Genomic DNA, 57,671 nt, shown 5'->3' with positions numbered 1-57,671 from the left:
CCGAGTAGATAGGTTCTACTTTTATCTGATCAACCCATACAAATGGTTCTTCCATCTCTTCTCCGTCTTGCAAATGCTCGAGCAAATCATCGAGTGTATCGTTTTCATAGAGTGATTGGAGAGCAGGGCTTTCCCCTGAAAGCTCAATTGATAGAATCGTATTCACTTCTGTTGCTCGAAATCTCTCTTTTACAACGTGTAGGTGATGGATCAGCTCATCCACCGAATCAGAATGCAGAGTGGAAAGATGTTCAGTCTCCCATCTTACAACAGAAGAATCAAGGAAGGTCAATGTGGTTTCTGCCTCTGTCATATCAACTAGATAGCATCCTTTCTCACCGCTCTCTTTCCTATTCAATCCTTGAATGTTACCCGGATAGATGATATGTGGATGATGCGACAACTCCTCCCGTTTATGGATATGGCCTAATGCCCAGTAATCAAATGGGTGAGCTTTCAATTCATTCAGCATGAAAGGAGCATATGTGTGATGATGGGTGGTTACACCGCTCGTTCCGTGCAATAATGCGATATGGAATGGGGCACCATCTACCTTTTTGTATTTCGAGGAGATGTTTTCCGTGACAGTTTGTTTTGGAAAACTGTAGCCGTATAGATGGGCAAGGACCTCGCCTTCTTTTTCAAAAGGGATCATGTTTGGCTCCTTGCTGCTGAAGAAATGGACATTGTCGGGCCATGTAAGTTTGACGTACTCGCCAGCCAAATGGTCATGGTTTCCATGGATGACATATACATCGATTCCATCATTCTCAAGTATTTGAAACTGATTTTTCAGGAACAATTGCGCTTTCAGACTCCGATTCGCGCCATCATATAAATCACCTGAAATTACAATGAAATCGACTTGCTTTTCAATAGCACATCCAACAATGCGTTCAAAGGACCGGAACGTACTATCTTTGATGAGATGGAATATAGGCTCCGGTAAATGGCCCAACCCCTTGAAAGGCGTATCAATATGTAAATCTGCAGTATGTAGAAACCTTATTTTCCGCATTGTTACCTCATCCTTTCATTGCAAGATCTTTAGTGTTATTTTACCACATCTATACGAGCGCTTGTTCGTCATCCTCTATGTGTTAGAAAAACGCAAACGGCCACGAAGGTTTACTGGAAGTCCGACGAGGAGGCTCGAACCAAACAAAGTTCGGTCCTGCGTGGGTAAACACTACGAAACCAAATCAATGTGTTGCCGCCGAAGGAGGACTGAAGTGATTCTAGTGGTTGGGCGTTTGAGCCAGACATTCTTTCATCGAAACAAAATTTTTTTATGCTTTCATATCTTTTAAAAAAGACCCTATCCATGGATAGAGCCTTTGCAGTCGATTATTATTTTTTCGTCAACTGGATCGCTTTTTTGAAATTTTTCAAACTGGATGCATTGCCGTACATCAGGACACCGCCGCGATAGACTTTGGCAGCTATGACTGCGAAGATACCGATCGTTACGACAAGGATAAGGATACCGAGCAGGACTTCCCATATAGGTATACTGAGCATACCGACCCTCAGGAACATGATCATCGGGGTAAAAAACGGGATATATGACATTACGGCTACAAAGCCTGCTTCAGGAGTAGCGAGCCCTGACATCGCCCCCATGAATGCAACTACAATAATCAGTATGACCGGTGTGATCACCTGGTTAGCCTCTTCTACCTTATTCACTAATGAACCGAGCATTGCAAGCAATGTCGCGTACAACAGGAATCCGAGCAGGAAAAAGATGATGGCATAGACGACAGTCGAGATCGGCAGTTGGTCAATCTGGATCAATGAGGAGAAATCGGTCATTGACTGCGTTGATTCTTTTTCTGGTGAGGGGCTGTATTCAAGAGATAAGAATCCGACCAAAAAAATCAGGAAAAACTGCGTCAACCCTAGGAGTGCAATCCCGAAAATCTTTCCAAACATCTGCTTGACAGGCGACACGCTTGAAATGAGGATTTCCATCACTCTTGATGATTTTTCAGTCGCTACCTCGGTTGCAATCATGCTCCCATAAAAAAGGACAGCAAAATAGATCACAAACAGAAGGACATAGACGATGGACCGGGCCTGGTTCAGCTCTTCTTCAGTTTTTGCTCCTTCTTGCAAGGATTCTTTTTGAAAGGGTACCGGTTCATATAAGGTTGTCAACTCGGCAGGATCTATACCCAGTTCCTGTGTGGCAATCATGACCTTCGTCTGCTGCAGATTGTTTTCAATATTATTGATCCAATTCGCTTCCGGTACGCCTGCTGTTTTCAAAACCCCTTCAGGCAAGCCTTTTTCATTTTTTTCAAGGACCAGGAGCCCATCGTATTCCCCATCCAGGACCCGTTCTTCCGCCTCTGGTGCGTTTTGGTCTGCTTGTATCAGATCGATGTTATCTGACGTGTTTTCAACCTGCTGCTTCAATGGTTCATAAAAACGGCCTGATTCATCAAGCACGGCCACTTGTTTGTTTTCTTCTTCCCCATCAAAAATTGATAGTATGGACTGCATGTTGGTAAGCCCAAGGATCAATAAGAGTGAAGCAAACGTTGTCAGTAGAAACGCCTTCGTCCGAATCCTCATTTTATAAGTATGTAACATGACGATCCATAGCTTATTCATACGATGCACCTACTTTTTCAATAAAGATATCATTCAACGATGGTTCTTCAAGCTCGAATTTACGGACGAACCCTTTGCTCGTGATGCTTTCAAAGATTTTTTGCGATACTTCTTCGTTTTCGACTTGGAGATGGACCCCTTCGGTAACAGGCTTATATTTCAAAACCCCAGGAATGTCCTTCAGGTAACTGAGATCAAATTCAGCATGGACCGTCACATTCTTTTTTCCGAATGATCGTTTCACTTCTTTCAATGAACCATGAACGACAGGACGTCCTTTGTGAAGGATGCACAGATGTTCACAAAGCTCTTCGACGTGCTCCATCCGGTGGCTAGAGAAAACGATTGTCGTCCCTTCCTTCTTCAATTCAAGTACGGCTTCTTTCAGCATTTCGACATTGACCGGATCAAGTCCGCTGAATGGTTCATCAAGGATCAGGATTTTCGGCCTGTGGAGAACGGCTGCAATGAACTGGATTTTTTGCTGGTTCCCCTTCGATAACTCCTCGACTTTTTTATTTTCAAATTCTGGTACTTTGAAGCGTTCAAGCCACTCTTTCATTTGTGGCAAGATCTCTGCTTTCTTCATACCTTTCAGGCGTCCTAAATAGAGTAATTGGTCGGAAACTTTCAGACTTGGATAAAGACCTCTTTCTTCCGGAAGGTATCCTATCAAATGAGAATCCTTTTGGGATAAAGGTTTATTGTCCCACATAATCCTTCCAGCCGTCGGTGTCAATAATCCGATCACCATCCGAAACGTCGTCGTTTTCCCTGCTCCATTCGCTCCTAAAAGCCCGAAGATTTGATGGTCAGGTATTTGGAAGGAGACATTATCCACAGCGGTGAATGCTCCGAATTTCTTTGTCACTTTTTCAATATGCAAACTCATGGTTTTCACTCCCCCTCACTTATCTAACGGTTTTTTCGTAAAAAAGTTTCATCGTTTTACCAAATAATTAACAAGCAGGAGATTCGGGTAACATCTAGAATAAGCTAGAAAAAGGAGGTTAGGAAGATCACATGAAAATGTACATCATAACCGTTTTTGATAACAAGGGCGAAAAGATTTATGAAGAATCCTTTGAAGCTACTGACAATAAAGAGGCAAAAAGGATCGGACAGGATATACTTGAAGATAATGATTATGAAAACCACACAAGCAGGGTGACCTCACCTTCTGGAGAACTTGTCTTATTCCACAGATGACACACATTGAAGGGTGCTGTCCCAAAACAATCGTGCCAGACACCACCATCACAACATTCTATGTCAATCCTATGCTTTTTTTCAAAATGGTGTGAATCAGGCATATAGGGACAGCCCCTTTTTATTTGTCCTTTTTTTGATATGATCGTAAAGAGTCTTTATGATTACTAGGAAATTTTGCTTTGGCCGTGTAACGGGTGTTTCGAGAACTAGCAAATTTCCCCTAATGAAGGAGGTAGGTATGAAATTCCATAAACCATTGCTTCATCATAAAGAATCTACTGTATTTGAAACCAAATCAGGATCTCTTTTCATTGAAGAAAAGAAAGCTGCTTCTGTTGCAGTCGTCGTCTTGCATGAAGGGAAAATTACACTCGTAAAGCAATTCAGACATCAGATGGCTGAACTGACGTTCGAGCTTCCAGGGGGAGGCCTTGAATCAAATGAGGATGCGGAACAAGGGGCGAAACGGGAGTTAAAGGAAGAAACGGGAATCGTGGCTGAACAGTTTACATACTTAGGCAAATTCCATCCTCAACCTTATTTTATAAATCGCTTTTCCCATTTGTATTTTACAGATTCCATAACGAGTTTTGGTAATCAAAAGCTGGATGAGGACGAAGAAATCGAGGTCGTTCACATGCCTGTCAGTATTGTGTTCAAAACAATACGTGAGGGGAAGATATCGGATGGTGAACTTGGATATGCACTATTCTTATGCCAGTTGAACGGATTTCTTCCACATAAATAAAGAAAAGCGCAAACGCCCTGGTTAACCAAGAAGGTCACTGGAAGTCTGACGAGGAGGCTGCCGCCGCAGGAGGACTGAAGTGATCCAAGTGGTTGGGCGGTGGAGCCAGACATCACTTCACCGTAACCAAAATTTTTATATATTCTTATCCTTTTAATAAAAGATGACCTTTTAGGGATGAAACGTTCCGTCAAGGTCATCGTTTTACCGATTCAAGTTTTGGTTATTCCATTGTCTCAAGCCAAGCCGCAACGTTTTCCGCTTCTTCACCCTTAATCAATCCACCAGGCATTCCACCGCCACCATTCTGGATTTTTTGAAGTATCTCGTCCTGGCTCATTTCTTTTCCGACTGCTTCAAGAGAAGGAGCGTTTCCTCTGCCCTCAAGGTTTTGCCCATGACAGGAAGCGCAGTTCTGTTCAAAGGATTTTTCAGCAGCAGCAACATCTACAGATCCACCGCCGCCGCCTTCCTCATTCCCTCCATTCTCTTCTTCTCCACCACCACATGCTGCTAGTCCAATCACAAGGAACAGAGAAAAGGCAATGACTGATAATAAACGTAACATTTCAACACCCCACTGAAATTTTGATGTTTTCATTTTTCCCTAAATCTTTTTTATAAAACATTATTTTTCCATTAAAAAACTACCACAGTCACGAGTACTGTGGTAGAGTAAAATTTACTCTTTTCAATTTTATTATGAAAACCGGACCTAGCCTCCGCCTAGTCCGATCTCCTTATATGGTTGCTTAGCCCATATTGATCCATACACTCTTGACTTCTGTGTAGTTATCAAGTGCATAGGACCCCATCTCACGGCCGATACCAGATTGCTTGTATCCGCCGAATGGTGATGCAGCATCAAACGCATTGTAGCAGTTCACCCAGACTGTTCCAGCTTTCAAGCGATTTGCTACATAGTGTGCATTCTTGACATTTTCAGTCCATACACCTGCAGCGAGTCCATAATCGGATAGGTTTGCACGATCGATAACTTCATCCAAGTCCTCGAATGGCATTGCTGCCACAACAGGGCCGAAAATTTCTTCCTTCGCGATCGTCATTGAATCATTGACGTCTGCAAAGATTGTAGGTGATACAAAGTAACCTTGATCATAAGGCTTCGTTCCACCAGTCAATAATTCAGCACCTTCAGACTTACCTCTATCAATATAGCCTAACACACGGTTGTGCTGCTCTTCAGACACAAGTGGCCCCATTTCCGTATCAGGATCAAGTCCCATGCCCTGCTTTATTTTTTCAGAGTGAGAGACAAGGTCTGCAACAACATTGTCGAACGACTTCTTCTGAATGAACAGTCTGGATCCAGCACAGCACACTTGACCCTGATTGAACATTATACCGGATAATGCACCTGGTATTGCTTTAGTCATATCTGCATCAGGAAGGATGATGTTCGGTGATTTACCACCAAGCTCAAGCGTTACGCGCTTAAGGTCGTTTGCAGCAGTACGCATGATATGCTTACCGACTTCAGTCGATCCTGTAAAAGCGATCTTATCGACCATCTCATGTTCAAGGATCGGTCCGCCTGTTGTTTCACCGTAACCCGTTACGATGTTCACGACACCTTCCGGGAATCCGGCTTCTTGCATGAGTTCAGCCAAGTATAATGCCGAAAGTGGCGTTTGTTCAGCAGGCTTCAATACGATCGTACATCCACTAGCTAATGCGGCTCCCATTTTCCACGCAGCCATTAATAGCGGGAAATTCCATGGAATGATTTGTCCTACTACACCTAATGGCTCATGACGAGTATAGTTGAAGAACTTACCGGAAACCGGGATGGTTTGTCCTACGATTTTCGTCGCCCATCCAGCATAATAACGGAAGTGCTCGATCGCGAGCGGGACATCCGCGTTCATCGTTTCACGTATAGGTTTTCCGTTATCAAGTGTATCTAATTGTGCTAATTCCTCTTTATTCTCTTCCATCAAATCTGCCAGCTTATAGATCAATCGGCTCCTTGATGCAGCACTCATCTTGGACCAAGGACCTTCGTCAAAAGCTTTTCGTGCAGCACGGACAGCGCGATCGACATCTTCTTTTTCCGCTTCACTTACGATAGCAAGGACTTCACCGTTGGAAGGATTTAATGATTTAAATGTTTTACCAGAGGCAGAAGGAACCCATTCCCCATTGATAAACAATTTTTTCGTCCCATTCAAAAATTCAGCGACTTTCGGCTTCAATTGAGCGTCTAATACTTTTTCCATCATAATCCTCCTTCAATATTTAAGATGCACCAAACTATTTCTCGAAGGAAGATGAAATCCCTTTCGATTCATAAACTTTTAACATTTGTGTTGTCGAGGTATATCGTCAATTTACGCAAAATGAATGAGGCAGCCTTGATTCCCATTTGTATGAATATTGTTTACAGAGGCTTTTCCAGCAATTGTTATAATGTCGATATTTCTCGAAGTGGAAGGAGGCAAAAGTAAATTCAGTGCTGAGGATTTTCTCTTCGTAATTTTTGTAATATTTTTTTAACATTACAAGCCCGAACGATTATATATCTGGGATTGTTTTTACCGGCCTTCTGTACTGTTTTTTTTGATAAAAAGCGGGTAATTTGGACATCTGGTTCGTTAAATGGGAACTGAAAGGGTAATAAGGGTTGTGGGCTCGAACCCAAACAAAGTTCGGTTCTGCGTGGGTAAGCACTTCGCCCTAAGCCGCAGGAAGACTGAAGTGACCCAAGTGGTTGGGCGTTGGAGCTGGACATTACCATCGAAACAAAATTTTTATACTTTCTTATCTTTGAAACAAAAGAGGCTGAATGGATCAGCCCCTTAATATTGAATCGGTTGTTCGATTTGCGTTTTCATTTGTCTACGGAACACTTCACGTACCAAATATCCGACACCATGCTGGTCATTCGTCCGGGTCACCCAATCCGCTGCGTGTTTCACTTCCTCAGATGACTGCCCCATTGCTACACCCAAACCGACACTCTGGATCATTTCCACATCATTCGTAAAATCCCCTACCGCAACCATTTCATCCATCGAAATACCGAGATGCTTCCCGAGGATCTGCAAGCCTACAGCCTTGTTGACCGATTTTGGAATGATTTCGAAATCGCATCTTGTTGAAGCGGTGATCGATATACAATCTACCCTTTCCTTCAACTCTTCGGTGGCGGCTTCCTTCTCTTCACTATTAAAGAATTGGACATCGATTTTTGGAACAGACATCGGCTTTTCTTCTAAATGAACGCTTAAATTTTCTGTGAAGGTCACAGGATAGAACAATGGATCTCCGAGACCCATCGTCATTTTCGCGACGATATGGGATTTTTGCTGGACTTGGTTTCCTAAAGAATATCGTTCGTGTAACAATCGAATATGTGCATCATACTTCTCCACGATCTGGACGATTTTCCGCACATCATGTGCAGAAATCCGTTCATCGTGAATAGGATCATCAATTGATGATGCGATCAAGGCACCGTTATGTGTTATAAGGACGCTATCCAGCTTCAATGCCTTTGCGATTTTTTGGGCAGAAGGAAAATTTCGTCCTGTAGCTAGGGTCACATACACCCCCTTGTTTTTTACATAGTCAATCGCTTCTTTCGTTGAACGATCAATCCGAAAATTACTTCTGAGCAGGGTACCGTCGATGTCTAAAGCAAGCAGTCGATATACCAGGATAATCCCTCCAATCTAGACTTCTCCTCTTCTCATCTCTATGACACAATAGGAACGAATAGAACTCGGTCAAGACAGGACTTCAAACACTTTTATCGAATTAGTTGGTTGGCTGAAATTTTAGGGGGAACCAATCATGGAACGTAAAAGCATACAAGAGACGGATCAACCAAGGACAAGAAACAGTCTGAAAGAGGATCTCCAAAATCTTGGGGTAAAAGAAGGCATGACATTGATGGTGCATGCTTCATTGAAGTCTTTAGGCTGGGTTTGCGGCGGTTCGCAAGCTGTCATCCAGGCTTTGATGGATGCGGTGACACCCAAAGGAACATTGGTCATACAAGCCCATTCCGCAGATCTCTCCGATCCCGCTAACTGGATTAATCCTCCTGTACCTGAAGATTGGTGGGAAACCATTAGACAGACGTTGCCCGCATTCGACCCGAAGATGACGAAAACGAGAGGATTAGGTATCATTCCTGAACAATTCCGCACCTATCCAGATGTTCTGCGCAGCTATCATCCAAATATGTCTGTTGCAGCATGGGGAAAGTTTGCAGAGAAAATAACAAGCAATCATTCGCTTGATAATGGATTAGGTGAACAATCCCCCATCGCTAAAGCCTATGATCTGGATGCCTATGTGTTATTTTTAGGAACTGACTTCGATACACACACATCTTTCCACCTGGCTGAGCATCGATCCGGCGTACGAAAGACTGTGTCACAAGGTGCACCTATCATTGAAAATGGAAAGCGCTTATGGAAAAACTACCTGGAAATTGATTACGATGATGAACCATTTGGAGAAATCGGCAAAGCATTTGAGAAGGAAAATAAAAATATCCTGACTGGTAAAGTCGGTTCCTCTGCCTGTAAACTTTTCAAACAGAGGGAATCCATCGATTTTGCAGTCAACTGGTTTAAAAACAACAAAAAGATTTTTATGTCAAGCTGAGTTTAAAGGGGGAAGGTCGCTTCCGCTTTTCTTTAGTGGAAAGGGAGTGAATTTCGCTGATCAACAAACAGAGCCAAACCTTAAAAAACGGCTGGCAAAATGCCAGCCGTTCCAATGCTTATATTATTGTTCAGGTTGCTCTGGAGTTCCGTACAATTCTTCCAAAGGCTTCGTAACGATTTTGTTAATGTCCTGGATAAGCGTGCTTACACGCTGCTCTGCGCTCATCAATTTGGAGATCACTTCATTTTGTTGGACAAGCTCAAATGTTTGTTGAGCTTTCTGAGCTTCCTCTTCTGTGATCTGCTGTCCTTGCATCTGCTTTTGTTGAAGCTCTACTTGCAAGTTACGGAAGTTGTCAAACATGTTTTTGACGCTTTCGTCCGCATTCACTTGATCATACAAGCCCTGAAGCTCCTTAAAGTCATCACTTTCACGCAATGCATTTTCTAATTTGTATGCCGCATCATGGACATTTTTGCTCATAGTTAGCCTCCTAATTATTAATCAATGCCGTAACAATCAAGCACCGTTACCACTATAACAGGCTTCAGGTCATAAAGTAAACCATTAGACCCTGTATGAAGCCGATGATCCCACCAAGCAATGCTCCTAAATAGGTAATCATCTTCAATTCCCTTCTTGATATCGATAGGACCATTTCCTCTAACCTCTGCACAGAAAACGTACCGACCTGCTGACGGACTAACTCTGACAACTGCAGCTTCTCCATGATCTTTTCCATGTGGGTCCCCACCCAACCCAATGAACGATCGACGATTTCTGGGACCAGCTCCATTTCGATTTTAGGACGATAAGGTTGGATGATTTCACTGACGGGCTTTGAAAAGAGCGTTTCAGTGTCTAGCTGCTCAACAGCCCATTCTACCACTTTTCCTTCTACATCTCGTAATTTAAACAGGTCGATGAATTCCGCCAAAGGGCGCTCTTTAAGCATATGCCACTCTTTCACCAGAATACGCTCCATCATTTGTGCAACCGTATCTTTCTTCAAAATTTTGATCAATTCCGCCTGGACTTTATCAACCAGGCTTTCATTGCCAAGAAACATATTGAGCATGTTACCTAACATGCCCCTTCCAGCTAGAAACTCATCAATTAATTGTTTCAGCTGCTGTTTTCCTTCAGCACTGATCACAAAATCGACCATCCTGTTTTGAATGAACTTTGTTGTGTGTGGTATGTACGATTCGATCCTCAGGTTCACCGATTCTGTAATGAGAGCCTTGATCGGCTTTTCTTCCAGACGACCGAACGTTACACGAGCCCGTTCCAGTATAAAAGTTTTGAGCTTTTCATCAAATTTATCATTGAAGTGGTCTTGTTTCAGCAGGTCTGAAGCAAGGTCATTGATCGATTTATCCGTTTCAAGCTGTTTACTGACCTCTGATTGAGCCCATTTGACAAGTTCATTCTTAAAGTGGGATTGGGCCAATTTCTGCTGCAGTCCTTCTTTTGTGATCAAGTGATTGACAACCATTTGACCTAATTGGACTGCGAGTTCTTCTCTCCTTTTCGGTATCAGACCTGGTGTGAAAGGAAGCTTGTAACGTCCTATATATAATGCTTGATAAGGACGGAACAGCATTTTGATCGCTAGTGAATTAGTGAACCCCCCGATCGTCGCTCCGATTGCGACCATCATCAAAATAATCAATATAAACTCCATAAATACCAACCTTCCATACTTATGTCACCGATTAGCGTGCCTTACCATAGTATACGATATCCGCACTTACCTATAAAGAAATCATTATTTTATCAATAGCAGATGAATGAGGGAGCATCATGGACAAGAAAATAAGCGTTTATTTCACAAATGTACAATCATCATCTTCCTCAAACCCATATATGATCTGGCTAAGTAACCATCTACTTACTTATTTCGGCATTCAAATGAACGAGAAAGTCTGGGTTAGATACGGAAGTGAACGAATACAAGTCATTTGTAAAGGAAAGATGGATGAAACTTGCTTCACGATACAATTCCCCGAGGAGATTCGCTTTGCACATCATTTCCCCGAATCTGGTCAATACCATACGCTCACCTACGATCAGCTGTCAAAAGAACTGAGGATAGGACCTATCATTGCTGTGATCACTGAAAAAATCGAGCATATGGAAAAGCCTTTCGGAAATATCACTGGATTTTCTAAAGAGATCGCCTCTCTATGCCGCGACCACCTTGTGACATTTTATTTATTTTCATTAGAGGATGTCCTGCCAGATTGTATATACGGTTACACGATAGAAGACGGAAAACTCACCCAGAAGGCCTTCCCATATCCGGACATCATTCATAACCGTATTTCTACCCGCTCGGTGGAACGTTCTGAAACATGTGCCCGATTTTTCGAACATTGCCAAGAGTGGGGAATTCCTTATTTTAATGACCATTTCATAACAAAGTGGGCTGTATTTCGCATATTAGTAGAATGTAGTGCTTTTGCTGCTTACTTACCTGAAACCCATAAAGAGATGAATGAAGAAACGTTGAAAAAGCTGATGGCTAGACATACCTCCCTCTATTTGAAGCCGAACAATGGCAGAGAAGGGAAAGGAATAATACGGATCAATAAAATAGAAGATGGAAAATTCCAGCTGGAGTCATCCTCAAAGATTGATCCACCGATTCCGCTGCTATCTACTGAAGGTGTATGGAAGTTCATCAAAAATTTCGTTCCTTTGGAAGACTACATCACCCAGCAAGGTATCCCATTGATCACCCATTCTAACGGAAATGTCGACTTCAGGATCCTCTGTAATCGTAACGAAAAAGGCGATTGGTGTGTCACTTCAAGTATCGCAAGGGTTAGTGATACACATTCCATCGTTACGAATATGGCCTATGGGGGGCAAGCCTATCCATTATCAGATATGCTTCTAAACCATTTCGAAAAACCGAAAGCTTACCAGATCAAGGCACTTCTATACGAACTTGCATTAGAAACTTCTAGGAGCATAAACATGTTCGCAGATGGCATTTTCGGGGAGTTCGGTATCGATTTTGGTATAGATCTGAAGGGACATCCATGGATATTAGAAGTGAATACAAAACCCTCTAAACAGTATTTGTCAGCTCAAAAACAACCTGATATCCGTCCATCTGCACAAGGAATTTTCCTTTTCGCCAACTATTTATACACAACCTTCAAGACTAACGAGTTACGAAAGGAGTATGATCATGCTTAACCCTCAATCGATTCCTATTATCGAAGAGCAGCAGGTTAACATCTATACCCCATTCAGCCTTTTTCAGCAGTGGGTGAAGAACCGCTCTTTCCCTGCAAAAGTCATGTATGGCCAGCGTCAAATTCCTGTTACTTTTCAGCCCAATCCCGATCGTAAAGAACACTACATGATTTCTACAGCACTTTGTAAGAAGTTGAATTTACTAAAAGATCAGCAGCACCATATTCATGATTCGTATGATACATTGCACATCGGCCCAGTCGTCGGTATTTTTACTGCCGGATTTACCGGTGGCACCTATAAACCGATAGGCGAACGATCGTCCATGTTCGCAAAACTCCTTTCAGAAGCCAAGAAGCTCGGCGTTACTGCCTATGTATTCGGTACACATCATATTAATTGGGAAGAAAAGCAGATTAACGGCTACCTATATGATCAGTCAGGATGGAGTCAACAACACCTTCCTTTACCGAATATCGTTTATGATCGCCTGCCAAACCGTCGGATCGAAGGGTTGAGTTCTACACTCGATACGAAAACGAGACTGGAACAGGAGCCAAGCCTGCTTTGGTTCAATCCCGGATTTTTCGATAAATGGTCTGTACATGAAATGTTGGCAAATGACAAACCTGTGCAACATTATTTACCCGAGACTGTTAAAGACCCGACCAAAGATCAAATCGAGGAATTACTCTACCGTTATAAGAATGTTTATATAAAACCTACTAATGGCAGCCTGGGGATCGGTATCCAGCAAATCCTCAAAAGAAGAAAAGATTCAAGCTACTATTGTAAATTCCGTACGAACGGGCAAAATCGTTTGCGTCGATATAGTTCTTTGAAAAGATTACTACGCCAGCAATTTCCGAATGGGCTTTATGGTTATATGGCACAACGTGGAATCAATCTTTTGAGTTGGAACGGAAAACCGATCGATTTCAGAGTCCATACGAACCGGAACCGATATGGCCATTGGGAAGTGAGTGCACTGGCTGCTAAGCTTGCAGGAACCGGGAGTGTCACAACCCACGTAACGAGTGGCGGAAAAGTCCTTACTTTGCAGGATATCGTCAATGAACTGGGAAAATCCAAGTCTATCACGGAGGATATGAAGCGTGCCGTACTGAAATTAAGTGACACCTTGACAGAAAATATGGCTGGAATCGTCGGTGAAATCGGATTTGATCTAGGTATCGATACGTCAGGTTCGGTTTGGTTGTTTGAAGCGAATTCCAAGCCGGGACGCAGTATTTTCAGCCATCCGAATTTGAGTGTATATGATATGAAGACTTCTGCTCTTCCATTCGAATTCTCCATTTATCTGTATGAACAACTTATCCAGAGACAGGTTGCCATTAAGAAATGATCCGGATCAGCTGGGACATTGACTCAAAAAGCTGGTACCATCATGAACCAAACGAAGTGGTCGTATGGGGAGCGGCAGATGAACCCCTCCCCTTTTCACCTTGTTCAAACAACGGCTCGAGCTTTACTCTAAACAAAAATGAATTCAACAAAGCCGGCCCGGTCATCGGGATATTGACATCATCTGATAAAAACCTGCCCTTTATCGGCAATACCGATACATTTATCCGATTGATCCGGTATGTAACCGGAAAGGGTGGCTTAGCAGTCGTTTTCACACCTATGGATGTTTCCATTTCATCGATTCACGGCTATACCTTAAGTTCAGGTGATCGGAAGTGGGAACGGATAAGTATCCCGCCTCCTGACTTTGTCTATAACAGGATTCCTTATCAAAAAGACGAATCCAGCAAGGAGTTCCAATGCTTTATGGAATGGTTGGATCGCTACTCCATCCCCTACTTCAATCACTGCTTTTTTTCAAAGTGGCAAACTTACTTGATTATGAACGATAACCTATATTTGCAGCGTTTTTTGCCTGAAACAAAGCGTCTTTCTTCAAAACGAAAGCTTAGGGACTTTCTGAAGGAACATAAGCAAATTATGTTCAAGCCTAGTGCAAAATCAAAGGGTGAGGGTATTTTCTCTTTAAAATATAACGGCGATGGAAGTCTTTTATATCAATCGAATAATGGAACTGTCTATACAGACCTTGATCAATTATGGACCATCTTACACACCAGAAAAGACTTGATTATGCAGCGATATGTAAAAAGGAAACAGTATCAAGCAAGACCGTTCGATTATCGTATTCTTGTCCAAAGACTAGAGGAAGATTGGCATATAACAGGTTATGGCATACGGTGTGCAGGCCGGGACCAGTTGACGACACACGTTCCATCAGGCGGAAAATTACTTCCTGCTGCGACAGCACCCCTTGATATGAAAATCATTCAAAAAATAGGCTTTGAAATAGGGAAAACACTGGATTATGCCTTTGGTCCAGTAGGGGAGTTTTCAATCGATCTCGGTGTAGATTCAAAAAATCGCTATTGGATCTTCGAGGTCAATTCGAAACCGATGGTGTTTGATGAGATCGACATCCAAAACCAATCCATTGAGCGTTGGTATCAGCAAATATTATCATTGACCGGTTTTGCTGCTTCTGACATAAAGGAATGCTCCCACACTCATACTATTGGAAAAGGAGGATGAATGATGACTGAAAAAGGTTCACAATACGAAGGAAGAGATCGGGCTCATATGGATGTCGATCGGATGATCAATGAAGGGATGGCCGGTGGAACGGTCATCAACCGACATGATCCAGAACAAATAGATGAAAGCCGGCCGCTGATTAAAGAAGAGCCACCTGTTGAATATAAGAAGAAAAACAAAGATAAACACTGATTTATACTGGCGTTTATCGAGTGGGGCTGTCCTATAAGTGTCTGACTCAGCATTTCTGGACAACATTCCGAGAAAATTTTCTTGTAAAATGTTGTGTTGGCGGTGTCTGACACAATTGTTTTGGGACAACCCCATTTTCCTTAAGACACTTCCATTTTCCTTTCAACCTGATTGAATTGTTATAATGAATGTACGACTAATATGAAGGGAATCAACGTTAAATGTCTGATATCAAAAAATTGCAGAAGATATTCGGTAAAAAAGCGTTTGTGCGAGCAACTGATGAAGAAGACTCTGAGCACTATACTTGGTACCGTACCTCTGAAGGTGAAGAAATTGGAATAGATCTGGACACTTTATCAAGCGATTCAGAAAAATTGCTTGACGTTTTTCTGACCCCATTATCGAAACGTCCGATCCAAGAAGATGAAAGGCAACTAGCCTGGTATGAAATGCTTTATAATAACCGTACTCCTGATTCCAACCATAATTTTGAGTCGGGACGTTTTTTACATTTCAGTATCCGTAGCCAGGATGTTGAACATGATTTATTTGTCGAAGCCTTTCAAAACCTGCTGTCCGAGAAGGTTATCCCTGTCTGGAAAGACCGATATACAGGTGTGTTTATGGAGCCCGCTTCTGAGACTTATGCTTCGATCGATCAGTTGGTTGAACTCCTTGACTCTATTGAGAGTGATTTTTATATGAAATCAACCCTGTTCATCGGGTCGACATTTACTAATATAACTGAGGCGAAGCAGCAATTTGATAAAGAATCCACCTTTTATAAATTTGCAGCCGACCATCCGCAAAGCAAACGGATACATACACTTTCCAGCGTTTTTCCGTTGGTCCTCCTCCATCAGTCACAAAAAGAGGATACCCGTTATATATATGAAAAGATCCTAAGCCATGTGGAGCCTGAACTTTTAAAAACAGTCAAAACACTGCTTGATTGTAATTTGAACCACACACTTGCAGCCAAAAAACGATTCATCCATCGGAACAGTCTCCAGTATCGAATGGAAAAGTTTGCCGACCTTACAGGACTGGATCCGAAGGTGTTCGAGGATGCTGTCACTATCCATCTACTTCTTTCCATGGAAGAGTAAGTATTTGTACAAATCGCCTAATCAACTTTTTATTTTTTGTGCATCCCTCCAATTTACGTTTTTTCCAAATAAGTCTACACTTGTATGTATTAAAGAAAACGTTTTCAAGAGAGGGGCTCGCAAAATGGCAGAAATCGAATTGAAGAGTATCGTCAAGGAATACGATAACAAAGTGACCGCAGTACAAGACTTCAACCTGAATATCAAAGATAAAGAATTCATCGTGTTCGTCGGTCCATCCGGATGCGGGAAATCAACAACACTTCGTATGATTGCCGGTTTAGAAGAAATATCGGATGGGGACCTTTATATCGGGGAAAAGCGCGTAAACGATGTTGCTCCAAAGGACAGGGATATCGCGATGGTTTTCCAAAACTATGCCCTATATCCTCATATGAATGTTTATGACAATATGGCTTTCGGCTTAAAACTTCGTAAGTTTGACAAAAAGGAAATGGACAGGCGTGTAAAAGATGCTGCTCGTATTTTAGGACTTGAACAATATTTGGATCGAAAACCTAAAGCACTTTCAGGTGGTCAGCGTCAGCGTGTCGCACTTGGTCGTGCGATCGTCCGTGACCCTCAGGTTTTCTTGATGGATGAACCTCTCTCCAACCTGGATGCAAAACTCCGTGTCCAAATGCGTGCAGAGATCACAAAGCTCCACCAACGCCTACAAACGACTACGATCTATGTAACCCATGACCAGACCGAAGCAATGACGATGGCAACTCGAATCGTTGTCATGAAAGATGGTGTCATCCAGCAGGTCGGAACACCTAAGCAAGTCTATGATACACCGGACAACGTATTCGTCGGTGGTTTCATCGGCTCTCCTTCAATGAACTTCCTGCATGGCAAGCTTCAGGACGATACATTCATGATGGACAATATCAAAATCAATGTTCCTGAAGGAAAGATGAAACTTTTACGTGAAAAAGGATATGCTGGGAAAGAAGTCATCCTCGGGATCCGTCCAGAGGACATCCATGATGAACCCGTTTTCACCGAAGCCTCCATCGGTTCGAAGATTACAGCAGCGATCGATGTTGCAGAACTTATGGGTGCTGAGACCTACCTTTACTCTACTGTTGCAGGCCAAAGCTTCATAGCACGTGTCGACTCTCGTTCCGATATCAAAAACGGACAAAAGCTTGAACTTGCTTTTGACATGAACAAATGTCATTTCTTCGATCCACAAACAGAAAGCAGAATCCGTGATTAATCCCGAAAAATTTCAAACACCATCTGAGTATTCATTACTCGGTGGTGTTTTTATATTTGATTTGAAATTAAGCTGGCATCATGGTTCAAGCAAAAATGTATATACTACATAATGATTGACTTCCCTGGAATATCTTATTAGAATATAGGTTATGAATCGTAGTTATCCTATGAATTTAATCGGGATTAAATAACTTAAAAGGGAGAAATATACATGAATCGTAACTATTTTTTTCTTTCACTGTTGACCGCCTTTATGCTAAGTTTGGTAACCGCATGCGGGGCATCTGACGACAATGGGGGAAGTACAGGTAAAGATGAACGTGAAGTGTTGAAGATCGGTACGGAAGCAACCTATCCACCATTCAGTTACCGTGATGCTGAGTCGAATGAAGTGACTGGGTACGACGTGGAGATTGCTCGTGAAGTCGCAAAGCGAATCGGTATGAAACCTGAATTCATCCCTACCGAATGGAAGGGAATGTTCTCTTCTCTAGACTCCAAACGCTTTGATATGGTAGCCAACCAAGTGACGATCACCGACGAGCGAAAAGAAAAATACGCTTTCTCTGAACCTTATACGAAATCAGGCGGCCAGGTCATTGTCCATGAAAGCAATGATGAGATCAAAGGGATCAAAGACTTGAAAGGGAAGACCGTCGGTACGACACAAGGAAGCAATTATGCAAAAGCGGCTGAAGAAGCTGGTGCAAAAATCAAATACTATAAAGGGATTGCCCAGGTCCTTGCTGACTTGAACGTCAAACGTATCGATGCAGCATTGAATGACAGACTTTTCATCCAACAAGAGTTGAAGGACAGCAATTATGAAGTGAAAGCTATCGGTGATCCATTCAATGAAAATGAAATGGCCTTCGCTTTCCGCAAAGACCAGAAAGACCTTATCGAACAAGTGAATAGTGCGTTGAAGGAAATGAAAGAAGACGGCACCATCGCTGAAATCTCCGAAAAATATTTTGGGGAAGATGTAAGTGAATAAAGATACCTTGGATCTGATGATTAACTCCCTCCCGTTCCTGCTGGAGGGAGTTAAAATTACTGTGATGTTGAGTGTCATTGCCATCTTTGCATCTTTAGCGTTAGGCTTGGTGATCGTTTTATTCAGGATTTCGAACTCAAAGATCCTTTCTGGATTTGCACGCTTTTATGTATCTTTTTTCCGGGGCACCCCCCTACTGACACAGCTCCTTGTCATCTATTTCGGTTTGACATGGTTATATGCCTTTACGGGCTGGCAGGCGGCAATACTAGGGTTGACGCTCCATTTCAGCGCCTATATATCTGAGTCTTATCGTGCTTCCATCCTTTCAATCTCAAAAGGCCAATGGGAGGCAGGTTATTCTTTAGGCATGAGCACGGCTCAGGTTTTGAAAGAAATCATTCTCCCCCAGGCATGGAGAAGATCGATCCCACCTGTTTGGAATTCGCTTATCGACATCGTGAAGGCTTCCTCTCTAGCCTCAGTCCTTGCAGTTGATGAACTGACAGCACGAGCAGAACAGATTGCAGCTTCAAACTTGGTCGTATTCTGGATTTTCCTTGAAATCCTATTTATGTACTGGGCATTGACGACCATCTTGAGTTCCATACAGACTTATCTTGAGCGAAAGCTGAGGGTGGGTGCCTGAAAGAGCAATAGCCATTTGTACTGTTGCTCTTTTTTTAATTATACTCCGCTCTCCATTCATGGATCAACAGAATATTGTCTGAAGCACATTGCGGGCAATAGAACACATGCGGACATTGTTTTTCCTGTTCATCCTCCGGATACCCGTCTTCCATTTTCAGGGCATCGATTTCAGAATAAGGACTGTAATCATCATAATAGTCCATTACCCTACCGTTATCCTGCATCATCTCCAAGCATGAAGGACAACGATATTGCGTATCGCTAAGTTGGTTGCAAACAGGGCACATTGACATGGTACCTACTCCTTTTTATACGTAGTGTAAAGAAAATGTAGAAAGAAGGGATGGATCTCTCCACCCCTTCGGAAGCCAAGTATTATTATTGTTGTCTTCCACCCATTTGTGATTGAGCTTGTTGAACTAGACGCTTAGTGATTTCTCCTCCAACAGATCCGTTGGCACGAGAAGTTGTGTCAGCGCCAAGTTGTACACCAAATTCAGAAGCGATTTCAGTCTTCATTTGGTCTAATGCAGCTTGAGCACCTGGTACTACTAATTGATTGTTGTTGTTGTTACGAGCCATGTATCTCACCTCCTCCTTGGTACACATAGTTTGCGTTATTGAGAATCCCTTATTCATATAATTTGATTGGAAATTATTAGACAGCTATTGACATATCAATTGGAAAATAAACACATAACCCGTAGAAAGAAAAAACGACCAGGCATTTTCGCCTGATCGCTTTAACCAATGATGACATGTTCTTTCGGATAATGATACGTTTCTTTTACGATCTTTCCTCGGATGATGAACAGGAAGGATAGGATTCCTACACGTCCGATAAACATCAAAAGAATGACTATTACTTTTCCTGGAGTGCTCAATTCAGGTGTGATTCCCATAGATAATCCTGTCGTACCGAATGCTGAACTGACTTCAAATATAACAGGCATTAACGGAAAAGATTCAATAACCATTAAACCAATCGTGGCAGATCCGCAGATTATGATGGCTACACTGAAGACCACAAATGACTTTATAATATCCTCTTCGATTAATTCTCTTTTGAATACCTTAATGGTTTGATTACCTTTTGCAAAAGTCAATATTGAGAGAATAATGATGGCAAAAGTCGTTGTTCTGATACCACCACCAACTGAACTTGGTGAAGCGCCAATAAACATTAATGTTGATAGCAAAAGTTGTGTCGGTTCTGTATATAGGCTTACATCCATTGTAGCAAGCCCGCCATTCCGAGTGGTTACTGATTGAAACAAGGAATAGAAAAATGCTTCATGCCAGGATTTATCTTTATAAAAATGATTCCATTCAATCAACCAAATGAAAACAGTTCCTATGACAACTAGAATAAAAAACGTCGATGTGGTCAATTTGGTAAATAATGAAAATTGGTATTTTCCATTTTTAGACGACAAATACTCCTTGACTTCAAGTAAAACGGGAAATCCAATAGCACCTAAAATCAATAGCAGTATGTTGATGAATTGGACAAAATAATCATTCGCAAAGGGAATCATGGATTGTCCAGTAATATCAAAGCCTGCATTGGTCGTTGCACTCACAGAAGCGAATATGCCCTGTATTACCGCTTCTTGCCAGGTATCAAAATAATTTAAAAAGTAAATGCTCAGGATCAATGCTCCAATGGCTTCGATGATTACGATCAAAGAAAGAATTTCACGCATCAATCTGACAAGCCCTGAAAGTGTTGATCGATTTTGATCGGTCATAATCAGTTGTCTTTCCCTGAGTCCAATCCTCTTCCCAGCAAGCAGCCAAATAAAGGTACCAAGAGTCATGATACCGATCCCGCCAAATTGTAAAACGAATGCCAGTATGAAATAACCGAATTCATTGAACGTTTCTGCAGTATTCACCACTGTCAACCCAGTGACACTGATGGCACTTACCGCAGTGAATAATGCATCAATGAACGACCATTCCATACCATCACGATGGGCAAATGGCAAACTAAGCAATGAGGTAGCTAAAACTACTGCGCATAGATAAAATAATATAATTAATTGTACTGAAGTTAACCGTATTCTACGGAATCGCCGATTTCTTTTCATTATCTTCAACCTTTAACTGTGCCATATATAACGAATCTATCGTACCTAATTTATGAATTCATGAAAACCCTATTTGTGAAAATAGTCTTTCCCTCTTTGTACATCCTTTAATTTAATTCGGGAAATTTTATTAACACCGCAAAGAAAAAGCAGTATAATATTGGTATTGTTCATATCAGAAACATACTAATACTATAAAAGTTAGAAGGAACATATTTAGGAGAAGCGATGAAAATATTTTTGAAATACCTATTATTTTGTTTACCCCATCATGCCCTTACATATCTTATTGGTTCTTTTATGAAATTTGGATTCAGTAAATATGCAATCAAGGCATATGCTCGGATTTATGGAATCGATACGAGCAATTTAGAAAAATCGATTCATGAATTCAGAAACTTAAACGAATTCTTCACAAGGAAATTGGAGCGGCATACACGGCCAGTTGATCGCCATATCGATTCATTTGTAAGTCCTGCCGATGGCATGGTTACACAAATGGGCCAGATAGAAAATGGAACACTTATTCAGGCAAAAGGCGACTCCTATACAGTTGAAGGACTTTTAAATGACCAGGAAAAAGCTATAGCCTTTCAAAACGGGTCCTTCATGACTATCTATTTAAGTCCCAAGGATTACCACAGGATCCATGCACCCATTGATGGTTCCATTACGGAATATTCCTACATTCCCGGGCGTCTTTACCCTGTCAATAAACTTGGTGTTAACTCGATAAAAGGAATTTTCACAAAGAATGAACGGGTAGCAACCTATTTGAATACCGGTTCGGGTCAAGTCGCAATCGTAAAGATCGGTGCCTTGATTGTAGGAAGTGTACAGCTGGCCTACCAGCAAGAAGTTGAACAAATTCATAAAAGAAAACCAATGAAAAAAGTTCTCAAATCCATGCTTCCTATCGATAAAGCTGATGAAATCGGCCATTTTGAGTTTGGTTCAACTGTCATCCTTTTATTCGAAGAAAATCAGATTACTCTTGAGTCATCGTTGAAACCTGGTTCGGCCATTAAGATGGGCCAAACGCTCGGCTACCGGGTAAAACGATTAGAAAGAAAGATTAATTAAGAAAAGCGCAAACGCCCTGATTAACCACGAAGGTCACTGGAAATCCGACGAGGAGGCTCTAAAAATCGTTGTAAGTGCCTCATAAAGGTCTTATGAGTACCTTAGGATCGGTTTTTCTCGTTGTAAGTACTTCAAAAAGGACTTATGAGTAACTTAAGATCGGTTTTTCTCGTTGTAAGTGCTTCATAAAGTTCTTATGAGTAACTTAAGATCGGTTTTTCTCGTTGTAAGTGCTTCATAAAGGTCTTATGAGTAACTTAAGATCGGTTTTTCTCGTTGTAAGTGCTTCATAAAGGTCTTATTAACCAAACAATGTTCGGTTTCTGCGTGGGTAAACCCTTCGATCTAAATCAATGTGTCGACCGCCGCAGGAGGTCTGAAGTGATCCAAGTGGTTGGGCGTTGGAGCTAGACATTCCTTCATCGATAAAATCATTATCCTTTTCCCATTTTTTAATGAAAACCGACCTGGACCATCGAATGATGGGTCAGATCGGTTTTCATTTATGATACCCTTAAGACCGTATCTACCGAAAACATCCATAATAACTTCTAAGTATTTTCATGAATTGATATAATTTAGACAGATAAATCATGAAGGAGGCGGTCGAATGCCAAATGTCTGGACCCATATTTACTTTGGCGAAGTTCTTTTAGAGCAAACAGGTATCCTCAAGTTGAATGATATAACCGAGCCTTATTACAACTTTGGAACCCAGGGGCCTGACCCTTTTTTCTATCATAATTTCTGGCCTTGGAAATCTGCACCTGTTAAAGAGGTTGGTGATCGCATCCATCATGAACATTGTGGCGAATTTCTCATCAAGCTGATCGATTACACGAAAGACAGGCTTAAGGACGAGAAATTGACTGCATTTACTACAGGCTTCATCACCCATCACATCTTAGACCGGAATACCCATCCCTACATAAATTATCGGTCAGGTACGGAGGGGAACCGTCATCAGAAGCTTGAAATCATCATCGATACATTGATGATGAAAAAGCACAAAAAAATTGAAACATGGAAGACACCGGTTTATAAAAAGCTCTCGATAGGGAAAACCCTTCATGAACCCATCGAAACGATGCTGAATGAGACAATCAGCTCCACTTTCCCAGAGCTCCATAAAGAAATGCCAAGCGATTATGTACAGCAATCCTATCAACAAATGAAGAAGGCTTTACGTATCCTTTTCGACCCATCAGGCTGGAAAAACAAGCTTTTAAAAGAACAGATAGATCCCTTTTCCTATCAAAAACACATTGATGATACTGATTATCTGAATGAATCGAAAACACCCTGGATACACCCTGCTCAACCAGATGAACATCATGAAGAATCTTTCATGGAATTGTTTGAACTTGCCATAGAAGAAGGTATTGAAATTTTAAATGTATTGAAAGTCTACTGGTTTGAAAATGACCTGGAGAAATATGACCATTTGAAAGAAAAACTCGGCAATGTATGCTATGACGTTGGGAAAGACCTGTCTTTGCGCCTTGAAAACAAGCATTATGAGCCGATATTGTAAGCAGGGGCTGTCTCCAATGGAGGCAGCCCGCTACCTTTACTTCACATTGTTAATTCTGATGTATAACCTGCTTCCTTCTTCCCTTGCTCGATGTCAATGCGGGATAATATGAAAATCCCAGCTAGGAAAAAGATCATCAATGAAATGATCCCTAGTCTGGTCGAGCCTGTCAACTGACCGACAATCCCGAATACAAACGGACCGAAGATAGCAGAAAATTTTGCGGATATGCCGTAAAAACCGAAAAATTCAGCATGCCGATTATCAGGGACCATGCTTCCGAATATCGAACGGCTAAGCGCCTGGGCTCCTCCCTGGACAAAACCGACCATTACTGCCAGTGCATAGAAATGAACAGCCGTTTCCATGAAATACCCTAATAGAACGATCAACACATAAGCCCATAACGCAATATAGAGTGCACGTTTCGCCTGCAGCCTTTTAGCAAGGTATCCGAACAGGAATGCGAATGGAATGCCGACAAATTGCGTGATCAACAAGGCGCCAATCAGATCATTTGAACCGATCCCAATGTCCCTTCCATATATCGTGGCCATTTTGATGATGGTCGATATCCCGTCATTGAACAACCAGAAGGCGACCAAAAATAATAATAACTGTTTGAACTGCCTGATTTCCTTGAATGTGGTGATCACTCTTTTGAAACCGACTTTGACATAAGAACCTTTGATGGTCGGTTGTTCATGCTTCACTTCTTTTATATTACGAAACATTGGTATCGAAAAGATGAACCACCAGACTCCGACGCTCGCAAAAGAGAGCTGAGTGGCAAGGAGTGTATTCGGAATGAAAAACCAGGATGGATTCATGATCATCATCAAGTTGATAAGCAGAAGGATCCCCCCGCCGATATAACCGAATGCATAGCCGCGTGCTGAGACACGGTCGATTTCATCCTTAGATGCCACTTCTGGTAAAAAGCCGTCATAAAATACGTTTCCGCCAGCGAAGCCGATTGTTCCAGCAATCAAAAGAATTGAGGCCAGTATATAGTCACCTTCACCGACAAATGCGAGCAGGATGCTTGCTAAGATTCCCATATAAGCAAAAAATCGAAGGAACTTCATTTTGGAATTCGAATGGTCTGCAATTGCGCCCAGAATCGGTGCAAGCAATGCCACAATCAAAACTGCGATCGATTGTGAATATCCCCAATAAGCTGTAGCTGTCGTCTTGTCGATGTTTTTAGCAGCGACATCGTAATAGAATATCGGCAGTACCGCCGCCATGATCGTTGTAGCGAAAGCTGAGTTTGCCCAATCATACATCGTCCAAGAATACACTTCTTTTTTCTTCATGTTCAACCCCCTTTTCCTTTCCTCTTCAACCAGAAAACCTCTTAGTAAAATATATGTTCTGCTGTTTCGTAAAATCTCTTTACTTATTTCGCTTCAGCTGGTTCGTTCACCTTTTTTACAAACTTTCATTTTTGATTTCTGCGGACTAATGAAAAGCCGAAGTGATTGAACCAAATCGTGGGATCAATGCAGGAAGGCCATTCATTTGTCTGTTGTAAAGATATTTTTAAAGTTGTCGGGATATTTCTGAAGTTGTTGTGTTTTACCCTCTAGTTGTTGAGATAAATTTATTGGGAGGAGTCTCTGAATGGAAAAAGGGTAAAAAAGGACCCTTTTCAACAAAAAGGCGACCTCCCCCTCCAGAGAAGTCGCCCATTAAGCATCAAACTGCTTGTGACTCTTTAGACCCCTGTTGCATTTGATACATTTGATAGTATTTTCCTTTTACTTCCATCAATTCATCGTGTGATCCCCTCTCAACGATTTGACCACGATCCAATACAAGGATCTGGTCTGCGCTTTTGATTGTAGAAAGGCGGTGAGCGATGATAAATGTCGTACGTCCTTTCTTCAAGACATCCAACGCTTTCTGAATGATTGCTTCAGTCTCTGTGTCGATGTTTGCTGTCGCTTCATCCAATATAAGGATTGCCGGATTAAAGGCGAGCGCCCGTGCAAAGGAAATTAATTGCCGCTGACCTGCAGACAACGTGCTTCCCTTTTCGATCACCGGTTCATCATACCCCTTCGGAAGCTGTTTGATGAACGGCTCTGCCCCGACATCACGCAATGCCTTTTCAACTGTCTCCCGGGTGATTGCCGGGTCATCCAAGCTTACATTGGAGGCAATCGTACCTGTAAAAAGGAATGGATCCTGAAGCACGATCCCCATATGCTTACGGAGGTCTTGCCTTGTCATATTCTGAATATCCTGCCCATCAATCCAGATCCTCCCATGTTCCACGTCATAAAAGCGGAATAAAAGGTTCATGATCGAACTTTTACCGGATCCCGTATGACCGACAAGAGCTACAGTTTGGCCTTGTTCAGCTTCAAAAGAAATGTTTTTCAACACATATTCGTCTTCTTTATAAGCAAAGGTTACATCATCAAACACGACATTGCCTTTATAGCGGGGGGCCTTCGTATCTGAAACATCCTCGCCTACACGATCCAGCAGACGGAATACCCGTTCACCGGAAACCAGTGCCTGTTCCAGGTTGGCCAGCTGGGTTACGATCCCTGTAATCGGTTGGAATAGACGGTTCAAGTAATCAACGAATGCGTATAAAACACCGACGGAAACAGCTGTCGTTGCCGTCAAGGATGCACCGCCGAAATACCAGATCAACGTCACGAACGCAACATTGCGTAGCAAGTTTACAAGGTTATGAGACATCAAGGCATCAAGGTTCAACAGCTTGTTCCGATAACTGAAGTACTCTTCATTGATCTTTTCAAATTCATCTGTCGTCTGCTTTTGGCGGCGGAATGCTTGGATGATCGTCATCCCCTGGATGGATTCATTGATCATCGCATTCAAATCACTCAAACGCTGACGGATGAGATGGTTGTATTTTGACGCATATCGACGGTACATGATGATCCAGATAAACATGATCGGAATGATGACAGAACAGATCATCGCCAACCGTACATCAAGGAAAAACAGTGCTGTCAAAATTCCAAAGATGTAAATGATTCCTGTAAAGAACTGAGCAAGCACCGTTACATATAACTCACGGATCGCCTCAGTATCATTTGTAATCCTCGAAACAACTTTTCCGGCAGGCAAGTTATCGAAGTAATTGACCGGAAGCCGTTGAATTTGACCAAACACATCGGTTCTCATGTTCTGGATGATCCGGTTCGCAGACATTTGCAGCAAATACTTCTGCCAGTAGGTGAAGATGGCTGAAACGACAAGCAATCCCATATAAAAAGCACTCAAATAGATCAGCCATTTCACTTCTGGACGGTAAAAAGCGAGCAATTGATCGGTTGATAATTCTTCCGCTTCATAAACCGCCTTTTGTTCCCCTTTTTCGATGATGATTGAACTACCGTCAACTGAACGGTTCCCGTCAAACTCGATCGGTTCATTGATAAAGAAGTAGTCCCGTTTCACCTGGAGGATCCGGATTTCCGGGTATTCTGAAGCATCTCCTTCAAAATATTTCGTCCGGATATAGTGTTTTCCTTTGTATTCGACTGTGTCTTCCCCAGCATTTTCCACCTGTATCCATGGCTTTTCAATCCCGAGGATATGGTTGTCAATCATCTTCTTTGCGATGAATGGTCCTGTTAGTTCTGCACTGACAGCTACTGTCAACATCGCCAAAGCAATGATGATCATTTTCTTATATCGTAATGCGTATTGAAATAATCTTTTTCCTACGCTCATTTTGTTACACCACACCTTCTGAGAGGCCGTCTTCTAGTTGCTGTCTTTCATATTGTTCTTTATACCAGCCTCCGGTTTTCAATAAGTCTTCATGTGTTCCTTCTTCAATGATACGCCCTGCATCCATGACAAGGATCCAGTCCGCGTGTTGGATTGCAGACAGGCGATGTGTCGTAATGAACGTCGTCTTACCGGATCGTTCATTTCGGATGCTTTCAATGATTTTCGCTTCTGTCTTCCCATCAACCGCCGACATCGCGTCGTCGAGCAGGAGGATATCCGGATTGACAAGCAAGGCACGAGCAATCGAAATACGTTGTTTCTGTCCACCAGAAAGCGCGACACCTTTTTCTCCGACCAATGTTTTCATGCCTTGTGGCAGATTTTCGATGTCGTTGGTGAGCGACGAAAGATCGACAACTTCCTTCAATCGTTTTTGGGAAGTCTCTGTGACTCCGAACTGGATATTTTCTTTTACAGACCTGGAAAAGAGTACTTGCTGTTGTGGAACATACCCCATCCAATTCTGAATCTGTGAAACTGGAATTTTGTCAATCGGGACGCCAGAAATGGAAATCTGACCATCTCCCAACGGATATTCACGTAACAGCTGCTTGATCAGTGTCGTCTTGCCGCTGCCTGTTTTCCCGACAACCCCAAGTGTCTGCCCCTGTTTCAACGTAAAGGATACATCTTTCAAGTTATCCCCTTGAGAACTCGGGTATCGGAAGGTGACGTTCTCGAACTTGATTTCGCTAGCTTCAGGGATGACTTCGACTCCATCACCATCTTTTACATCCGGTTCGTATTCAAGCGTATTGTTGACCCGGTCAAGGGATGCGTTCCCACGCTGCATGATATTGATCAGTTCACCGATCGCGAACATCGGCCAAATCAACATCCCAAGATAGACGTTGAAGGAAACAAGCTCTCCCAGCGTGATCGTTTTGTGGAATACGAGGAAAGCTCCGTAGCCTAATCCAATCAGGTAACTGACACCGACTAGCACTTTGATTGTCGGTTCGAATAAGGAATCGATACGTGCCACGGAAACATTCTTTTTATAAACATCCTCCGCAAGGTTTTCAAAGCGTTTGTGGTCTGCTTTCTCCTGGACATAAGCCCTGATGACACGGACGCCTGATACTGACTCGAGTACCTGGTCATTGAGCTCCCCGAAAGAATCCTGGGCAGTCGTAAACCTTTTATGCATAAGCTTCCCGTAACGATTCATAAGGATTGCCATGATCGGAAGTGGAAGCAATGCTGCAAGTGTCAGCTTCCAACTGATCATGAAGCCCATTACGAAAAGGATTGTGATCAAGAAAAACGTTGAATCAACCAATGTTAAAATGCCGAATCCTGCTGTCATGGAAATCGCTTTTAGGTCATTTGTCGCTCTTGCCATCAAATCCCCTGTGCGATATTTCTCATAAAAGGTCGGGGTCATTTTCAACAAATGGCGCATGAAACTGGAGCGCATCGTACGCTCGACTAAAAATGCCCCTCCGAACAGCTGATACATCCATATGTAACAAAGGATGTAGTTGACTACCATCAGTGATAGATAAAAACCGACGATCTGAAATAATCTTTCTGCCGTCAATGAACCGATCGTCATTTCATCAATCGCCATTCCAATCAGCTTTGGCGGCACAACCTCGATCAAGTTGACGATCTGAAGCAATACGATTGCGATCGTATAACGCTTCCAATGTCTTTTAAAAAACCATCCTAGTTTAAATAGTACTGAAAACATGATTTATCCCCTCTCCTGCCTCTCGTTTCTCCGTTGAATTGTCAGCCGCCTTCAATCCGATCCAGCAGCCTTGTCTGGTTATGATTATTCACTTTCATCTTCATTTCTCCCTTCAATTTTGAACATATATAAGAAAAGCCTGGCTGAGCCAAACGATTTCCCCATTAGAAAAGCGCAAACACCCTGGTCAGCCTCGAAGGTCACTGGAAGTCCGGCGAGCTGCCGCCGCCACAGAAGGAATCTGAAGTGATAGTGATCTTGGAGGTTGGGTGTTTGAGCTAGTCATTACATCTCTGCAATTTCCTCTGTTGTAAAAGAAAAAAGAAGTATGCCGCACGTTTGCGACATACTTCTTCCTTGGAAAACGGAACAGAAACATATAAGCTCACGCCGATAAATTGGGCGCGAGCTGATCTGACATACAAGCATCAATGAAAGAAAAGATGTTTATCGGTTCACGCCACACATTATAAAGTTGTTTAAAAAAGACTCGACAATTCCTCTGTTCTTGTCGTTGGTCAAATCGATATACTTTTGCATGACGTTAACCTCCTTTTCTTTTTTTATAATTTTATCTTTATTAAGTACTCTAAAATTTTATACCAATCGTTTCCATTTGGCAATAGACTTTTGCCTATTTTTTAAATTATTTTACAATTACATGATTCCGGGCTGGAGAATGTGGAAGCGATCCGCTTAGCAATATTCCATTATTAAAAGAACGTTCAAAAAACCGATTTCCTGCATGCTTATACTTGGAAATGTAAGAAAGTGAAAAAAACCGCCCCGAAGGACGGCTGCCGCGTTCATACATTGCGTTTATGCATTGCTTTCCCATCGTAGGTGAAAACGACACCTTTGTTCTCGACTTTCGTTTCCAGATGGACTGATCTCCCCCATATTTGATGGATATAAGGAAGTACTTTCTCAAGATATTTCAGATCAAGCTCCATATCCTCAAAATGATGAACAAGGTAAAGTTCCCCATTTTTCAGATAATCTCCATCATTAACTGTAATATATGGAAATCCACCGTTCACCCTGCTGTTGACGAGTTGATCACGGACTTCTTCCCACATTTTCGTCGTGATCCGATAGTCTTTTCCCTGCTTCTGGAAAAGATAGAGATCCTCTCTGTCACATAAATCCTTCGTCAAATAATTGCGGATGAATGAAGTATCGGATTCGATTTCTCGTACTTCAAATATTTTCTCTCTTCCGCTACCTTTCTGTACCCCTTGCTTCTGCAGCTCTTCCGACGGGTTATTGTATGTCTCTTCAATATCCTCGAAAATCTTCAAACCAAGGTAATACGGGTTGATCGAAGTACGCGATGGTTGAACAACACCTGCATTCAGCTTCGCAAATTCGATGACTTCATCTGTGGTCAGGTCCATCTCTCGTAAAATACGTGCATGCCAGAAAGATGCCCAGCCTTCATTCATGATCTTCGTCTCCAGCTGAGGCCAGAAATACAGCATTTCCTCTCTCATCATTGAAAGGATATCCCTTTGCCAATCCTCCAATTCACGGCTGTATTCCTCAATAAACATCAACAGGTCCTTCTCAGGTTGAGGTGGGATTTTCCGTTTCTTATTAGGTTTTTTCATTTCTTTTTTATCGTTTTGATCCATTTCCCACAAATCATCATAAGGGGTCGGTTTCCTTTCAAGTTCTTCCTCCACTTCCCACTTGTAGTTGAGCTGCGGTCTCATGAGGGAAGGATCGATATGCTCCTGGATACTCAGGACTGCATCAAGGAAACTCTCAACTTCTTTTTTCCCATGAATGTGCTCGTAGTTGGCAATCCGCTCGGCTGTAGAGGTCATACTCTCGACCATATCCCGTCTGGTATTCGTGAATCGGACATTGTTCTTGAAAAAGTCGCAGTGGGCGAGTACATGCGCGATGATCAGCTTGTTCTGGATCAACGAATTGCTGTCCAGCAGGAATGCATAACAGGGATCTGAGTTGATGACCAGTTCATAAATCTTGCTTAAGCCAAGGTCATATTGAAGTTTCATTTTATGGAATTGCTTACCGAAGCTCCAGTGGGAAAAACGAGTAGGCATACCGTAAGCACCAAATGTATAGATGATATCAGACGGACAAATCTCATAACGCATCTGGTAAAAATCAAGTCCGAAACCTTCAGCAATTTCTGTGATCTCGTGAATGGCGTTAATTAACTCCTTGTGTTCATCAATGGTCATGCCAGTCCCTCCTAAAAAGGATTCTATAAGACAATGTATGTCGGAAATCCCTTTTCATGAACAGGAGAGGGGAATTCGTCATCCCGGAACATCAGCAGGTTGAAGAAGCTGTACAGAGGTCACAATGTCAGCAAACTCTTCGTGAAGATTCACCATCGTCATTTGATGGATATCCTCAGCAAGATGGACCTTTCCATCAGGACCTTTCCGATCGAACGTGGCACAGGCATCTTCCACAAGGATTGGATTGAAACCGTAGTTCCCAGCCATCCTCGTTGTCGTTTCCACACAATGGTTTGTTGTCAGTCCTGTGATAACGACATTTTTACAATCGAGTTCTGTTAGCCGTTCGTATAAGTCTGTTCCTATGAACGCACTATTCACCTTTTTCCGCAGAATAGCTTCACCATTTTTCGGGATGCAGTTTTCCATGAATTCAACACCTTCTCCATTTATATAAAATAAAGAAGCAGGATTATCTGAAACGTGTTGAATAAAAATAACCGGCTGCGAATGACTTCTCCAATGACGGATCAAGACAGCAATATTCTCTTCCGCATCGTGATTGTTCCTACTCCCCCAGCTAGAGTGGAAAAATGCCTTTTGCACATCGACAACAAGCAACGGTGTCCCCTTATCTATTTTCAATGATAGAACCTCCTCTTAAGTAGACTACTGTTTAATTTCTTCATTATTATTGTTGTTCCTTTTTCTTGTTTATAAAGGGAAATAATCAAAAAATTCAAAATTAAAAATCAAAACGATTATACCGTATTTTCAACTCCCAAATAATACCCTATGATTTGATTAAATATCCTTAGAACGGATTTGGATCATATAAAAGTCAATGTAAACGTTTACCTGGACTTTTTCGCCAATATACAACCTATTTGATAAGAGCTGTTGAATTAATTTCCGTGAGTGTTACGATTAAAAACGTTAATTATTGGAACGGAAAAAAGGAGAGAGGTTACTTTGACTAAACAACGCGTCGCCTTTTTAGGCGCTGGTAATATGGCTGAAGCTATGATTTCAGGAATCGTCGAATCAGGGAAGTTTTCACCAGAACAGATCATTGCGACCAACCGTAACAACCAGGAACGTTTAAACACAATCAAAGAGAAATATGGAATTGAAGCAGTAACGAAAGATCAATTGGATTTCAGTAACATAACTGTATTCATTCTTGCTATGAAACCGAAGGATGTTGAATCAGCTTTATCCGATCTGAAAGACCACTTGAAGCCAGAACAGTTGTTGATCTCCGTATTAGCGGGAATTTCCACCACTTATATAGAAGAAAACTTGAATGAACGCCAACAGGTCATTCGAGTGATGCCGAACACCTCAAGCATGTTGGGGGAATCAGCCACAGCCATCTGCCCGGGTCAACACGTATCTATGGATCAGGTATTATTGACGAAAGAATTGATGAACTGCATTGGAGAAGCTTACACCATCGATGAAAGTCAAATGGATATTTTCACTGGTATTGCAGGCAGTGGTCCAGCATACTTCTATAACTTGATGGAACACATGGAACAGGCAGGATACGAAGGCGGAATGGATCGTGAGTTGGCAAGAAAAATCGGGGCCCAAACAATCAGAGGGGCAGCCCAGATGATGCTTGAACAGGAAGAAACACCCGCACAGTTAAGGAAAAAAGTTACCTCCCCAAACGGGACGACTGCTGCTGGATTAGAAGCACTTGCTAAAAATGGTGGAGGAAAGGCCATTGCTGAAGCAGTGAAAGGTGCTGCCTCTCGTTCCAAAGAACTTCGTGAGGAATTAGAAAAAGTATTTGCAGAACAGAAATAATTGCTCATAAAAAACAGATATAAAAGATATGGAGTGATGGAGTAACCAGTTATGGATAAAAAACGAATCGTAATCAAAATCGGAAGCAGTTCACTAACTAGCTTACACGGAGAGCTCAGCCGTAGAAAAATAGAGAAAATAGTTGATGAAGTCGTTCGATTGAAAGATGACGGACATGAAGTCCTGCTCGTCTCCTCTGGGGCAGTTGCTGCAGGCTATCGTAAGCTCGGATTCATTAACCGCCCAAAATCCCTCCCGGAAATACAAGCAGCCGCATCGATCGGGCAAGGACTTTTGATTGAAACTTACTCTGACCTGTTCATCTCACATGGATATGTCGGTTCCCAAATCTTGATCACACGTGATGATTTCAAATATGAAACGCGGTATAACAATGCCCGAAGCACGTTGACTGTACTATTAGAAAGAGGGATCATCCCGATCGTGAATGAGAATGATACGATCACGATGGATTTCCTCAAGTTTGGAGATAACGATACATTGTCTGCTAAAGTCGCTGGGCTTGTGAATGCAGATCAACTCATCATTTTATCTGATATCGATGGTTTATTCGATGATGATCCACGTAAGAACGAAGATGCTAAGCTTCTCGATCAGGTTCATGTGATCACACCTGATATCGAAGCGGCAGCTGGAGACCCTGGAAGCTCCTTAGGTACAGGAGGAATGAAGTCGAAAATCGAAGCATTCAAGATTTCACTTGCTTCAGGTATACCTGCTTTTTTAGGGAAAGCCAATTCGGACAACATTATCTATGATGCAGTGAATCGTGAAGCAAAAGGCACGTATTTCGAACCAAAAGAAGATAATGAAAACTTGAATCAGAAGAAACAATGGATCGCGTTCAATTCGGGTCCTGAAGGGGAAGTCACGATTGATGATAAAGTGAAAGCTTCGATTCAAGAAGGCAACACAGGCCTTGCACCTACGGATTTACACAGTGTAAAAGGTCGATTCGATAAGGGTGCCGTCGTCCGTATCAAGGACTTGAACGGTAAAAAAATCGGGTTAGGTGTCATGAAATACTCCTCTAAAGAGCTGAAGAAGCTCATAGAAAACAAAGTGGAAGATCAACTGAAGAACTACAAGGTCGCTGCAGTGGAAAGTGAAGACTTGGTCTGCCACCTGAATGCTGCCGTACCTGCAGGTGTTTAAATAAATAGGATTTGTTTAACTAATAAACCATTTGAAAGGAATTGATACCCATCACACTTATGATTGAAAAAGTCAGTGTCGAAGAACAAGCGATTGAAGCGAAGAAGGCTGCAAAAACATTGTCTTTGTTATCAACTGAAGAAAAGAATCAAGCTTTACTGACAGTTGCAGATATCCTCGAAGCAGAATACGAAACGATTTTAAGAGCAAATGAAGAAGATCTCGAAAAAGGCCGTGAAAAGGGATTCGACACTGCCTTCATGGATCGTCTCGCACTATCGAAGGAGCGGATATTCGATTTTGCCCATGGCCTGCGTGACGTAGCAGAACTTGATGATCCCACAGGAATCGTGAAGTCTGACTGGACCCTCGACAACGGATTGAACGTACAGCAAGTAAGTGTACCCCTCGGTGTAATCGGCATGATTTATGAAGCACGCCCGAACGTGACTGTTGATGCGACAGGCCTTGCATTGAAATCAGGCAATGCGATCGTATTAAAAGGTGGATCATCCGCCCTATCATCCAATCAATCGATCGTTGAGGTAATGCACCGAGGTTTAGTGAAGACGAACATTCCAAAAGAAGCTGTACAGTTCATCGCAAGTACAGATCGTTCAGCAACACAGGAGCTCTTCACGATGAAAGAACACATTGATGTTCTCATTCCCCGTGGCGGTGGTTCATTGATTCAAGCGGTTGTGAACAATGCGACTGTTCCAGTGCTCGAAACAGGGGTAGGCAACTGCCATATTTATATTGATAAATGTGCGGATGTTGAAAAGGCGATCAACATTCTTGTGAATTCGAAAACCGATCGTCCTGCAGTTTGTAATGCCGCGGAAACTGTAATCGTTCATAAAGAGTGGCTGGATACGAATAAGAAAGAACTGATCAAGGCCTTTGAAAACCACTCTATCGCAGCGCATGGTGATGACTATGCACAGAGCATCATTCCTGGGTCAGTTCCAGCTGGTGAGGAAGACTGGGCGAATGAGTACCTTTCAACCGATATCGCTGTGAAAACAGTGGATGATGTAACAGAAGCAGTCGATCACATAGAAGAATATGGCACGAAGCACTCTGAGGCAATCGTGACTGAGGATGACCAAGCAGCGAAGACATTCCTGGGGCTTGTAGATGCAGCAGCTGTCTACCACAACGCATCGACACGATTTACTGATGGAGGAGCACTTGGCTTTGGAGCAGAAATCGGTATTTCCACCCAAAAGCTGCACGCTCGCGGACCAATGGGACTTCCTGCTCTTACAACCGTCAAATATGTAATGAGCGGAACAGGACAAACCAGATAAAATAAGACAACAAGAGCTGACCCTTGCCATGGTGTAGAGGGTCAGCCCTTTTCATGTGAAAGGAACTGTTCACTTCCCGGGATAATCTGTGCACTTTCTAGGATAATCTGTTCACTTTCTGGAATATTCTGTTCACTTCCCAGGACATTCTGTTCACTCCCTACCAGGATTCCTCTCTTTTCATATCATCCTGAACTTGTACATATCTTGTAATAAAGATCATACTCGGGGAGAGGTTAAGGGTGAAAAAGTGGTTCGCAATTATCATTGGCAGCTTGTTTATCGGTGTTGGTATCAATGGGCTTCTCGCCCCAAATCACTTGCTTGATGGCGGAATCATCGGTATCAGTTTGATTGCCAATTACACCTGGGGGTTCCAGCCAGGTTTAGTCATCATTCTATTAAGTTTGCCTCTTTATGGACTAGCCTGGTTTTACCACCGCTCTTACTTTTATAACAGTTTACACGGTATGTTGATTTCATCTTTTTTCATAGATGCCTTTGCGCCAATCCGCCACTGGAGCCATCCCCCGCTATTGCTGTGCGCATTGATCGGCGGATTCCTAGTCGGTACTGGGATCGGTATCATGCTGCAACAGGAAACAAGTACAGGCGGCACTGATTTACTCGCACAAATGCTTTCAAAAATGACTAAAGTCAATGTCGGCATCCTCATCTTCCTGATCGATGCCATCGTCATTGCCTGTGGCGGTCTGATTCTCGGAACACAATCTTTTCTTTATTCTGTAATCACCATCATCGCCGTCGGAGTAACCACGACATTCATAACCTTGACGAAAAGCTCTCCTACACCTTCTAATTGACCCGTGGCGCCCAGATGATGATTGTAACACCGATCAGACATACAACCGCCCCGAGAATATCATAGTGATCAGGGGTTTTTCTATCAATGAACCATCCCCACAAAAGCGCTAGAACGATAAACACTCCGCCATACGCCGCGTATACACGTCCGAATGTCGGAAAAGCCTGAAAGGTAGGGACGATTCCATAGACGACAAGAACGAGAGCCCCCACAATTCCATACCAATATGGAGAACCCTCGCGTAACCATAGCCAGAATAAATAGCCACCACCGATTTCTGCAAGTCCTGCAATGGTAAATAGGAAGATCGCTTGAATCATGATTTCACCCCTTTCGACCTAGTATTTAGGAGGACAAGTTTAGCAATGCCGATTATTACATAGACTAATAATAGAAGATTTACCCAAAAAAGAATGACGTAATCTGAAAGGGATTATCCAGAATAGGTGATGATGAGCATGGCGATTTTTGTAATCTGTCCGAAATGTAAAGGCGCAGGTAAAGTATCCTCTATAATGTTTTTTATGAGGAAAAAGAAATGTCCAAAATGCAACGGTATTGGCAAAATCAAATCCAATAGAGACTGGTTTTCCACACCACAATAAAAGGGCTGACCCGAATCCTGCGCACCAGGAACCTCCATGAACAGAGGGTGTCACGCTATAGGAAAGCCCCTTTTATTATTCACATGATATGGTTGACCTTCTCCATTACGTCTTTCTTGATCTTGTCTAGCTGTTTTTTACTTTCCTTAAGGGTTGATGCCTGCACGCCAAAGTAGAATTTGATCTTCGGTTCAGTTCCTGAAGGACGCAAGCATACCCAGGAACCATCCTCAAGTGTATATTTGATCACATTGGATGGTGGCAATAGGATCGTTTCTGTTTCAGTTGATTTTACCATCAATCTTTCACGGCTCTGGTAATCCTCAATCACAGAAACCGGTACACCTCCAAATTCAGAAGGTGGCTGATTGCGGAAAGTCGAAAGGATCTCCTTGATCTGTTCTTCACCTTTCTTCCCCTTCAACGTTAACGATTCCAACCCTTCCTGATAGTAACCAAATTCTTCAAAGATTTCCATTAAACCTTCGTAGAGTGTCATGCCTTTCGCTTTATAATAAGCTGTAACTTCAGCCGCCATCAGACAAGCTTGGACCGCATCTTTGTCACGTACAAAATCCCCGATCAGGTAACCGTAACTCTCCTCGTATCCAAATACGAATTCATATTGGCCTGAACGTTCGAATTCCCCCATTTTTTCACCGATGAATTTGAATCCTGTCAAGGTATCAATCGTTTCAAGCCCATATTTTTCAGCAATTTCCCGTCCGATTTCAGAGGTGACGATGGTCTTCAGCACTGCACCATTTTCCGGTAATGCGTCTTTTGCTTTCCTTTGCTTCAACAAATAATGGAGGATCAAAGCACCTGTCTGATTTCCAGTCAGTACAACGTATTTCCCCTGGTCATCCTTTACGGCTACACCGACTCGATCCGCATCAGGGTCGGTCGCGATCAACACGTCCGCTCCCTTACGCTCACCATATTGGATCGCAAGTTCAAAGGCTGCATGTTCTTCCGGGTTCGGAGACTTTACTGTTGAAAACTCCGGGTCCGGCTTTTCTTGTTCACTGACGACCGTGACGTTCTTGAATCCTAAGGACTCGAGGCCTCTTCGGACTGGTAAATTCGCTGTTCCATGTAATGGGGTGAAAACGATTTTCAAATCTTCTTGTTCTTTGATCAACTCGTGATCTACAGAAATACCAACTAATTTTTCATTATATGGACGGTCGATTTGTTCTCCGATGATCTTCAACAATCCAGATTCTTTCAACTCATTCTCATCCGCAACTTCGATCTCCAATTCATTTTCAATGTCATTCACAAAATTGATGACATCGTTCGCAGGTGCTGGTGGAAGCTGTCCACCGTCTTCTCCATAGACTTTAAAACCATTGTACTCAGGCGGATTATGACTTGCTGTGACGACAATACCAGAGAAAGCGTTCAAATAACGGACTGCAAATGATAACTCAGGCGTCGGACGAAGGTCTTCGAATACATAGGTCTGTATGCCATGACGACCTAGTGTCTTAGCCGCTTCCATCGCGAATTCAGGCGATTTATGACGCGAATCATAGGCAATCACGACACCTCTGTGCTTTACATTTTCTCCAAACGACTCTATGTAACGCGCCAGACCTTCAGCGGCCTTACGTATCGTATACTTGTTCATCCGGTTCGTTCCAGGGCCGATTTCTCCGCGCATACCCCCGGTTCCGAATTCCAGTGATTTATAAAAACAATCTTCCAGCTTTTCCTCCACATCTTTCAATTTACCCAGTTGTAGTCGCAATTCTTCATCAAGTTGTTGAAAACTGCTCCAACGATCATAGTCTTTTCTCCAGCTCATGTTTTCCTCCTAATTCTATAGTAAACAGGTACATCCTTATTGTATAAGAAATCAATGCTTTCAACCACTTCTCCGCAGAGATTTTGTAGACCTTCCATTATTCAAATGCCACGATGCTATCGAGTTCGCCACGGCTGCTCCATACTGGTCCGGTGATTCTGGTTTAATTCATGTCGAAACAGTATTTGGTCAAATTACGTCAGTAAAATATGTCACTATTCCCCGGAAAATATGAACACAGAACTTTTTCATCTGAGAACGTTGTAGAATGTTCTCTTTAAATAAAGAAAAGCGCAAGCGCCCTGATCAGCCACGAAGGACACTGGAAGTCCGACGGGAGGCTCGAACCAAACAAAGTTCGGTTCTGCGTAGGTAACATCTTAAGTAGTACTTCAATGTGCCGACCGCTACAGGAGGACTGAAGTGATCCAAGTGGTTGGGCGGTGGAGCTAGACATCAAGAAAAGCGCAAACGCCAGGCTGAGCCTTAGTTGTTCATATATAGAAGAAAGTATTTTATACTTTCTTTAAATGTAAAAAAGACAGGTCGAATGCCTGTCTTCATGATTGTAGAACTATTGTTCATCCTGCTTTTTCATCGTCACTTCATAAAGATCACGTCTTCTGTCTCTTAACTGCATGACACTTCCTGACCTTCTATGTCTCCGTAAAATTTCTAAATCGACATCGCCAACCACGACTGTTTCAATATTCGGGTTACATTCGCCAACAATCCCATCTCGAGGAAAGGTGAAGTCGGATGGTGTAAAAATGCCTGACTGCGCGTATTGGATATCCATATTTTCCGTTTGCGGCAAGTTCCCTACTGTTCCAGACAGGACGGTGTAAACCTGATTTTCAATCGCTCTTGCTTGCGCACAATAACGTACGCGTAAATACCCTTGCCGATCATCCGTACAGAACGGAGTGAAGATGATCCGCGCTCCTTTATCTGTCACATACCTCGAAAGCTCTGGGAATTCGATGTCATAACAGATTAAGATGGCGACCTTCCCGCAATCAGTATCAAACACATTCACCTTATCTCCAGGACTTACTCCCCACCACTTCCGTTCGTTAGGGGTGATATGAAGCTTATACTGCCTTTCAATCGTTCCATCTCTTCTGAACAAGTATGCGATGTTATAGATCTTACCGTCCTCTTCAACGAAATGGGACCCCCCGACGATGTTCACGTTGTAACGGACTGCCAGCTCAGTGAAAAGTTCGATATAATCTTCCGTATACTCAGTCAGTCTTCTAACCGACTGGCTTGGGCTCTTCTCATCAAGATAGGACATGAGCTGAGTGGTGAATATTTCAGGGAAAACAGCGAAATCCGATCCATAATCTGAAGCGACGTCTGTGTAATACTCGACCTGGTTAGCGAACTCATCAAACGTATAGATCTGTTTCATCATATATTGGATCGTCGTAATCCGAACTGGGAATGATGTTTTGAAATGGCGTTTCGAAGTCGCCCTGTAATCGATATTGTTCCACTCCATCAAGGTAGCGTGTGCGTTTGATGCCTTGTCGTCCGGGAGATAGGACGGGTTTACCCGCATCAACGTGAACCCGTTCATCAATTGAAAAGTCAACACGGGATCATAGATATTGTGATTGACAACTTCCTTTACGTATTCTCTCGGTGACATTTTATCAGCGTATTTATGATAATTCGGAATCCTTCCGCCGATGATGATGCTCTTCAAATTCAGCTTTTCAGCCAATTCTTTACGTGCTTCATACAGACGACGGCCGATTTTCATCCGTCGGAAATCCGGATGAACCATGACCTCGATACCATAGAGGTTATAACCTTCAGGATCATGGTTTGTGATATAGCCTTCATCCGTAATCTCATCCCATGTATGTTTTTCATCGTACTCATCGAAGTTTATAATCAAACTCGAACAGGTCCCGACTACTTTCCCCTCAGATTCGACACAAAATTGACCCTCAGGAAAGATGTTCAGATGACTCTCCAGGTGCTCCCTTTTCCATGGGTCCATATCCGGGAAGCATGCTTTTTGCAACTCAAGGATCTGATCGATATCCTTTTCCTCTATGTTCCTAAGTATAATTTTCTTTTCATATTTCGACTCATCAAACGATGACATGATCTATCCATCCTTCCTTATCGCCAATCCTTCATCCTTGTTTTTAAATCAGAAGTATTCAGTTCTATTTCAATTCCATTCGGATCAAGGAAGTTCACTACATGACCACCGCCCCGTTCAATTGGTCCGCGGACAATCAGTATGTCTTTTTCTTTAAGAAGGGCAACGGCGTTGTAGAAGTCCTTCTCATTAATTGAAAATGCAAAATGGTCAACACCTGGACCCTTAGCCTCGGTACTCCCCAGGTTCTTTTTTTCTAAAAGACAGATCCATGCCGAACCACTCTCAAGGTAAGCGTCCGTATTACCGAGATGGACCCTTTTCATGCCAAGTATTCCTTCATAGAAATGCAATGATTCATCCAGGTCGTTCACATTTAGTGTGATATGGTTGAAGCCTATGATCGTCATATTCCCGTTTACCGTCCGTTTGAAAACTGTTCGATCATTTCATTGAGTTTCAGTTCAGCTAGTGACTCAAGGCGCAAATCATACTCTTCAAACGTCAAATGGCGTGTGACCATGTTCGGTATGATGACCGTATGTAATCCGGCTTTTTTGGCTGCTTTTGCACCATTTGCTGAATCTTCAAAAGCCACAGCCTCTTCTGGTTTTACCCCCAGGCATTTGACAGCTTCCTGGAAGAGAGTCGGATCCGGTTTAACTTTTTCCACATCATCTGAGGTTTTGATACATTCAAAATAGTCAAAAATACCAAGGTTTTTCAGATGATTCGAAACCCACTTGTAAGACGAACTTGAAGCAAGCCCGATCTTCAGCCCCAATTTTTCTGCCGCTTCAAGATACTCGACTACACCAGGCATCGGTCCTTTATCCTTGATGAGTTCCTGGAAAATATCCAAACGCTGCTGTTTGATGGTATCACGATCGAGATTCTTACCAATCTGTTTTTCCAAGTATTCATGCGCATCAAAGTAATTTGAATGCGTACCGATACATTCTCCCCAGACCTCTAAAGGCAGCTCTGCTCCGTGTTCTTTATAGATCTTTTGTAAAACATCATATTCACACGACTCTGTATCTAAAATCAAACCATCAAAATCGAAAACAATCGCTTTAATCAAACTCTCCACACCCCTTCCATCATCTAACACCACTATATATAGAAAACTGGTTGATTGACAAGTAGAATGCGAAGTCAGAAACCAGTTGCACTTATATTTGGACCTAAACTTTTCAATGGACGTCGAATCTCATCCTGGCTCAAAAGTTATCATTACAAATGAAAAGAAAACGTGTCGACTGGCAAGTGATAACGATGTCGAGACCTAGTTTGCACTGCTATTTGCACCAAACTTGTTTCCAACGATGTATCTTCAAAACCGGTTTTCATAAGAATTGCACGAATATCAGAAAGTATTGCACGATTTAAAAAATAATTGCACGAAAATCGAAGAGAATTGCACGGTTTTAAAAATTATTGCTCGCTGACGAAAAACGATTTCACCAAAACAGACTTAATTGCTCACCACGGTGAATAATTGCATCAAAGCCATATGTAATTGCACCGCTCTAATCGCCTAGCCTACAATGTAAAAAACAAGCACCCATTGAAGGATGCTTGTTTCCCGTTATTGAGGGGTGTTTGGGTTTGAAGGAGTAGAAATGCTTGATAGAGCTTGCCCAGCGTTGTTCGGATCATGATCTTTCGTAGCAAGGTCCCCAAGTGAAACCATACCTACGACCTGATTGTTTTCCACGACAGGCAAACGACGGATTTGTTTTGTTGACATCAATTGAGCAGCCTCTTGGGCACTCATATTCGGATCTCCCGAAATGATGTTGTCGGACATACATTGAGATACTTGTGTATTTCCATCCATTCCTTGAGCTGTTGAACGCAGCGTGATGTCACGGTCTGTGATGATCCCTCGAAGTTGACCATTTTCTACGACAGGTATAGCACCCACGTTATATTGGCTCATTAAAGCTGCTGCTTCTTTAATCGATTGTTGTGGAGAAACAGAAGCAACGCTAGTTGACATAAGTGAACGAATTTGATTATCCATTTAAGCACATCCTCCTTTCGTCCTTAGTTTAGCCGGTAAAAATGAAGATTATTTTGCCTATATTTACAACCAATTTTGTGTTTCATTTTTATTACAATTCCACTACACTTATAAAAGATCATATTTTACATCATGAGGTGGAACAATGGCAAAAGATTATTACAATGTCCTCGAAGAAATCGTCCCGACAGTCGTAACTGTATTATTGAACAGCCCTGATTACCAAACCATTTGTCGATGTCACAAATGCACCGTTGATATCATTGCATTGAGTTTGAACAGCATTCCGCCAAGATATGTGACTTCACCCGAAAACCGCGAGCTCATCTATCAGCTGTTCAACAAATCATTCATGCGTACAATGCTCAATAAACATATTATCAGCGCAATTCATGTTGTCCGTAAGAATCCAAATCATGTCTGAGGGAACTCAGTAAAGAAACGGACTGACTTTCCATCACTTTTCATAATGATCGTACCCAATTTGTCAGTCCGAAACACTTGAATATTGTGGGATTTCAACCGTTTCAGCACTTCTTTGGAAGGATAACCGTATTTGTTTTTCCGACCAACCGAAATTACCGCATAATCTGGATTGGTCCTTTTCAACAAGCCGTTACTTGTCCCTGTGTTGGCTCCATGGTGTGCCACTTTCAGTACATCAATTTTTTCGTCATCCAACCTTTTCACCAATTCATTCTCCGAAGCCATACCGGCATCAGCCATCAGAAGAATCGAGTTTTTTCCATGATCGATTTTCAACACTGCCGAATGATCATTGAGTGATTTGTATTTTTTCTTTAAGGGCGCAATGAACTCCATCTTAATATTACGGGCCAGTTTTTCCTTTACGCCGGTTTTTGCGTCGATTTTCTCCACTCCGAATTCATCAACCAATCTCATCAACCGCTTATAATATGTTGTATGATACTTGACGGAAGGCATATAGATCCTCCCGATTTCAAAGGATTCGAAAATGGCGTCCATGCTTCCGATATGATCATGATGAGGATGGCTCGCAATCAAATAATCGATTTTTTCAATTCCTCGCTTCTGAAGATAAGAAACGACCTTGGGACCATCGTGTTCATCACCCGAATCAATCATAATATTCTTCCCATTGGATAATTCAATGTAAATACTGTCCGCTTGTCCCACATCAATCACATGCATTTCGAGGTTCGTCTTCCATAGAGCTTCGGCCGGTTGTGGAAATAGTACGATCAGCATCAGAATTACAATAAGTAGTCTCATTCGATTTTGAAGAACCTCCCCTTGAAAATTTAGTCTTAGTTTATGTAGGAAAGGGGAGATTATTTTTCCATAAAAATCCCTTCATCGATTAACGTTGATGAAGGGTCAGCTGGCTTATGCCAAATTCTGTTCGCCTTTCTTGAAGAAACTTTTCATCGAATGATATACATCTCGTTTTTCTTTTAGAATATAGTAATTGAATTTTGGATCATTGATATTTTTGTATACGCTCATAAGGGTGGAGTGGCGATTGTACGGATTCACTTCTCCATATCCGAAAATATTCGATACTTCCATGATCTGTTGGACCAACTTAATACATCGGGCATTGTCACTTGTCAGGTTGTCACCATCTGAAAAGTGGAATGGATAAATATTATAACGACTCGGTGAATATTTACCTTCTATGAGTTCCAGCGCCTTTCTATATGCAGATGAACAAATCGTCCCTCCACTTTCACCTTTAGAGAAGAAGTCTTCTTCAGAAACAACTTTTGCTTCAGTATGATGTGCGATGAATTCTATTTCCACTTTTTCGTATTTAGACCTAAGGAAGCGTGTCATCCAGAAGAAAAAGCTTCGAGCCATATATTTTTCCCAAATACCCATACTTCCTGACGTATCCATCATCGCAAGAACGACAGCTTTAGATTCAGGCTTTTCTTTTTCATTCCATGTTTTGAAACGAAGATCTTCTGGAAATATCGGTATGATCGACGGATCTCCTTTCAAAGCATTCCGTTTATAGGCGGTTAAGATCGTTTTTTTCTTGTCAATATTACCCATTAATCCTGTCTTTCGGATATCGTTGAACTCAATCTTTTCAAGTATGATGTTTTCCTGTTCTTTCTGCTGTAAATTCGGAAGCTCAAGTTCTTTGAATAACAACTCTTCAAGTTCTAACAGGGATACCTCTGCTTCATAATAATCTTTTCCTGCCTGGTCGCCAGCACCTTTTCCTTTACCAGCTCCTTTATTACCATTAGGCTTTCCATCACGCGCAATGACATCACCGACTTGGCTTTCTCCGTCTCCCTGCCCGACATGTTTTGATTTATCATAATTGTAACGGATTTTATATTCATCCAGGGAACGGATCGGAATTTTAATGACATCGTGACCATTGGATAGAATGATGCTTTCCTCACTGATCAAGTCTGGTAGATTGTTCTTTAAGGCATCTTGAACTTTCTCCATATGACGCTGTTGGTCTTGATAGCCTTTTCGGTGGAGGGACCAGTTCTCCTGTGACACGACGAAATTTCCATTTTTATTGACGGTCATTTGATTCCCCTCCTTATTTGATTTCCCCCGAAAGAGCACGTTTACTTTCGGGGGATTACTCTATCCTATGCATTAAATGTTCAGAATTGCTAATAAATTCGAACAAAAAAGATGCATGTCTTATAAAAGATTTTTCATCTTGACTTTTTATAAGTTTTTACGAACAGGTTTTCAGTAAACAAAAAAATGACCGAACATTTCGGTCGACTTTACCAAACAACTCTACTCCGCCCCATTTCCGGGCCAACTCAATTATCAATTCGTTAAAGGTTTCTTTATTGCCGATGTCAAAAACCACGTCCTTTTGTGGCTTTTGGTATGAGGCTGGCCAAAATTCCGGTTCTGACCCGGTACGTGTTTTTCATCCCAGCGTGTCAACATAAACACGAGTTCATCCAAAAAAGCATAAAAAAGATTAGCCCCAGAAGAGCCAATCTTATTTGTACTTATTTATCATCTTTATCGGTTTTTGTTTCATGTTGCTCTGGGTCTGGTATTTTACCGCTTTTCTTGACATTTTCATTCGAGGATACGTGTTCCATTACCTTGCTGTGTTCTTTAAGCTCTTTTTCATTTCTTACCATAAAGCTGTTCATCGACTCTTTTTCTTTATCATTTTTCTTTGTCATAGGTAACCACCTCTTGAACTATCGTTACCCATATTTTTCATAAAATAAACCTAATGGATGACTTGGAATTCAGACATCGGCCAGTACCTGAGGTTGACTTCCCCGACGATATTTTCGAGGGGTACGAATCCGATATGGCGGCTGTCGATACTGTGAAGGCGGTTATCACCTAATACGAAAACCATTCCTTCCGGCACCCGTTTCTTGCTGGTGATGTCTTTCAATGTAAAGTCACCAGTCAATTGTGAACCTTCCTGGAGATCCTTCCTGAACCTTTCTAAGTACTTTTCTTCCACAGGTTGATCATTAATGTATAATTTATCATTACGATATTCAACTTTGTCACCTGGGAGTCCGATGATCCTTTTTATATAATCTTCTTGCTCATTCGCCTTGAAGACAATCAAATCAAACCGCTGGGGCTTGGTGATATCATAATTGATTTTATTAACAATCAAACGATTACCTTCCTGAATGGTAGGCATCATGGATTCTCCGTATACGACATAATTCGTGAAAAGAAAATGACGAACTATAAACGCAATCAGAAGTGCTATTCCAATCGCCTTGATCCATTCCCAAAAACTATCCTTGGTTTTGGTCATGTAAACTTACACACCCTTTTTCGTTATTATATTAAATTTACCATTTTATACAATTTAATAGCAAGTACACAATGAGTTAAATTTTTGTAAACAGTATAACAGATAAATGTAAGTAAACACAAAAAGAGTGCCAGGCACCGTTTCAGAATCCTTCTCCCACAAGGTTTTTCAATCAGTGCCTGGCACCGTTTCAAAGTCCTTCTCCCACAAGGTTTTTCAATCAGTGCCTGGCACCGTTTCAGAATCCTTCTCCCACAAGGTTTTTCGTTCGGTGCCTGGCACTGAGGAGGCACTGAGGGGGCACAGAGGAAGTATTACAAAAAAAGGCGTGCCGCTTGGGTACGCCTTTTCATTGTTTTTACAGCCTTTCATTGTTATCTGTTGAGGAGGCTTCCGACATATCGAAGGAGGTCGTTTGCAGAGATCGAGTTATAGCCATGTTCATCAATCAAACGTGCAATGACTTCATTGACTTTCTTGAGCTGGGACTCATCCGGGGTTTTGGTCGAAGTCGTGATCTTCACAACGTCTTTAAGATCAGCGAACAATTTCTTCTGAATCGCTTCCCGTAAACGCTCATGTGAATTGTAGTCAAATTTCTTCCCTTTACGTGCATAAGCGGAAATCCGGATCAAAATCTCTTCACGGAACGCTTTCTTCGCATTCTCAGAAATACCGATCTGTTCTTCGATCGATCGCATCAACTTCTCATCTGGATTCATTTCATCACCAGTCAATGGATCACGCAGTTTGTTCTTATTGCAATAGGCCTCGACATTATCAAGGTAATTGTCCATAAGCGTCTTCGCTGACTCTTCATAGGAATAGACAAATGCTTTCTGTACTTCCTTCTTCGCAATGTCATCATACTCTTTACGTGCAACAGAAATGAAGTTGATATATTTTTCCCGGTCTTCTTTCGAAATCGAGGCATGCTGGTCCAGTCCATCCTTCAAGGATCTCAGGACATCGAGCGGACTGATGGCGGGAACATCTTTACGTATGATAGCAGAAGATATCCGGTTAATGACATACCGTGGATCGATTCCGCTCATTCCTTCATCTGGAAACTCTTTTTTCAACTCTTCAACATCTGCATGATTGAAGCCTTCAACATTTTCCCCATCATAAAGGCGCATCTTTTTCACAAAATCGACGCCTTGTTTGGTGGATTCCTTCATACGGGTCAATACAGAGAAAATCGCTGCGACTCTCAGAGCGTGCGGAGCAATATGGAAATCCGCAATATCACTATCGTCGATCATTTTTTCATAAATTTTCTCTTCTTCAGATACCTTCAAATTGTACGGAATCGGCATCACGATGATACGGGAATGCAATGCCTCATTTTTCTTATTGGATATGAACGACTTATATTCTGCTTCATTCGTATGAGCAACGATCAGTTCATCCGCCGAGATGAGCGCGAACCTTCCAGCCTTGAAATTCCCTTCCTGTGTCAACGACAGCAAATGCCATAAGAATTTTTCATCACACTTCAGCATCTCCTGGAATTCCATCATTCCACGGTTAGCTTTGTTCAGCTCCCCGTCAAACCGGTAGGCCCGTGGATCTGATTCTGAACCGAACTCGGCAATCGTAGAAAAGTCGATGCTACCTGTCAAATCTGCGATATCCTGAGATTTAGGGTCAGAAGGACTGAACGTTCCAATACCCGTCCGTTTGTCCTCGCTAAAAAAGATCCTCTCGATGATGACATCCTCAATGCGCCCATCATATTCCTGCTCAAGCCGCATCATATTGAGCGGCGAGAGTGAGCCTTCCACACGGATTCCATACTGCTTTTGAAAATCGTCGCGCATCGACTGTGGGATCAAGTGCAACGGGTCTTCATGCATCGGACAGCCCTTGATGGCATAAACGGCTCCTTCATCTGTTTTCGAGTATGCTTCCAATCCTCTTTTCAACATCGTCACAATCGTTGACTTACCGCCACTGACAGGTCCCATCAAAAGCAAGATACGCTTACGGACATCCAATCTTTTTGCAGATGGGTGAAAATACTCCTCCACTAGCCGCTCAACTGCATCCTCCAGGCCGAATATTTGGTTAGAAAAGAAATTATATCGTTTCTTCCCATTCACCTCTTCGATTCCGTGGCTTTTGATCATATTATAAACACGAGAATGGGCAGATTGAGCAACTTCAGGACGCTCTCGTAAAATTTCAAGATATTCAGCGAAGGTACCTTCCCAAACCAATCTCTTTTCTTCTTCCCGGTATTCCTGTAATTTTCCTAAAATATCCATGAGTACCCCCTCCAAGGAATAATCGTACATGTAATACCATCGTATGCCCCGTCTTGCCTTATCATTCGATGTTCTTTTCCGACCAAATCCTCACATACATGGTAAAATGAAGGAATGACACACATATAGAAGGACAGGATGTAAAATTGAAACTTTTAGCTGGATATATCGGAATCATCAGTCTGTTGCTCAGCTCCTTTATGCTGACCACGCATGCTTGGCGAGAAATCAAGAGTGTTGAACCTCCCTCAAAAATGATCGATAGTGAAATACCGATCGACTCAGTCCAATTGGCAAAGAGTTCAACCATCCTTGCTGATGATGGCTCAATCATCGATACCATCCATGGAACTGAGCACCGGATATACATACCATATGAACAGCTGCCCAGCTCGGTGATTCATGCTTTCATAGCTGCTGAAGATAATCATTTCTTCAAGCATCGTGGAGTTGATGGAACTGCGATTATCCGTGCCATCGTCATTAATGCAAAATCCAATTCGATCGACCAGGGCGGGAGTACGATTACACAACAACTAGCAAGGAATTTATTTTTATCACATACGAAAACCTATAAACGAAAGCTCCATGAAGCCTTCTATTCTTATCGTTTGGAGCAGGAATTAACGAAAGAGAAGATTTTTGAGCTTTATAGCAATGCGATCTATTTCGGTAATGGAATCTATGGAATTGAAACAGCAAGCCGATTTTATTTCGGTCAATCCATCAATCAGCTTTCCCTATCTGAAATTGCCCTCCTATGCGGGATTCCGAATAGTCCTATCAAATATGACCCGATTACAAATATGGATCGATCGCTGGAACGGCAGCGTTATGTTCTACGGAAAATGTTCGAAAACAAATACATAAAAGAAGAAGAATATAACAAAGCAATGAATAGTGATATTGTCCTTGACGTATTACGCCCAGTCCATGAATTTCCAGATTATACGTCCTACACGCTTCGTGAATTGAAGGATTTGGTCTCACAATCAGAGGGTTTTGACGAGAAGCTGAAAAATGCTGAGACAACCGGGGAAAAGAAAAAAATCCGCTCGGAATTGGACCGATTCGTATATCAGTTGGTTTATGAAAAAGGAATCAAGATCGAAACGAATCTGGATAAGGGCATTCAGATTAATACCCGGGAACAATTGGGACAATTGCCGTATGAGGTCGAAGGTGCCTTTGTGGTCATCGATCACACAACACACAAACTGAAGGCATTGATCGGCGGAAAAAAAATGAAGGCAAACGAGTTCAATCGGGCTTATCAATCTTACAGGCAGCCCGGTTCTGCCATCAAACCATTGCTAGCCTTCGTCCCTATCATCGAGCAAAAGGCATTGCCGCTCAATGTCCCGGTCGATGCTTCGCCTTTTTGTAAACAAACGTATTGTCCTTCGAACTATGGCAATGCAACCTATAGGAACGTGTCATTGAAAGAGGCAATGGGCAAGTCGATCAACACGGCAGCCGTCAGGATGGTGGACTCGGTCGGAATCGAACAAGCTTTTCAATTCCTTGAGCCTTTCTCTTTTAAAAAAGTTTCAGCTAAAGACCATAGGCTTCCGACCGTCCTTGGAGGTTTTGATTACGGTCTATCACCATTAGAGCTGACCAATGCTTATACAGCTTTCAGCAATAACGGGCTTTATCAGCCATCACGGGCGATCAAAAGTGTCCATACGATTGATGGCAGACTTCTCTATCAATGGAAAGACAAACCGAGGCAGGTATGGTCATCCGATACGAATGAAAAAATGCGCATTCTGCTTAGTTATGTCATGACAAATGGAACAGGACGGCAAGCAAACATACCGTCAAAATACACCGGCGGGAAAACGGGAACGACGAATGATAACAAAGACTTATGGTTTGTAGGAATGACAGAACGTTATACGGCAGGAATCTGGGTCGGTAAAGACCGTCCGGCTCCTATTACGAATGTACAAAGCAGAGTCTTGCATTTGAAGATATGGAAGGACGTCATGAAGCAGGCTGGGAATTAAGGATGCATTAGGCTAATCCTAACCTTCGATGATTCATTCCTAACTTCTGTCTACCCATTCCTAACTTTCAACAGCTTATTTTCCAAAATTGGCCCATCATTTCCTAACTTCTTCCGAATAATTTCCCAACTCAGTAAATAAGACCGATTTTAAAAAGGGCTTTCCAAACGGATAGCCCTTCCCTATGCTGACATCACTCCAGACATCAGCGCTTTATAGACTTTTAAAACAGAGTAAGTGACACCTGTGGAAAAACTGATCCAAAACAATACGTGCATGAATACTAAGCCGAACATCCCTGCAATCGATAATGTGGTACTCGCTTTATAAACGAAATAAAAGAAATAGGCCAAGCAGGACAGCAAGAATATGAGTGGAAGTAAAAAAGAAGATTGTACGACGACTATGGAACAGAGACTGCCAATCAGGAAGATCGAACTTCCCCCACGAATTCTGTTTAAAGTGTCCCCTTCACTTTCTTTAGAGAAGAAAAAAAGTGATAATTCGACTAAAGTATCGGAAATCAGTTTAAGAGCAGCAAATAACATGAAGAACAACAGCGCACAAACGAACCAAAGAGCAACCTGGACCGTGCCGATTGAAAACAATTCGGTCATCCCCCGGTATATTCCAAGTATTTCAAGCTTCTCCACCAAATAAACCTGCGAGTAATATCCGAAAGATGCACTGAACAAAACGATTGCAAATAACGGAAAGTACCCGGTCAAATATGTATTTTTAACAAACATGACATTCCCCTAATATTTTCTGGTATCTCACTCTATTATTACATTTTCGTCACAGTTTTTCATACACTTTTCTGTTATATTTGCTATAATGGGATGTATGAATGGATATACTATGCTCTAAAGGAGGATGTCATATGAGCTTTGTCCTCATTTTAGGTGTTATCTTAGCCTTTTTGGTTTCGATCTTTACAGCTGGATACAACGATCGTCCAGGTACAAGAAAATAAGGTGGTAACTACATACCACTGTGCTTTAACCGCACATAAAAAACGACTGAAAAATTCAGTCGTTTTTTTATTACCTTAAATGCAAGTAATCCTGTTGCCTCAATGCTTCGTACACAAGAATCGCCGCTGTATTCGAAAGGTTCAATGAGCGGACATTCTCATTCATCGGTATTCTCAAACAACGCTCTTTATTCTGCTCGATGATCTCGTTTGGAAGACCGTTCGTCTCACGGCCGAATACAAAGTAATAGTTCACTTCAGGATTGCTGTAATCAAATGAAGTATGCGGTTTCTCACCGTATTTCGTAAGGAAGAAATACTCTCCATCCGTTTTTTTGAAAAATTCATCTATAGAATCATGATAGACGATATTCACATACTGCCAGTAATCCAATCCAGCTCTCTTCAGCATTTTATCGTCAGTGGAAAATCCGAGCGGGCGGATCAGATGGAGTGTTGTATCTGTAGCAGCACAGGTCCTTGCAATATTCCCAGTGTTTGCTGGAATTTCTGGTTGAAAAAGCACGATATGTACAGTCAAATCATTTCACCTCTAAATCAAAAACTGAAACCTTATCTATTATAGCATGTCCAACCCGCTACGGAAATTGACAATGAAAGGAACGTTTATCACGAAAAATAAAAAGACGGACTGTTTTTACCCGTCTATGATTCTGAAGAATTTGTACCTTATTTCTGGTGTATAGGCAGTGGAATCCGTATAGTCCCAAAAGCGCATCCGGCTATTGTGTGTATGAGCGTTGACCAGCGGCATGCCTTGCTCATCCCTTGCTACGACAATCGTATTATGCTGCCATCTCCCATCCCCATTGAAATCATAACAGATGACATCCCCTGGCACCAGCTGCTCAGGCGAGGCCATTTCCTGCCCACGTAAACCCTGCTTGGAGCCGCTCAAGTGCCACCTCAGCGTATTGGCAACGGCCCAGCTGTAGCTCCAATTATTATTTCTATACCACCAACCCTTCGACCGGTTCGGGTATCCTCTCATTGGAGCACCGCCTGCATGCAGGCACTGTGAAATGAAGTTTGTACAATCATTTTCAAACAGTTTATAGGCAGTGTTATGCGAATTCCACCATCGCTCTGCATATTTTACCGCTTCAAGCCGGTTATACCTATAACGTGGCATCGGCATCACATCTTCATCACGTTCGACCGTCTGCAGTTGGGATGGAAAAACGCCCTCCTGCTCCAATGATTGATCAAGCTCGATTTCATTGTTTTCGACCAAGGCTTTCCGCCTTTCAAGAGATTCTTCCACATAAAAGTTGGACGGTTGTTTAATGAGATATGATCGTTTGATCAAGTACGTAACCTCTTTTTTATTTGGCGCTGTAGAATCATGATGTAGAATCTTTGCTTTCACCTGAGCATTGACGATCACAGCATTCCTCGCTTTTAAGCTTTTTGACCTGCGGATCAAAGCTTCACGTTCCAAAGTACTGATACGACTATCCCTAATCCGATCCGTTGTGAAGGAGGCGTTTTGTTCTTCAATAAATTCCTGTAATGAAACAAGCCAATCCATTAATACAACCCCCTCTGTCTTTCTCCTTTCATGTCTATGGTTCGACCAATAAAAAAAGAACTCTTAATCAGAGTCCTTGTCAATCACACCAGCCGGTCATTTATCATTTTTTTTAAGAACAAACCTGTCTAGGTTGTTTTTCTAAGTTCAACAATACTTCCTTCTTCTCCAATCCGCCGCCATATCCAACAAGTTCACCATTGCTTCCGATGACTCGGTGACATGGAATCACGATAGGAAGCGGATTTTTGTTGTTGGCACTGCCCACAGCTCTTACAGACTTTGGAGAGCCGATCATTATCGCTACATCCTTATAGGAGTATGTTTCTCCATATGGTATGTTTCTCAGACCTTCCCATACCTTCCGCTGAAAAGGTGTACCAAAAAGAGTGATCGGGAAATCAAAATGCTGGCGCCGATGAAGGAAATATTCCTCGATCTGCTCAATATATGGGTGAAGAGCATCCTGGTCAAATAAAAGCTCAGCCTTCAAACCTTGTTTTTTCAACCATGCGTTGATGATAGGAAGATTTTCCTCGATCGATCCAAAGTCGATCCGGCATAAACCTTCTTCGGTTCTTAATAATGTAAGCAGGCCGATCGCGCTGTCCATTTCCCCATATTGCACACTGATAATTGTTGCCATGTTATCCCTTCTTTTTACCCTTTTGCCTTATCATACTGAACGAAAAATAATATAACCATCACGTTCTCACGCGATTATCCATCATATTCAGGCTTCTATCAATCTCAGCTAGTACATCCTCGTCTTTTTCTCTCTCTTTCGCAGATTTTAGCACAATTTCAGCTTCCTCTCCTCCGATCTTCCCGAGAGACCATGCCGCTGTCCCGCGAATCACAGGACGAGGATCTTCCCTAAGTACATGCAGCAATTCCGGGAGAGCTGTTGCGTCTTTAAAATTTCCCAATGCGATGATTGCATTCCTCTGGATAGGCTTCTTGCCTCTCCAAGAACCTGCTACTGGACCGAACTTCTCTCTGAATTCACGATTGCTGATTGTCAAAAGTGGCTTTAATTTCGGTTTTGCTATTTCGGGATCGGGTTCCATTTCCGGATGGTGATGAAAATCTTTCCCTTTATTCTCAGGACAAACTTGCTGACAAGTATCACATCCATAAAGCCTGTTCCCGAGTTTCTCACGGTAACGCTCTGGTAGAAATCCTTTTGTCTGTGTCAAAAAGGCGATACATTTATTAGAATCCAACTGGCCACCAGTCACCAGGGCCCCAGTCGGACAAGCATCCACACATTTATTGCAGGTACCACATTGGTCTGTCATCGGTTGGTCTGGTTCAAAGGGGATCGTCGTGATCAATTCGCCCAAGTAGACGTAGGAGCCGAACTCAGGTGTAATGGTGGCACAATTCTTTCCGCTCCAGCCAATCCCAGCACGCTGGGCAACCGCTCGATCCGATAGTTCACCTGTATCGACCATCGATGCGACTTTCGCTTCAGGATTCAGTTCCAGGATATATTGCTCCATCTGGTTCATTTTACTTCGTAATACATCATGGTAATCTTTGCCCCATGATGCCCTGCAAAAGATCCCTCTGCGATCATCTCTTGTGCTCCTCGGTGCATCCTTCATTTTTGAAGGGTACGCAAGCGCAATCGAAATGATCGACCTCGCTTTCGGAAGCAATAATTCTGGATGTATACGTTTCTTTATGTCCGGCTCTTCGAATCCAGATTGAAATCCATTCTCCTGCTGTGTCCGAAGCCGTTCCTTCAATTCTGTGAACGGGTCAGCTGTCGTAAATCCGATCTTATCGATACCGATTGATTTACTATATGCAATTACTTTTTCTTTTAACTGGGCACCTGTCATGGTTCGATCCCCCTTTCTTTAAAATTTGGCTTTGTTATTTTTCATTGTTGATTACTACGGCTCTCCATGTCCCAGTACTGGAGCAAAGCGGAAAGCGACCCGCTTCATCACGTAGGCCACTGGAAAACTGACGAGGAGCTGCCTGGTTCTGCATGGGCTCACACACAAGATGTAAATGAATGTCTCGACGCCACAGGAGTGTCGCGAATTTTGATACAACAGAATCTAACTACGCCTAAAATTTCGTAAAAGTGAGCTACTTACGAATAGCGAGTGTTCTTAATCTATTCAATGCTGAAGCTAATTCTAACATACGCGGCCGCGCCAAGTCACCAGGGTGCTGATTGGGAAAGTCTGTAAACGAAGCAAGGCCATCTTCACTGATCTGCCTGTCCACTTTTTGCAATATTTCTGCTATCGAGACCCTGCTCAACCACCTCTTCTTTTCCAGATAAAAAAGGATTTCTGCAAGCGCTCTTGTCTGGCTAGGATCCGTCAGCTGCTCGACAAAGTCGATTTTGATATCCACCTTGCCATATTGGATCGTATGGAGCCCTCTAGCTGTAACTTTTGAACGCTTCCCTTTCCGGCTGTTCAAGCTTGCAGGTTGAGGTATCCTTTTTTGGATTTCTCCAAAGTGGGCCCCACCCTCTTTCTTCCGGTCAACAATAGACTCTTCGGCGATTTTTCTAGCATCTATGGTCACGTCATATGGGCGGTATTGGTCCATCAATAGGACCGTATCCGCTACTTCAAAATAATCACCAGACCCCCCCATCACCAAAATGGTGGAAACCCGATGGTCTTCATATAGCTGCCTCACTTTATCTATAAACGGGGTGATCGGTTCTTTATCCTTTGAGACGAGCTGTTGCATTCGTTGATCACGGATCATGAAATTGGTTGCACTCGTATCCTCATCAATCAAAAGAGCCGTAGCGCCTGCTTCAAGGGATTCGATAATGGAAGCCGCTTGTGATGTACTACCACTCGCGTCTTCTGAAGTAAAACTTGTCGTCGTTTTTCCAAACGGAAGGTTTTGGATGAATGGTGAAATATCAACATCGGTAATTTTCCGCCCATCCTCAGCACGTACCTTCATCGCTTCCGGATCGGTCAGGACAAATTCCCTGCCATCCCCTTTAATATGATTATAGACGCCTCTTTCCAATGCCTCTAGAAGGGTGCTTTTGCCGTGATAACCTCCACCTACGATCAGTGTAATCCCTTCTTTGATGCCCATTCCTAGGATTGGCTCCTCCTTGTGGGGGATTGGGACTGCTACCTGTAAAGACTCAGGCGCTTTAAAGGGTATTACTTCTGTTGTTTTTAATGGACGGTTGCTGATCCCGCTCTCTCTTGGAAGGATAGCCCCATTTGCAACAAATGCTACGAAATGATTGCATTTCATATATTCCCGAATCGCTTCCTGCTGATCAGATAGCACCACCGCATTCCAGATCGTCTCTTCAGAAATGGAGAAAATGGAATCCTTCAAAATCTGTGGAAGGATCGAGAGAAGCATTTTCTGGGCTTGACGACCCAGTACACTACGTCCCTTCGCAGGAAGCCCAATGGAAAGACAGATGGTGACCGTGTCAGGAGTCAGCTGTACAGCCGTCCGTTGTAATACCTCTTGTCCTGGTTGGTCAATCGAAATCAATCCACTCTTTCCAGTCCCGCCAGCCCTTTGCTCCGTATTGTTGATTGCTTTAGCCACAATTCTTGCAATCGTATCCTCCACACTTATTTTCCGGGTCGATGTCGACTCCCAGTTTTGCTTCAAAATGGTTTTTGCCTTTGGAATCACCACTCTTATTTTGGAAGGGGATGCAAAAGGGTCCCCCTGATGGTTATATAGTCTATTTAAATGGACTGCCCAATTTGTTGTAGGACTTTCAAGAATATAGGTGACATTTGAATGAGTATATAAGCAAGTG

The 57,671-nt window shown here is 42.4% G+C and carries 52 protein-coding genes (1 of these 52 running past the window's edge); 19 read left to right on the top strand and 33 right to left on the bottom strand.

Translation table 11 applies throughout. From position 1 onward, the window contains the following. The 3 genes from L1611_RS14990 to L1611_RS14980 form a co-directional block, all read right to left on the bottom strand. A protein-coding gene (locus L1611_RS14990) for a metallophosphoesterase family protein (protein ID WP_236314492.1) crosses the window boundary here: on the bottom strand, positions 1-1,018 show its 5' portion. 224 nt of this gene lie to the left of the window's left edge; 1,018 of the gene's 1,242 nt are visible here — the first part of the coding sequence; the start codon lies at positions 1,016-1,018; its stop codon lies off the left edge, out of view. 332 nt (positions 1,019-1,350) lie between these two features. Beyond that, on the bottom strand, positions 1,351-2,619 hold the full coding sequence (locus tag L1611_RS14985) for an ABC transporter permease (protein WP_236314490.1): 1,269 nt from the start codon (positions 2,617-2,619) through the stop codon (positions 1,351-1,353). After that, entirely contained in the window at positions 2,612-3,511 is a 900-nt protein-coding gene (locus L1611_RS14980) for an ABC transporter ATP-binding protein (protein ID WP_236314488.1), read from the bottom strand. The genes L1611_RS14985 and L1611_RS14980 overlap by 8 nt, the downstream gene beginning before the upstream one ends. Positions 3,512-3,642: 131 nt before the next feature. Here L1611_RS14980 and L1611_RS14975 point away from each other — a divergent pair, with 131 nt between their 5' ends. Continuing rightward, on the top strand, positions 3,643-3,828 hold the full coding sequence (locus L1611_RS14975) for a YhzD family protein (protein ID WP_225066107.1): 186 nt from the start codon (positions 3,643-3,645) through the stop codon (positions 3,826-3,828). Positions 3,829-4,069: 241 nt separating this feature from the next. Next, positions 4,070-4,579 carry an NUDIX hydrolase gene (locus L1611_RS14970; protein ID WP_236314486.1) on the top strand — a complete coding sequence of 170 codons (510 nt, stop codon included), beginning with the start codon at positions 4,070-4,072 and terminating at the stop codon, positions 4,577-4,579. 223 nt (positions 4,580-4,802) lie between these two features. On the opposite strand, the gene L1611_RS14965 is transcribed toward L1611_RS14970, so the two are convergent. The 3 genes from L1611_RS14965 to L1611_RS14955 form a co-directional block, all read right to left on the bottom strand. Next, entirely contained in the window at positions 4,803-5,147 is a 345-nt protein-coding gene (locus L1611_RS14965) for a c-type cytochrome (RefSeq protein WP_225066109.1), read from the bottom strand. Positions 5,148-5,331: 184 nt separating this feature from the next. Then, positions 5,332-6,819, bottom strand: coding sequence for an aldehyde dehydrogenase family protein (locus L1611_RS14960; RefSeq protein ID WP_236314485.1), 1,488 nt, complete (start codon positions 6,817-6,819; stop codon positions 5,332-5,334). A 579-nt stretch (positions 6,820-7,398) separates the two neighbouring features. Next, positions 7,399-8,247 (bottom strand): Cof-type HAD-IIB family hydrolase, encoded by an 849-nt coding sequence (locus L1611_RS14955; RefSeq protein ID WP_265738480.1) that lies wholly within the window; start codon positions 8,245-8,247, stop codon positions 7,399-7,401. Positions 8,248-8,395: 148 nt separating this feature from the next. Between L1611_RS14955 and L1611_RS14950 the strand changes: the two genes are divergently transcribed. Continuing rightward, positions 8,396-9,217, top strand: a complete 822-nt coding sequence (locus tag L1611_RS14950) for an AAC(3) family N-acetyltransferase (RefSeq protein ID WP_236314483.1) — start codon at positions 8,396-8,398, stop codon at positions 9,215-9,217. 123 nt (positions 9,218-9,340) lie between these two features. Here L1611_RS14950 and L1611_RS14945 read toward each other — a convergent pair whose 3' ends face one another. Together L1611_RS14945 and L1611_RS14940 are read right to left on the bottom strand one after the other, a co-directional pair. Beyond that, complete coding sequence (locus L1611_RS14945) at positions 9,341-9,703, bottom strand: YlbF/YmcA family competence regulator (RefSeq protein WP_236314481.1); 363 nt, start codon at positions 9,701-9,703, stop codon at positions 9,341-9,343. A gap of 64 nt (positions 9,704-9,767) precedes the next feature. Next, on the bottom strand, positions 9,768-10,907 hold the full coding sequence (locus L1611_RS14940; protein ID WP_236314479.1) for a DUF445 domain-containing protein: 1,140 nt from the start codon (positions 10,905-10,907) through the stop codon (positions 9,768-9,770). Between the two features lie 119 nt (positions 10,908-11,026). Here L1611_RS14940 and L1611_RS14935 point away from each other — a divergent pair, with 119 nt between their 5' ends. From L1611_RS14935 to L1611_RS14900, 8 genes are all read left to right on the top strand, one after another. Continuing rightward, complete coding sequence (locus L1611_RS14935) at positions 11,027-12,430, top strand: YheC/YheD family endospore coat-associated protein (protein WP_236314477.1); 1,404 nt, start codon at positions 11,027-11,029, stop codon at positions 12,428-12,430. After that, on the top strand, positions 12,423-13,796 hold the full coding sequence (locus tag L1611_RS14930) for a YheC/YheD family endospore coat-associated protein (protein WP_236314475.1): 1,374 nt from the start codon (positions 12,423-12,425) through the stop codon (positions 13,794-13,796). Before L1611_RS14935 ends, L1611_RS14930 begins: the two co-directional genes overlap by 8 nt. Next, complete coding sequence (locus tag L1611_RS14925) at positions 13,793-15,010, top strand: YheC/YheD family endospore coat-associated protein (protein WP_236314473.1); 1,218 nt, start codon at positions 13,793-13,795, stop codon at positions 15,008-15,010. Before L1611_RS14930 ends, L1611_RS14925 begins: the two co-directional genes overlap by 4 nt. 3 nt (positions 15,011-15,013) lie before the next feature. Next, positions 15,014-15,205, top strand: a complete 192-nt coding sequence (locus L1611_RS14920) for a hypothetical protein (RefSeq protein WP_225066117.1) — start codon at positions 15,014-15,016, stop codon at positions 15,203-15,205. Positions 15,206-15,426: 221 nt separating this feature from the next. Further along, the gene (locus tag L1611_RS14915; RefSeq protein ID WP_236314469.1) at positions 15,427-16,317 is read left to right on the top strand and encodes a PucR family transcriptional regulator; all 891 of its coding nucleotides are present in this window, start codon (positions 15,427-15,429) and stop codon (positions 16,315-16,317) included. Positions 16,318-16,441: 124 nt separating this feature from the next. Then, positions 16,442-17,542 (top strand): ABC transporter ATP-binding protein, encoded by a 1,101-nt coding sequence (locus L1611_RS14910; protein WP_236314468.1) that lies wholly within the window; start codon positions 16,442-16,444, stop codon positions 17,540-17,542. A gap of 213 nt (positions 17,543-17,755) precedes the next feature. Next, positions 17,756-18,541, top strand: coding sequence for a transporter substrate-binding domain-containing protein (locus L1611_RS14905; protein ID WP_236314466.1), 786 nt, complete (start codon positions 17,756-17,758; stop codon positions 18,539-18,541). Beyond that, a complete protein-coding gene (locus L1611_RS14900; RefSeq protein ID WP_236314464.1) occupies positions 18,534-19,190 on the top strand; it encodes an amino acid ABC transporter permease in 657 nt (218 codons plus the stop codon). Before L1611_RS14905 ends, L1611_RS14900 begins: the two co-directional genes overlap by 8 nt. 34 nt (positions 19,191-19,224) lie before the next feature. Here L1611_RS14900 and L1611_RS14895 read toward each other — a convergent pair whose 3' ends face one another. From L1611_RS14895 to L1611_RS14885, 3 genes are all read right to left on the bottom strand, one after another. Continuing rightward, positions 19,225-19,485 (bottom strand): hypothetical protein, encoded by a 261-nt coding sequence (locus L1611_RS14895; protein ID WP_236314462.1) that lies wholly within the window; start codon positions 19,483-19,485, stop codon positions 19,225-19,227. Positions 19,486-19,570: 85 nt separating this feature from the next. Beyond that, the gene (locus tag L1611_RS14890; protein ID WP_236314459.1) at positions 19,571-19,774 is read right to left on the bottom strand and encodes an alpha/beta-type small acid-soluble spore protein; all 204 of its coding nucleotides are present in this window, start codon (positions 19,772-19,774) and stop codon (positions 19,571-19,573) included. Between the two features lie 161 nt (positions 19,775-19,935). Further along, positions 19,936-21,285 (bottom strand): TrkH family potassium uptake protein, encoded by a 1,350-nt coding sequence (locus tag L1611_RS14885; protein WP_236314457.1) that lies wholly within the window; start codon positions 21,283-21,285, stop codon positions 19,936-19,938. Positions 21,286-21,513: 228 nt separating this feature from the next. On the opposite strand from L1611_RS14885, the gene asd reads away from it, so the two are divergent. Further along, a complete protein-coding gene (gene asd / locus L1611_RS14880; RefSeq protein ID WP_236314455.1) occupies positions 21,514-22,368 on the top strand; it encodes an archaetidylserine decarboxylase in 855 nt (284 codons plus the stop codon). 610 nt (positions 22,369-22,978) lie between these two features. Then, on the top strand, positions 22,979-23,902 hold the full coding sequence (locus tag L1611_RS14875; RefSeq protein WP_236314453.1) for a zinc dependent phospholipase C family protein: 924 nt from the start codon (positions 22,979-22,981) through the stop codon (positions 23,900-23,902). Positions 23,903-23,943: 41 nt separating this feature from the next. On the opposite strand, the gene L1611_RS14870 is transcribed toward L1611_RS14875, so the two are convergent. The 5 genes from L1611_RS14870 to L1611_RS14850 all read right to left on the bottom strand — a co-directional run bounded on the left by L1611_RS14870 (position 23,944) and on the right by L1611_RS14850 (position 32,239). Further along, a complete protein-coding gene (locus L1611_RS14870; protein WP_236314451.1) occupies positions 23,944-25,221 on the bottom strand; it encodes an MFS transporter in 1,278 nt (425 codons plus the stop codon). A gap of 382 nt (positions 25,222-25,603) precedes the next feature. Then, positions 25,604-27,625 carry an ABC transporter ATP-binding protein gene (locus L1611_RS14865; RefSeq protein ID WP_236314449.1) on the bottom strand — a complete coding sequence of 674 codons (2,022 nt, stop codon included), beginning with the start codon at positions 27,623-27,625 and terminating at the stop codon, positions 25,604-25,606. Positions 27,626-27,629: 4 nt separating this feature from the next. Further along, the gene (locus L1611_RS14860; protein WP_236314447.1) at positions 27,630-29,384 is read right to left on the bottom strand and encodes an ABC transporter ATP-binding protein; all 1,755 of its coding nucleotides are present in this window, start codon (positions 29,382-29,384) and stop codon (positions 27,630-27,632) included. 806 nt (positions 29,385-30,190) lie between these two features. Further along, positions 30,191-31,597, bottom strand: coding sequence for a SpoVR family protein (locus tag L1611_RS14855; RefSeq protein ID WP_236314445.1), 1,407 nt, complete (start codon positions 31,595-31,597; stop codon positions 30,191-30,193). A gap of 78 nt (positions 31,598-31,675) precedes the next feature. Beyond that, positions 31,676-32,239, bottom strand: coding sequence for a cysteine hydrolase family protein (locus L1611_RS14850; protein ID WP_236314721.1), 564 nt, complete (start codon positions 32,237-32,239; stop codon positions 31,676-31,678). Positions 32,240-32,572: 333 nt separating this feature from the next. On the opposite strand from L1611_RS14850, the gene proC reads away from it, so the two are divergent. The 4 genes from proC (at position 32,573) to L1611_RS14830 (ending at position 36,728) form a co-directional block, all read left to right on the top strand. Beyond that, complete coding sequence (gene proC, locus L1611_RS14845; protein ID WP_236314443.1) at positions 32,573-33,415, top strand: pyrroline-5-carboxylate reductase; 843 nt, start codon at positions 32,573-32,575, stop codon at positions 33,413-33,415. Between the two features lie 51 nt (positions 33,416-33,466). Continuing rightward, positions 33,467-34,591, top strand: a complete 1,125-nt coding sequence (gene proB / locus L1611_RS14840; protein WP_236314441.1) for a glutamate 5-kinase — start codon at positions 33,467-33,469, stop codon at positions 34,589-34,591. Positions 34,592-34,650: 59 nt separating this feature from the next. Continuing rightward, positions 34,651-35,904 (top strand): glutamate-5-semialdehyde dehydrogenase, encoded by a 1,254-nt coding sequence (locus tag L1611_RS14835; protein WP_236314439.1) that lies wholly within the window; start codon positions 34,651-34,653, stop codon positions 35,902-35,904. A 242-nt stretch (positions 35,905-36,146) separates the two neighbouring features. Next, positions 36,147-36,728, top strand: coding sequence for a YitT family protein (locus L1611_RS14830; protein WP_236314437.1), 582 nt, complete (start codon positions 36,147-36,149; stop codon positions 36,726-36,728). Here the strand turns inward: L1611_RS14830 and L1611_RS14825 are convergent. The 6 genes from L1611_RS14825 to L1611_RS14800 form a co-directional block, all read right to left on the bottom strand. After that, positions 36,721-37,050 carry a YnfA family protein gene (locus L1611_RS14825; protein WP_236314435.1) on the bottom strand — a complete coding sequence of 110 codons (330 nt, stop codon included), beginning with the start codon at positions 37,048-37,050 and terminating at the stop codon, positions 36,721-36,723. The genes L1611_RS14830 and L1611_RS14825 overlap by 8 nt on opposite strands. Positions 37,051-37,414: 364 nt before the next feature. Then, entirely contained in the window at positions 37,415-39,148 is a 1,734-nt protein-coding gene (locus L1611_RS14820) for a phospho-sugar mutase (protein WP_236314433.1), read from the bottom strand. Positions 39,149-39,722: 574 nt separating this feature from the next. Beyond that, positions 39,723-41,270 (bottom strand): bifunctional GNAT family N-acetyltransferase/carbon-nitrogen hydrolase family protein, encoded by a 1,548-nt coding sequence (locus L1611_RS14815; protein ID WP_236314430.1) that lies wholly within the window; start codon positions 41,268-41,270, stop codon positions 39,723-39,725. 17 nt (positions 41,271-41,287) lie between these two features. After that, positions 41,288-41,680, bottom strand: coding sequence for a VOC family protein (locus tag L1611_RS14810; protein WP_236314428.1), 393 nt, complete (start codon positions 41,678-41,680; stop codon positions 41,288-41,290). Between the two features lie 8 nt (positions 41,681-41,688). Further along, positions 41,689-42,354, bottom strand: a complete 666-nt coding sequence (locus tag L1611_RS14805) for an HAD family hydrolase (protein ID WP_236314426.1) — start codon at positions 42,352-42,354, stop codon at positions 41,689-41,691. 507 nt (positions 42,355-42,861) lie between these two features. After that, complete coding sequence (locus L1611_RS14800; RefSeq protein ID WP_236314423.1) at positions 42,862-43,299, bottom strand: CBS domain-containing protein; 438 nt, start codon at positions 43,297-43,299, stop codon at positions 42,862-42,864. Between the two features lie 145 nt (positions 43,300-43,444). Between L1611_RS14800 and L1611_RS14795 the strand changes: the two genes are divergently transcribed. Next, complete coding sequence (locus L1611_RS14795) at positions 43,445-43,723, top strand: late competence development ComFB family protein (protein WP_236314421.1); 279 nt, start codon at positions 43,445-43,447, stop codon at positions 43,721-43,723. Here the strand turns inward: L1611_RS14795 and L1611_RS14790 are convergent. From L1611_RS14790 to L1611_RS14770, 5 genes are all read right to left on the bottom strand, one after another. Continuing rightward, positions 43,714-44,553: a ComEC/Rec2 family competence protein gene (locus L1611_RS14790; RefSeq protein WP_236314419.1), complete on the bottom strand. Its 840-nt coding sequence runs from the start codon at positions 44,551-44,553 to the stop codon at positions 43,714-43,716. The genes L1611_RS14795 and L1611_RS14790 overlap by 10 nt on opposite strands. A 114-nt stretch (positions 44,554-44,667) precedes the next feature. Next, on the bottom strand, positions 44,668-45,837 hold the full coding sequence (gene yhbH, locus L1611_RS14785) for a sporulation protein YhbH (protein WP_236314417.1): 1,170 nt from the start codon (positions 45,835-45,837) through the stop codon (positions 44,668-44,670). 446 nt (positions 45,838-46,283) lie between these two features. After that, the gene (locus tag L1611_RS14780; protein WP_225067978.1) at positions 46,284-46,466 is read right to left on the bottom strand and encodes a hypothetical protein; all 183 of its coding nucleotides are present in this window, start codon (positions 46,464-46,466) and stop codon (positions 46,284-46,286) included. A 50-nt stretch (positions 46,467-46,516) separates the two neighbouring features. Continuing rightward, positions 46,517-47,071: a signal peptidase I gene (gene lepB / locus L1611_RS14775; protein ID WP_236314416.1), complete on the bottom strand. Its 555-nt coding sequence runs from the start codon at positions 47,069-47,071 to the stop codon at positions 46,517-46,519. A 374-nt stretch (positions 47,072-47,445) separates the two neighbouring features. Beyond that, the gene (locus tag L1611_RS14770) at positions 47,446-49,341 is read right to left on the bottom strand and encodes a PrkA family serine protein kinase (RefSeq protein WP_236314414.1); all 1,896 of its coding nucleotides are present in this window, start codon (positions 49,339-49,341) and stop codon (positions 47,446-47,448) included. Positions 49,342-49,487: 146 nt separating this feature from the next. On the opposite strand from L1611_RS14770, the gene L1611_RS14765 reads away from it, so the two are divergent. Beyond that, positions 49,488-51,353 (top strand): transglycosylase domain-containing protein, encoded by a 1,866-nt coding sequence (locus L1611_RS14765; RefSeq protein ID WP_236314412.1) that lies wholly within the window; start codon positions 49,488-49,490, stop codon positions 51,351-51,353. Between the two features lie 182 nt (positions 51,354-51,535). Here L1611_RS14765 and L1611_RS14760 read toward each other — a convergent pair whose 3' ends face one another. The 6 genes from L1611_RS14760 to L1611_RS14735 all read right to left on the bottom strand — a co-directional run. Continuing rightward, the gene (locus L1611_RS14760) at positions 51,536-52,102 is read right to left on the bottom strand and encodes a DUF5366 family protein (protein ID WP_236314411.1); all 567 of its coding nucleotides are present in this window, start codon (positions 52,100-52,102) and stop codon (positions 51,536-51,538) included. A gap of 297 nt (positions 52,103-52,399) precedes the next feature. After that, positions 52,400-52,870, bottom strand: coding sequence for a tRNA (uridine(34)/cytosine(34)/5-carboxymethylaminomethyluridine(34)-2'-O)-methyltransferase TrmL (gene trmL, locus L1611_RS14755; RefSeq protein WP_236314409.1), 471 nt, complete (start codon positions 52,868-52,870; stop codon positions 52,400-52,402). A 117-nt stretch (positions 52,871-52,987) separates the two neighbouring features. Further along, positions 52,988-53,881, bottom strand: coding sequence for an amidase domain-containing protein (locus L1611_RS14750; RefSeq protein WP_236314407.1), 894 nt, complete (start codon positions 53,879-53,881; stop codon positions 52,988-52,990). 112 nt (positions 53,882-53,993) lie between these two features. Next, positions 53,994-54,527: a methylated-DNA--[protein]-cysteine S-methyltransferase gene (locus L1611_RS14745; protein WP_225067972.1), complete on the bottom strand. Its 534-nt coding sequence runs from the start codon at positions 54,525-54,527 to the stop codon at positions 53,994-53,996. Between the two features lie 58 nt (positions 54,528-54,585). Continuing rightward, entirely contained in the window at positions 54,586-55,731 is a 1,146-nt protein-coding gene (gene queG / locus L1611_RS14740) for a tRNA epoxyqueuosine(34) reductase QueG (protein ID WP_236314405.1), read from the bottom strand. 256 nt (positions 55,732-55,987) lie between these two features. Beyond that, positions 55,988-57,671: ABC-ATPase domain-containing protein (locus L1611_RS14735; RefSeq protein WP_236314403.1), on the bottom strand; the 1,684-nt coding region annotated here is incomplete at its 5' end.

It is taken from the genome of Pseudalkalibacillus salsuginis (assembly GCF_021646685.1).
Taxonomy (GTDB): Bacteria; Bacillota; Bacilli; order Bacillales; family Fictibacillaceae; genus Pseudalkalibacillus; species Pseudalkalibacillus salsuginis.
Note: the sequence above shows the minus strand (reverse complement) of the source record. Positions and strands in the feature narration are given on the sequence as shown.

Coding starts and splice junctions, on each gene's coding strand:
- L1611_RS14985 (WP_236314490.1), bottom strand. CDS start 2,619: ATGAATAAGCTATGGATCGTCATGTTACATACTTATAAAATGAGGATT.
- L1611_RS14980 (WP_236314488.1), bottom strand. CDS start 3,511: ATGAGTTTGCATATTGAAAAAGTGACAAAGAAATTCGGAGCATTCACC.
- L1611_RS14975 (WP_225066107.1), top strand. CDS start 3,643: ATGAAAATGTACATCATAACCGTTTTTGATAACAAGGGCGAAAAGATT.
- L1611_RS14970 (WP_236314486.1), top strand. CDS start 4,070: ATGAAATTCCATAAACCATTGCTTCATCATAAAGAATCTACTGTATTT.
- L1611_RS14965 (WP_225066109.1), bottom strand. CDS start 5,147: ATGTTACGTTTATTATCAGTCATTGCCTTTTCTCTGTTCCTTGTGATT.
- L1611_RS14960 (WP_236314485.1), bottom strand. CDS start 6,819: ATGGAAAAAGTATTAGACGCTCAATTGAAGCCGAAAGTCGCTGAATTT.
- L1611_RS14950 (WP_236314483.1), top strand. CDS start 8,396: ATGGAACGTAAAAGCATACAAGAGACGGATCAACCAAGGACAAGAAAC.
- L1611_RS14945 (WP_236314481.1), bottom strand. CDS start 9,703: ATGAGCAAAAATGTCCATGATGCGGCATACAAATTAGAAAATGCATTG.
- L1611_RS14940 (WP_236314479.1), bottom strand. CDS start 10,907: ATGGAGTTTATATTGATTATTTTGATGATGGTCGCAATCGGAGCGACG.
- L1611_RS14935 (WP_236314477.1), top strand. CDS start 11,027: ATGGACAAGAAAATAAGCGTTTATTTCACAAATGTACAATCATCATCT.
- L1611_RS14930 (WP_236314475.1), top strand. CDS start 12,423: ATGCTTAACCCTCAATCGATTCCTATTATCGAAGAGCAGCAGGTTAAC.
- L1611_RS14925 (WP_236314473.1), top strand. CDS start 13,793: ATGATCCGGATCAGCTGGGACATTGACTCAAAAAGCTGGTACCATCAT.
- L1611_RS14920 (WP_225066117.1), top strand. CDS start 15,014: ATGACTGAAAAAGGTTCACAATACGAAGGAAGAGATCGGGCTCATATG.
- L1611_RS14915 (WP_236314469.1), top strand. CDS start 15,427: ATGTCTGATATCAAAAAATTGCAGAAGATATTCGGTAAAAAAGCGTTT.
- L1611_RS14910 (WP_236314468.1), top strand. CDS start 16,442: ATGGCAGAAATCGAATTGAAGAGTATCGTCAAGGAATACGATAACAAA.
- L1611_RS14905 (WP_236314466.1), top strand. CDS start 17,756: ATGAATCGTAACTATTTTTTTCTTTCACTGTTGACCGCCTTTATGCTA.
- L1611_RS14895 (WP_236314462.1), bottom strand. CDS start 19,485: ATGTCAATGTGCCCTGTTTGCAACCAACTTAGCGATACGCAATATCGT.
- L1611_RS14890 (WP_236314459.1), bottom strand. CDS start 19,774: ATGGCTCGTAACAACAACAACAATCAATTAGTAGTACCAGGTGCTCAA.
- L1611_RS14885 (WP_236314457.1), bottom strand. CDS start 21,285: ATGAAAAGAAATCGGCGATTCCGTAGAATACGGTTAACTTCAGTACAA.
- asd (WP_236314455.1), top strand. CDS start 21,514: ATGAAAATATTTTTGAAATACCTATTATTTTGTTTACCCCATCATGCC.
- L1611_RS14875 (WP_236314453.1), top strand. CDS start 22,979: ATGCCAAATGTCTGGACCCATATTTACTTTGGCGAAGTTCTTTTAGAG.
- L1611_RS14870 (WP_236314451.1), bottom strand. CDS start 25,221: ATGAAGAAAAAAGAAGTGTATTCTTGGACGATGTATGATTGGGCAAAC.
- L1611_RS14865 (WP_236314449.1), bottom strand. CDS start 27,625: ATGAGCGTAGGAAAAAGATTATTTCAATACGCATTACGATATAAGAAA.
- L1611_RS14860 (WP_236314447.1), bottom strand. CDS start 29,384: ATGTTTTCAGTACTATTTAAACTAGGATGGTTTTTTAAAAGACATTGG.
- L1611_RS14855 (WP_236314445.1), bottom strand. CDS start 31,597: ATGACCATTGATGAACACAAGGAGTTAATTAACGCCATTCACGAGATC.
- proB (WP_236314441.1), top strand. CDS start 33,467: ATGGATAAAAAACGAATCGTAATCAAAATCGGAAGCAGTTCACTAACT.
- L1611_RS14835 (WP_236314439.1), top strand. CDS start 34,651: ATGATTGAAAAAGTCAGTGTCGAAGAACAAGCGATTGAAGCGAAGAAG.
- L1611_RS14825 (WP_236314435.1), bottom strand. CDS start 37,050: ATGATTCAAGCGATCTTCCTATTTACCATTGCAGGACTTGCAGAAATC.
- L1611_RS14820 (WP_236314433.1), bottom strand. CDS start 39,148: ATGAGCTGGAGAAAAGACTATGATCGTTGGAGCAGTTTTCAACAACTT.
- L1611_RS14815 (WP_236314430.1), bottom strand. CDS start 41,270: ATGTCATCGTTTGATGAGTCGAAATATGAAAAGAAAATTATACTTAGG.
- L1611_RS14810 (WP_236314428.1), bottom strand. CDS start 41,680: ATGACGATCATAGGCTTCAACCATATCACACTAAATGTGAACGACCTG.
- L1611_RS14800 (WP_236314423.1), bottom strand. CDS start 43,299: ATGGATAATCAAATTCGTTCACTTATGTCAACTAGCGTTGCTTCTGTT.
- L1611_RS14795 (WP_236314421.1), top strand. CDS start 43,445: ATGGCAAAAGATTATTACAATGTCCTCGAAGAAATCGTCCCGACAGTC.
- L1611_RS14790 (WP_236314419.1), bottom strand. CDS start 44,553: ATGAGACTACTTATTGTAATTCTGATGCTGATCGTACTATTTCCACAA.
- yhbH (WP_236314417.1), bottom strand. CDS start 45,837: ATGACCGTCAATAAAAATGGAAATTTCGTCGTGTCACAGGAGAACTGG.
- L1611_RS14780 (WP_225067978.1), bottom strand. CDS start 46,466: ATGACAAAGAAAAATGATAAAGAAAAAGAGTCGATGAACAGCTTTATG.
- lepB (WP_236314416.1), bottom strand. CDS start 47,071: ATGACCAAAACCAAGGATAGTTTTTGGGAATGGATCAAGGCGATTGGA.
- L1611_RS14770 (WP_236314414.1), bottom strand. CDS start 49,341: ATGGATATTTTAGGAAAATTACAGGAATACCGGGAAGAAGAAAAGAGA.
- L1611_RS14760 (WP_236314411.1), bottom strand. CDS start 52,102: ATGTTTGTTAAAAATACATATTTGACCGGGTACTTTCCGTTATTTGCA.
- L1611_RS14750 (WP_236314407.1), bottom strand. CDS start 53,881: ATGGATTGGCTTGTTTCATTACAGGAATTTATTGAAGAACAAAACGCC.
- L1611_RS14745 (WP_225067972.1), bottom strand. CDS start 54,527: ATGGCAACAATTATCAGTGTGCAATATGGGGAAATGGACAGCGCGATC.
- queG (WP_236314405.1), bottom strand. CDS start 55,731: ATGACAGGTGCCCAGTTAAAAGAAAAAGTAATTGCATATAGTAAATCA.